The organism is Pseudomonas sp. K2I15, assembly GCF_002204795.1.
In the GTDB taxonomy this organism is placed as follows: Bacteria; Pseudomonadota; Gammaproteobacteria; order Pseudomonadales; family Pseudomonadaceae; genus Aquipseudomonas.
The window spans coordinates 1-55,848 of sequence record NZ_NIXO01000006.1; the positions used below are offsets into that span (position 1 = coordinate 1).

Sequence of the window (55,848 nt, forward strand, 5' to 3'; positions counted from 1 at the left end):
AAGCGGGCCGCCGCGACGGCCCGTCCCTGGCCCGTCGCGGCTAAACCGGCGTCCTGCCGGTTTACCCGCTCCTCAATACCTGCGTTCGGCCTCGGGCTGAATGGGGCAGTCAGATCAAGATCAAAAGTAAGAGCACAGCGGCCTACCGGCCGGCTTGAGTGTTAGAAGCAAGGGCCAGATCCAGAGCGAAAGCAGAGCTGCTTTTATGTGGGAGCGGGCTTGCTCGCGAAAAACCTGAGGGCGCCGCGTTCATTCAGGACGCCAGCGTCATCGTTAACGATCTTCGCGAGCAAGCCCGCTCCCACATTTTTGGACCGTGCCCGCTTTTGCTTTTGATTTTGCTTCTACCACTCAAGCCGGCCGGTAGGCCGCTGTGCTCTTGCTTTTGATCTTGATCTTAGGCGCCCCGTTAAACCACGCTGGCCGAACGCAGGTAGTACGGAGCGGGTAAACCGGCAGGACGCCGGTTTAGCCGCGACGGGGCAGGGACGCCCCGTCGCGGCGGCCCGCGCAGTAATACCGGAGAGAGGGCACACCGAGCCCAAGCGAGGTGCCGAGTGGTGGGGCAAGAGCGTTTTGCTTACTTTTGCGCTGTTCAAAAGTGAGCCGCTGTAAGAGCGGAACCATAGGCGGCCGTTACCTAAATAATGGATAAACACACCCACTCGGCTCCAAATTTTTGATGGGTGTATGTCAAGCGTGCATGCGAACCCACACGCTGACCAACACCGTAGCCGCCATCAACCAGGCCACCGCCGCCACCGCCAGCGATGCCTCCAGCCGCATCCGGTCGACCATCACGTACAGCGTCGCCAGGTACACAAAGTACGGAATGATCGACCACATCCCGAACACGATCGTGGTCTTCAAATCCTCCACCGAGCGGCCTTTGCCGACGATGTAATGCGCGATCAACGCGAACGTCGGAAACAGCGGCACCAAGCCTGCGATGTAATAGTTCTTGGTCTTGGCCAGCGCCGCAAGGATCAGCACCACTCCTGCGCCCAATGCGGCCTTCAGCAATAAATCCACAATGCGCTCCTAGTGGCTCAGCCCGTATTTCTTGACCTTGTCGAACAGCGTGGTCTTGGCCATACCCAGTTCCTGGCTGGCCTGGGTCAGGTTCCCGCCGCTGCGTTGCAAGGCGTCGTTGAGCAGGTTGCGTTCAAACGCTTCCACCGCTTCGGTAAACGCCAAACCATGGTTGCCGCTGCTGGCGCCGCTCTTTTTGAACGCCGGCAAACCCAGGGCAAACCGCTCGGCCACGTTGCGCAGCTCACGCACGTTGCCCGGCCAGTCATGGCTCATCAGGTTGGACAGGGTCTGGTTGTCGAGGTCCGGCGCGGTGCGGTCGAAACGCAGAGACGACTGCTGCAGGAAGTGTTCGAACAACTGCAGGATGTCTTCGCGTCGCTCACGCAGCGGCGGCAGTTCCAGGGTCACCACGTTGAGGCGGTAGTAAAGATCGCTGCGAAACTGGTTGGCGCGGCTCAGGTCGTCGAGGTCGGACTTGGTGGCGGCAATCACCCGGCAATCCACCGCTACGCTCTGGTTCGAGCCCAGGCGTTCCAGGGTGCGCTCCTGCAACACCCGCAGCAGTTTGATCTGCAGGTTCATCGGCATGCTTTCCACTTCATCGAGGAATAGCGTGCCTTCGTGGGCGTGCTCGATCTTGCCGATGCGGCGTTTGCCGGCGCCGGTAAACGCGTTGGCCTCGTGGCCGAAGATTTCGCTTTCGAACAGGTTTTCCGGCAGGCCGCCGCAGTTCAATGCGACGAACTGATGGGAATGGCGTCGGCTGAAATCATGCAGGCAGCGCGCAACCAGTTCCTTGCCGGTGCCGGTCTCGCCTTCGATCAACACGTTGGCCGAGGTGTCGGCGACGTTGGCGATCAGCTCCCGCAGGTTCTGCATGGCGGGGGAGCGGCCAATGATCCGGCCTTCCAGCGAGTCGCGCTCAGCCAGTTGCCGGCGCAGTGACCAGACTTCCCGGGCCAGGCCGCGTTGCTCCAGGGCGCGGCGGGCAACGTCCACCAGGCGCTCGGGAGAGAAGGGTTTTTCCATGAAGTCATAAGCACCGTTGCGCATCGCGCCCACGGCCATGGAGATGTCGCCGTGACCGGTGATCAGCACCACCGGCAGGCTTTTATCCAACGCCTTGAGCCGGGTCAGCAGCTCCAGGCCGTCGATGCCCGGCAGGCGGATATCGCTGATGACGATGCCGGCGAAGTTTTCACCGACGCGCGTCAGGGCTTCTTCGGCGCTGGCCACGCCCACGCTGGGAATGTCTTCCAGGGCCAGGGCTTGCTGGCAGCCGAGTAATACATGGGGGTCGTCTTCGACGATCAGGACGGTCAGGTCGGTGGTTTTTTCTGCGTTCATGTCGACTCGACTTGTTGAGGGCTCGCCAGCGGCAAACTCAGGACAAAGGCAGTACCACCGCTGGCAGGGTGCTCGACGGCGAGGTTGCCGCCGGTGGCCGCCGCGAGGCTGGCCGACAGCGTCAGGCCCAGGCCCAGGCCTTGCTCGCCGGGTTTGGTGGTAAAGAACGGTTCGAACAAATGTTTGCGGGCCTCAGGGTCAATACCGTGGCCGTTGTCGCGCACCTGCAAGCGGTATTTGCCCTCGACGATGTCGCCTTCCAGCCACAGCTCGGGGGCCGGTTGCGCTTGCATCGCGTCCAGGGCGTTGCCGATCAGGTTGACGAGGATCTGTTCCAGGCGTGTCTGGTCGATCTGCAACTGCGCGCTGCTGAAGTGGCGGTGTACCGTCAGCGGCAGGGTCTCCAGGCGACTGCCGAGGATCTGGAATGTGGCGTCTACCGCCTTGCCCAGATTGGCCTCGCCCTGGTCATCACCGCGCCGGGCAAAGGAGCGCAGGCTGGCGGTGATGCGGCCCATGCGGTCGATCAGTTCGTTGATGGTCTTGAGGTTGGCGCTGGCGGTGTCCAGCGCCCCACGCTCAAGGAAGCGCACGGTGTTGCCCGACAAGGTGCGCAAGGCGGCCAGCGGTTGGTTCAATTCGTGGGCGATGCTGGTGGACATCTGGCCGATGGCCGCGAGTTTTCCGGCCTGCACCAGTTCGTCCTGGGCCCGGCGCAGGGTCTCCTCGGCCTGGCGCCGCTCGCGAATCTGGCTCTTGAGCCGCTCGTTGCTGGCCCGCAGGTCGGTGGTGCGTTCGGCAATCCGTCGTTCGAGCTGGTTGTTGGCTTCCTGCAAGGCCTCGCGGGCGGCGAGGCGGGTGGCGATCACCTTGCGGCGCTCGTTCCAGGCAATCAGCAGGAACGCCACCAAGGCGAATGCCACGGCCACCAGGATGCCCTGGTTGATGGCGGCCCGGCGCAGGTCATTCAGCGGGGTCAGCAGGGTGAAGTTCCACGGCGTGTCATTCAGCGGGCGGGTCTGGGCCAGGAAGCTGACCTCCTTCTCGTCGGCCACCACTTCGGTGTTGGCCGGGAAGGTCAGTTTTTCTGTGCCTTCGCTCAGGCGCTCGCGGGCCAGAGGTTCCAGCTCGTTGAGGGTCGCCCAGTAATATTGCAGGCTGCGGGCCAGGCGTTCCTTGGTGTCATCGCTCAATGGGCGCACGGCCTTGAGGCGCCGGGCCGGGTCGCTGGAGAGGATGATGATGCCATTCTCGTCACTGACGAACGCTTCCAGGCGTGCCCGCTGCCAACGTTCTTCCAGGGCTTCGAGGCGCACCTTGACCACGGCGACGCCGATGATCTTGCCGTGTTCTTCAAGGCCATGGGCCAGGTAATAGCCGGGTTCGCCGTTGGTGCTGCCGATGCCGTAGAACCGGCCGGGCTGGCCGCGCACGGCGTTCTGGAAATAGGCGCGGAAGGACAGGTCTTCACCGAGGTAACTGTCGGCATCGCGCCAGTTACTGGTGGCCAGCACGCGCCCGGTGGTGTCCATCACATAGATCGCCCGGCTGCGGCTGCGCCGGTTCAGGCCTTCGAGGTAGTCGTTGACCGTGGACCGGGTTTCAAAGTTGGGGTCGGCCAGCAGCTTGGAGACGCTGGTTTCCAGCTCAAGCAGGCTAGGCAGGTAGGTGTATTTGCTGATCTCGCTTTCGACGGTACGAGCGTGCAGCTCCAGTTGGCGCTCGCCGGTCTCGCTGAGGGTGCGGATTCCATAGAATTCACTGATCCAGAAGCCGACGTAACCCAGTCCGATCATCAGCGCGATGATCAGCGGCGGCAGGAACAATTGGCGAATCAGACGAGGCTTCACGGCAAGTGATGGCGGCGCGGCGCGAAAGAGGTTGGGGTCGCATTTCATCACAGATGCCTTGGGTCAGCTATCGCTCACTTGCCAACTGTAGGAGCGAGCTTGCTCGCGAAAAACTCAAGGGCACCGCGCTCATCCAGGATGCTCGCGTTATCGTTGACGCCTTTCGCGAGCGAGCTCGCTCCTACAGAAGAGCAGCGAGCTGCGGCTTTTTAGTGCTGCAGGATTTTCTCAAGGAAGTGCTGCGCACGCTCGGAGCGGGCGCTGATGTCGCCGAAGAATTCCTCTTTCGGGCAGTCTTCGATGATCTTGCCGGCGTCCATGAAGATCACGCGGTCGGCTACCTTGCGCGCGAAACCCATTTCGTGAGTCACGCACATCATGGTCATGCCTTCGTGGGCCAGTTGCACCATCACGTCGAGCACTTCGTTGACCATTTCCGGGTCGAGGGCCGAGGTCGGTTCGTCGAACAGCATGACGATCGGGTCCATCGCCAGCGCACGGGCAATCGCCACACGCTGTTGCTGGCCGCCGGAAAGCTGGCCCGGGTGCTTGTGGGCGTGGGCCGACAGACCGACGCGCTCCAGCAGTTGCAGGCCCTTCTTGGTGGCTTCTTCCTTGCTGCGGCCCAACACCTTGATCTGCGCGATGGTCAGGTTTTCGGTGATGGTCAGGTGCGGAAACAGCTCGAAGTGCTGGAACACCATGCCGACGCGTGAGCGCAGTTTTGGCAGGTTGGTCTTCGGGTCGGCAATCGAAGTGCCATCCACGACGACGTCGCCTTTCTGGAACGGTTCCAGGGCGTTGACGCACTTGATCAGGGTGGATTTGCCCGAGCCGGACGGCCCGCACACCACGATCACTTCGCCTTTTTTAACCTCGGTGCTGCAATCGGTCAGCACCTGGAAGTCGCCATACCACTTGTTGATATTCTTGATAGAGATCATACGGCAAACCTTTTTTGCAGACGCTTGACCAGCAGCGAGGCGGAAAAGCTGATGATGAAGTAGACGACACCGGCGAAGATCAGGAACTCATTGGAGCGGCCAATGATGTCGCCATTGGAGCGGGCGGAGTTGAGGAAATCCACCAGGCCCACGGTGTAGACCAGCGAGGTGTCCTGGAACAGGATGATCGACTGTTGCAGCAGCAACGGGGTCATCTTGCGGAATGCCTGGGGCAGGATGATCAGGCGCATGGTCTGGCTGTAGGTCATGCCCATGGCTTGCGCTGCGGCCATCTGGCCCTTGGGGATCGACTGCACGCCGGCCCGCACGATTTCGCAGAAGTACGCCGCCTCGAACATCATGAAGGCCACGACGCAGGAGGTAAATGCACCGATCGGTGTGTCTTCGCCGGTGATCCAGCGCAGCACGAACGGCACCGCCAGGTAGAACCAGGTGATCACCAACAGCAACGGGATCGACCGGAAGTAGTTCACGTAGGCACCGGCCAGGCGCGACAGCAGCTTGTTGGACGACAAGCGCATCAGCGCCAGGATGGTGCCGATGATGATCCCGCCGACCACACCCATGACCATCAACTGCAAGGTCATGACCATGCCGTTCCACAGGCCCGGGATGGCGGGGATGATGCCACTGAAATCGAATTCCATTATTTACCCCCCACGGAGATCAGGCCGGGCACGGCAACTTTCTTCTCGACCACGCGCATCAGCAGCATCAGGCTCATGTTCAGGGTGAAGTAGATCAGCGTGGCCAGGGTGAAGGCCTCAAACAGGTTGGCCGAGAACTCGGCGGTCTGTTTGGTTTGCGCAAGCAGTTCCATCAAGCCGATCAGGGACGCCACGGAGGAGTTCTTGAAGACGTTGAGGAATTCTGAGGTAAGCGGTGGAATGATGATGCGGTAGGCCTGGGGCAGCAGCACGTTCCAGTAGATCTGCGGCAGCTTGAAGCCCATGGCACGCGCGGCGGCTTCCTGGCCGCGTGGCAGCGCCTGGATGCCGGTACGCACTTGTTCGCACACACGGGCGGCGGTGAACAGGCCCAGGCACACGACAACGCTCAGGTAGGCCGAGGTGGTCGGGTTGAGGTCTTGTTTGTACCAGTCCTGCAGGTTCTGCGGCAGCATGTCGGGTATCAGGAAATACCAGATGAACAGCTGAACGAGCAGCGGTACATTGCGAAACAGTTCCACGTAGCAGGTCGCGATGCCCGATACGATGCGGTTTGGCACGGTGCGCATGACGCCGAGTACGGAGCCCAGCAGCAAGGCGATGATCCATGCCACGATGGCGATGGCGATGGTCCAGCCCAGTCCGGAAATGTACCAGTCGAGATAAGTCTCGCTGCCAACGCCGGTGGACTTGAAGAATACGCCCCAGTCCCAGTTGTAATTCATTAGGGTCTCCCCTCGAGATCGATCGATGTACAAGCACCCGCTTGGGGAAGATCCTTTCCCGCCTGACGGTGAACGCCAGGCACACGCGATCGGCTCGAAAACCGCCAGGTCGAGTGTTCCAAAATTAAAGCCAGCAGGTAGTAACAGACGCCTGAGGGAGGGTTGGCTCCCTCAGGACATAAGCTTAGTCAGGTATCAGATTTTTACGTCAGGCGCCGGCTTGTCGCTTGGAGTGGCGATCAGGCCCTTCACCTTGTCGCTCATCGGGAAGTTCAGGTTCAGGCCTTTAGGTGGAATCGGGCTTTCGAACCACTTGCTGTAGATCTTGTTGATCTCGCCGGATTTGTACAGGCCGACGATCGCGTCATCCACGGCTTTCTTGAAGGCTGGGTCGTCTTTACGAACCATGCACGCGTAGGCTTCGAAGGACTGTGGAGTACCGGTGATTACCCAGTCATCCGGCTTCTTGGCCTTGGCTTCTTCACCGGCCAGCAGGGCGTCGTCCATCATGAAGGCGACGGCGCGGCCGCTTTCCAGCATCTGGAAGGATTCACCGTGGTCCTTGGCGGAGATGACGTTCATGCCCATCTGCTTGTCGGCGTTCATCGCTTTGATGATGCGCTCGGACGTGGTACCGGCGGTGGTCACGACGTTCTTGCCTTTCAGGTCAGCGAAATCACTGTAGGACGGCTTGCCATCCTTGTCTTTCTTGACCAGCAGACGGGTGCCGATTTCGAAGATGTTGATGGTGAAGTCGACTTGCTGGGCGCGTTCGGCGTTGTTGGTGGTGGAGCCGCACTCGATGTCCGCGGTGCCGTTCTGGATCAACGGGATACGGGTTTGCGAGGTGACCAGGTTGTACTTGGTCTTCAGGTCGGGTTTGTTCAGGTCTTTTTTCAGGGCTTCAACGATAGCCAGCTGAATGTCGTGGGAGTAGCCCACTGGTTTGCCCGAACCATCCGCGATGTAGGAAAACGGAATGGAGCTGTCGCGGTGAGCGAGAGTGATGGTGCCGGAGTCGTTGATTTTCTTCAGTGTGCCGGTGAGTTCGGCGGCGAAAACTGGAGTGCTGATCAGAGCAGCAGCGATAGCTGCGCCCAAAATATGGGGAACGATACGCATCAATACTTCCTCGACATTTGTTTTTTTTATGAGACCGGTTGGGACGGCCACGTTTTTATATAAACAGTACTGCGAATGCCCATGACGGCTCCTGAGGCGCCTCAGGCAATCGCCTACGAGTGTAGAGCATGAGTCGTGCCAGACCTGGGATAAAAGGTTAATAGCATGATTTATATAGAGATTAACTTTATATGACTGAGGTTTTGAGCTGGTCTGATCCGAAAAACCGAATAGGCTGGGGTGTGATGTTCGGAAAACCGAATGATGGGATGAGCGTTGATCGCCCATGAAAAAAACCCGGGAGTGTAGCTCCCGGGGCTTTTAGTGTGGCTTTGTCGTCAGAACGTGTAGTCGGCTGACACCACCGCTGCGCGACCATCGCCGGGCACCGCCCAACCGTTGTTACGGATGCGGGTCAGGTATTCCTTGTCGAACAGGTTGTTGATGTTCAACTGAAGGTTCAGCTGTTTGTTGACCTTGTAGCCGAGCATTGCGCGCTGCACCGCGTAGCCGGGCGACGTCGGTGAATTCGCGGCACTGACCAGGTACTGCTTGGTTTGCGCCGTTATGCCGTAACCCACCTGGAAGTCGTAGGGCAGGTCATACACCGTCCAGATGCTGGCTGCATGTTTGGGCGTGAAGGTCAGCGGCTCGCCTTTCTGCACGTCGATGCCGGTGGTTGCCAGGGTGTAGTCGCTGGCGCTGCGCAGCACACGGGTGTTCAGGTAGGTGTAGTTGGCGAAGACCTTCCAGCGGTCAGTGATCGCACCGCTCAGGCCCAGCGCCACACCGTCTGCACGTGCCTTGCCGTCGAGGGTTTGCGTGCCGCTCAGGTTGCTTGGGTCGTTATCGGCGACTTTGTAGTTGGTGCGGTCATTGCGAAAGATCGCGCCCGTCAGCGACAGGGCATTGTCGAGCAAGTCCCATTTGGTACCGATCTCGTAGCTGACGGCAGTTTCCGGGGCAACGTCGCAGTTGTTGGTGGCCACGCTTGAGGTTTTGGCCGGGGTGTAGCAACCCCCATTGACGCTGGCTTGCGACGGCGTCTTGCTGTTGCCATAGGCGATATAGAAGCTGGCGTTTTCCACCGGTTTATAGACCAGCGCCATGCGGTAGGACGTCAGGTCATCCGCCTGGCCGTAGCGTGTGCCGGGCGTCTCCACGCCGGTGCTGGAGTAGGCATTGGTCACCGAGCTGCCGGCGTTGTGCTCGTAACGCAGGCCGCCATTGATTTCCCATTGCGGGTTGAGCTTGAGCGTGTCGAAGGCGTAGACGGCGCGGTTGTTCAGCGCGCCATCGATGTGGGCGGCACGGGTGAAGTTGACCGGGCCCGTCCAGTCCGAGTTCGGATCGCTGTAGCTGACCGGTGGCGGGACTATCGTGCTGCCGTTGGCGTTGGTCAGCCATTTGCCGGTATCCGCCTCGTATTCCTCGCGGCTGATGGAGATGCCGGTCACCAGCGTGTGGTCGATAAAACCGGTGCTGAAGTGGCTGGTGACGTCGGTCTGGTTGGTGAACATTTTGTTCTGGGTATTGCGCTCGTTACCCAGTGAGCCACCGCTTGGCTGGAAAAAGCCCGGTTGCAGGCCCGCGGTGCAAGGCGCGCCCGTGATCTGGGTGCCGCTGGCCAGGCAGCCGGCCTGTGCGCCTTCGGGGCCCGAGGCGCGCAGGTATTGGCGAACGCGCTCGACGCGGGTGAAGTTACGCACTGACACGGCATCGTTGAAGTCGTGCTCGAGCTTCAGGCTGAACGAATCCGAGGTGATTTTCTGGTCATTGATGTTGTGGTAGCCGTAGTAATCGCTCCAACCCACGCCCGGCATGGGCTTGCCGTTGTAGATGGGGATACCGTATTGCGGCGTGTTGTCGTCTTTTTGATGCTCGTAACTGACGGTGACGCGCGTCGGCGTGCCCAGGCCAAACGCGATCGAGGGCGCGATGCCCCAGCGTTCGTAATCTTCATAATCGCGGCCGGGCACATCGTTGCCATGGGCCATCAGGTTCAGGCGGAACGCCGTGGTGTCGTTGAGCGTCTGGTTGGTGTCCAGGGTGGTGCGCTTGTAGTTATCGGTGCCGATGCCGGCACTGATGGTGGTTTTGTCGCGTAATTCTGGCTGCTTGCTCACCAGGTTGATGGTGCCGCCGACCGCACCGGAACCGGAGTACACCGAACTTGCGCCGCTGACGACTTCGACCTGTTCCAGGTTGAACGGGTCGGTGCGGCTGTATTGCGCGCTGTCGCGCACGCCGTCCACGTAGATGTCGCCGCTGGCGGAAAACCCGCGCAGGTTGATGCTGTCACCATACCCGCTGCCACCTTCGCCGGCGCCGAACGTGATGCCCGGCACGGTGCTGAGCACGTCGCGCAGGGTCAGCAGGTTTTGGTCATGAATGACTTCCTTGGGCACCACTGTGATCGTCTGCGGCGTGTCGCGCAGCGCCTCGGTGTACTTGGGGGAAGAGGGGGCCACAGGGTTGTAGACGCTCTGGCTCGGAGCCTGGCCTTCGATGCTGGTCGCGCCGAGCTGAATGACGCCTGTGTTGTCCTCTGGTGCGGTGTCCGCCGCATAACTGAATCCTCCCTGCGCAGCCACTGCCAAGCCCACTGCCGACGCGAGCAAATGCCGCGATGAAAGGGGGGCAGAACTGATCCCGGTAGCCATTGAGTAATCTCTTGTGGGTGTAAGTGAGATGCGATCGTAATTGATAAGCAGTCTCAAATGTACTACTTTGTAACTAAATAATTCATGAAATTTTTTTGGTGCTTGTTCACCACACGGGGCAGGAATGCAGAGTGCACAGCCAGGCAGCGATCCGTCGGAAATCGGTGATAACCCGCGTGCCTATGTGCGCTGGGTGATGCATGCCGCTCAATTGGGTGATGCCGACGCACAGGCCACTCTGGCTCAGCTGCTGCTCGACGGTCGTGGTGTGCAGAAGGATGAGGCGTTGGCGTTGAGCTGGTTTCGCATCGCCGCACGGCAGCGCCACCCCATGGCGTTCAACATGATCGGGCGCTGCCTGGAGAATGGGTGGGGCTGCGAAATCGACCTCGAAGACAGCGCGCTGCATTACCGCAAGGCTGCCGATCTGGGTCTGGATTGGGGCTTGTACAACTACGGCCAGTTGCTGACGCGTGGCCGTGGTGTGGAGCACGATCTTGTCGCGGCGTATGAGTTATTCCGTCAGGCTGCGGCCAAAGGGCACGCCAAGTCGATGAACCTGCTGGGACGGTTCCACCATGAAGGCGTTGTGGTGCCCAAGGATGTTCAGCTGGCGAGGCAGTGGTATCAGCGCTCAGCCGAGGCCGGGGATTTTCGTGGGCAATACAACCATGCCTCGGAGCTGGCTGAAGACGGCGACGAAGCGCAGGCCTGTCTATGGCTGGAGCGGGCGCTCGCGACAGCTACGGCGGGTTTCCTGCAGGCGGCGTATCCGGTGTTGGTGGGATCCGCGTTCTCCGGTATTCGTGAAATGGGCCTGCGTTATCAGCGCCAGGCGCTTGGCACGTAAAAAAGCCCCTGGACCTTTCGGTGCAGGGGCTTTTTAGCGGCGGGTGTCAGGCTGCTTCGATCTTGCCGCGATTGTGCTCGACCTTGGACAGGTAACGCTGCACGTTTTCCTGTTCTTGCGGTGTGGTGAACAGGCCCAGTTTGCTGCGGCGCCACAGGATGTCCTGGGGCTGCGTGGCCCATTCTTCAGCACACAGGTAATCGACTTCGCGGGTGTACAGGCCACCACCGAGGTGGTCGCCCATGTCGGCCAGCGATTGCACGCCTTCCAGCAGGCGCCAGGTACGGCTACCGTAGGTAGTGGACCAGCGACGGGCAATCTCGCTTGGCACCCAGTCGAACTTGCTGCGAATCGCATCGGCCAGGGCTTCTGGCGTGCTCATGTTTTCGCCGCCGGGCAGGGTGGCCGTGGCGGTCCAGCTTGGGCGCATCTGCGTGAAGTACGGCGCCAGTTGCGCCATCGCCGATTCGGCCAGCTTGCGGTAAGTGGTCAGCTTGCCGCCGAACACCGAAAGCAACGGCGCCTCGCCCGAGGTGCCGGACAGCGCCAGGGTGTAATCGCGGGTCACGGCCGACGGGTTGTCGGATTCGTCATTGCACAGCGGGCGCACGCCGGAATAGGTGTGCACGATGTCGTCGCGGCTCAGCTGTTTCTTGAAGTGCGCGTTGACCACGTTGAGCATGTAGTCGGTTTCACCTTCGGTAATCGCCACTTTCGCCGGGTCACCGGTGTACTCGCGGTCGGTAGTGCCGATGATGGTCAGGTGATTCAGGTACGGAATGGTGAAGACGATGCGCTGGTCTTCGTTCTGCAGGATGTGCGCGTGGGCGCCTTCATACAGCTTCGGCACGATCAGGTGGCTGCCCTGGATCAAGCGGATGCCGTAGGGCGAGTCCAGCTTCAAATCATCCTTGATGAACTTGGCTACCCATGGGCCAGCCGCGTTCACCAGTGCGCGGGCGCGGATCGAGAACAGGCTGCCGTCGGCACGTTCCATGTTCATTTCCCACAGGCCTTTGCTGCGGTGCGCGCTGACGCAACGGGTCTGGGTGTGGATATGCGCACCCTTTTCCCGCGCGGCCATGGCGTTGAGTACTACAAGGCGGGCGTCGTCGACCCAGCAGTCGGAGTATTCGAAGCCTTTGGTGATTTCGCTTTTCAGCGGGCTGTCGGGGCCGAACTTGATGCTCTTGGAGCCTTCGAGTTTTTCGCGCTTGCCCAGGTGGTCATACAGGAACAGGCCGGCACGAATCATCCACGCCGGGCGCAGGTGCGGGCGGTGCGGCAGTACAAAGCGCATCTGCTTGACGATGTGCGGGGCCTTGGCCAACAGCACTTCACGTTCAGCCAGGGCTTCACGCACCAGGCGGAATTCGTAATGTTCCAGATAACGCAGGCCGCCGTGGATCAGCTTGCTGCTGGCGGAGGAGGTGTGGCTGGCCAGGTCGTCCTTTTCGCAAAGGAATACCGACAAACCGCGCCCGGCTGCGTCTGCTGCGATGCCGACGCCGTTGATCCCGCCACCGATAACGGCGACGTCATAGACTTCGGCAAGCGGTGGGGCAGGCAAGGTAGAAGGGTTCATCGGCTGGCCTCGCGATCTTTTTCGTATTGGAATTCGAACATAAATGTTCATTTGCGAAAATGGTAGCTCATAAACGCGGGCACAGCCAGCCTGCTTCGATTGAAAATACTGATCGAAGGGCGAGGAAAGGAAAATTTGTGAACTGATAGTTCCCACGCTCTGCGTGGGAATTCAGCCTGTGACGCTCTGCGTCGAACAGCGGACGCGGAGCGTAGGAACGATCAGATAGGCTTACACCACTTCCAGTCGAATCTTGTTCTGATTCAGCAGTTGCACCAGCGCCGGGACCGGCTGCTGATCGGTGACTAAACAATCAATCAAACTGATCGGTCCCAGGCGAATCATGGCGTTACGCCCGAATTTGCTGGAGTCCGCCGCCAGGATCACCTTGCGCGCATTGGCAATGATCGCCTGGGAAACCCGCACTTCCTGGTAATCGAAGTCCAGCAGGCTGCCGTCTTCATCAATGCCGCTGATGCCCACCAGGGCGAAATCGACCTTGAACTGGTTGATAAAATCGACGCTGGCCTGGCCCACCACGCCGCCGTCACGACGCACGTTGCCGCCGGTCAGGAGTACGTCGAAGTCGTCTTTGGCGCTGAGCATCATGGCGACGTTGAGGTTGTTGGTGATGATTTTCAGGTGGCTGTGGTTAAGCAGCGCGCGGGCGATCGATTCGGTGGTGGTACCGATGTTGATAAACAGCGAGGCGTGATCAGGGATTTGCGCGGCAATGGCTTCGCCGATGCGCTGTTTCTCGTCGCGCATCTGGTCGGCACGCATGGCGTACGCGGTGTTTTCAACGCTGGAGTCATAGGCTGCGCCGCCGTGGTAGCGGCGCAACAGATTGGCTTCCGCCAGTTGATTGATATCACGGCGGATGGTTTGCGGGGTGACAACGAAGAGCTGCGCCATTTCCTCGATACTCACATAGCCGCGTTCGCGAACCAGTTCGAGGATTTGTTGCTGGCGGGGAGGCAGATTCATGGTGCGTCCTTTGGGCTGCCGTAAAAAGTGGCCCATGATGACGCAGGAATCTGCTCCCTGCCAGTTACAACCCTATGTGTGTCCGGCGCTTGGCTTATTCAGCGCCTTCGTGGGGTTCCCAGTCGCGGGTGCGGCTGACCGCTTTTTGCCAGCCGGCGTAGAGTTTTTCCTTCGCCGTTTCTTCCAGTTGCGGTTCGAATTGGCGCTCGATCACCGCCTTGCCGCGCAGTTCGTCCAGGCTGCTCCAGAAGCCGCACGCCAGGCCAGCCAGGTAGGCGGCGCCCAACGCGGTGGTTTCGCGCATTTGCGGGCGCTCAACCTGGGTGCCGAGGATGTCGGCCTGGAATTGCATCAGGAAGTTGTTGGCGACCGCACCACCGTCTACCCGCAAGGATTTGAGGCGTTCGCCGGAATCCTGCTGCATGGCGTCGAGTACGTCGCGGGTCTGGTAGGCAATCGACTCCAGGGCGGCACGAATGATGTGATCCACGCGTACGCCACGGGTCAGGCCGAACAGCGCGCCACGGGCATACGGGTCCCAATACGGCGCGCCCAGGCCGGTGAAGGCCGGTACCAGGTACACGCCGTTGCTGTCCTTGACCTTGCCGGCGAAGTATTCGGTGTCGGTAGCGTCGGCGATGATCTTCAGCTCGTCACGCAGCCATTGCACAGTGGAGCCACCGTTGAACACGGCGCCTTCCAGGGCGTAGGCCACTTCGCCACGCGGGCCGCAGGCGATGGTGGTGAGCATGCCGTGCTTGGATTTCACCGCCTTGTCGCCGGTGTTCATCAACAGGAAGCAGCCGGTGCCGTAGGTGTTTTTCGCCTGGCCCGGTTCTACGCACATTTGGCCGAACAGCGCCGCCTGCTGGTCACCGGCGATACCGCCGATGGCAATACCGCTTTTGGTACGGCCGTAGATTTGCGAGGAAGACTTCACTTCCGGCAGCATTTCGCGCGGGACATCGAGGATTTCCAGCATCTTCGAATCCCACTCCAGCGTGTGGATGTTGAAGAGCATGGTGCGCGAGGCGTTGGTGTAGTCGGTGACGTGGGTCTTGCCGCCGGTAAATTTCCAGATCAGCCAGCTGTCGATGGTGCCGAACAGCAGTTCGCCGTTGCGCGCACGCTCGCGGCTGCCTTCGACGTTGTCGAGGATCCACTTGAGCTTGGTGCCAGAGAAGTACGGGTCGGTGACCAGGCCGGTGGTGTCGCTGATGTATTGCTCATGGCCGTCGCGCTTGAGCTGCTGGCAGATCTCGGTGCTGCGGCGGCACTGCCACACGATGGCGTTGTAGATCGGGCGGCCGGTGACCTTGTCCCAGACCACGGTGGTTTCACGCTGGTTGGTGATGCCGATGGCGGCGACCTGGTCATGGTGCAGGCCGGCTTGTGCCAGGGCCTCGACCATCACGGCGCTCTGGGTGGCGAAGATTTCCATCGGGTCATGTTCAACCCAACCGGCTTGCGGGTAATGCTGGGCGAATTCACGCTGGGCGGTGCAGACCACGTTGGCATCACGATCAAAGATGATCGCCCGGGAACTGGTGGTGCCCTGATCGAGGGCAATGATGTAGTTCTTATTCTGAATGTCGGTCATGTCGATTGCCTTGGACGGAGAATAGGGAAGTTAAGTAAACAGCCTGGGCCGCAAAAGGGCAGTACGGCCCAGGCTATCGCATCAGGAAGTACGGGTTTTGCCGGTGCCGGCAGCTTCGGTTGCATCAGTTGTAGCAGGTGCGGCGCTGGGCAGGTGACGGGCAATCAGTCCGCGATACGCGGCAGCACCGAGGCAGGCACCGACGATCGGTGCAAAGATCGGAATCAGGAAGTAAGGAATGTCGCGCCCGCCAGTGAAGGCTATTTCACCCCAGCCGGCGAAAAAGGTCATCAGTTTGGGGCCGAAGTCACGGGCCGGGTTCATCGCAAAGCCGGTCAACGGGCCCATGGCGCTGCCGATCACGGCGATCAGCAAACCAATCAGCAGCGGCGCCAACGGGCCACGGGGCAGGCCGTTGTTGTCGTCGGTCAGGGCCATGATCACGCCCATCAGGATTGCGGTGATGACCATTTCCACCAGGAACGCCTGGGCCGTGCCCAGCAGCGGATGCGGGTAGGTGGAGAACACCGACGCCAATTCCAGGCTGGCCTGGGTGCCGCGAATCATGTGGTGGGTTTGTTCGTAATCGAAAAACAGGTTGCTGTAGAGCGTGTAAACCAACGCGGCCGAGCAGAAGGCGCCAGCGACCTGGGCGATGATGTAGAACGGCAGTTTGCGCTTGTCGAAATCGGCAAAAATGCACAGGGCGATACTGACTGCCGGGTTGAGGTGAGCCCCGGAAATACCGGCGCTCAGGTAGATCGCCATGCTGACGCCGATCCCCCAGATGATACTGATTTCCCACAAGCCGAAGCTGGCGCCCGCGACCTTGAGCGCAGCAACACATCCGGTACCGAAGAAGATCAGCAACGCAGTGCCCAGGAATTCGGCCATGCATTGGCTTGAGAGTGAAGGTTGTTGAAGTGCAGTTGTCATGGAAAACCTCTGTTTTTGTTGTTGTCTGGCGTTTTGCCGCAACGGGCAAGCTGCGATTTTCACCGTGGCGAGGATCCCCATCCTGTTCGCGGCTTACTGCTGTGAAACCGTAGGTGTATTCCTACAGTATTCGTAAACGAAAAAATATAGACAAGAATGACTGCTGTCAAAGGTCGAAAGTGAACGATCGGTCATTTTGTAATTATTGGTGTGGTGAATGATCGTGCCGTGGGCGATGGGAGGTGCTGGCGGGGACCGCGCGGGCTCATGGCAGGAGGCTTCGGACTAGAGCCTTTTGCCTCTCGTTGGCCTAGAATCAGCCCTCTGTTTTTTGACCTTTTTGCCAAGCCTGGAGCCCGCATGACGCCCGCATTGGACCTGTTGAAAAAAGTTCGTGCCGAACATCGAATCCACAGTTACGAACATGATCCCAAGGCAGCGTCCTATGGTCTGGAGGCCGCGGAGAAATTGGGGCTTGATCCGGCGCAGGTGTTCAAGACCCTGCTGGCCAGCAGTGAAAAAGCTGAGTTGCTGGTGGCCGTTGTGCCGGTCGTCGGAAGTTTGGATTTAAAAGCGTTGGCGCAGGCCGCCGGGGTGAAAAAGGTCGAGATGGCGGACCCTGCTGCGGCGCAACGGGCGACTGGTTACCTGCTGGGTGGCATCAGCCCGTTGGGGCAGAAGAAGCGCCTGCGCACTTTTGTCGATGTGACGGCGCAGTCGTTTCCGACCATTTTTATCAGCGCGGGCAGAAGGGGGCTTGAGGTGGAATTGGCTGCGGCAGTGCTGGCCGAGCACACCCAGGCCAAGTTCGCGGAAATTGGCCGGGCGTGATGCTTTCTGTAGGAGCGAGTTTGCTCGCGAAAAACTTGAGGGCGCCGCGTTGATTCAGGGTGCCAACGTCATCGTTAACGACCTTCGCGAGCAAGCTCGCTCCTACACGGCCTGGAACAACACCAAGTGCTCGGCCGCCACGCGAATGCCCACGTCGGCACCGACAAGATGATCGGCGTGGCTGGGGAAAATCGATTCCAACTGTGCCCCTGTAGGTAACTGCAAGCGATACAAGGTCGATGCACCGAGGAACGTCTTGCCGACGATCCGAGCTTTTAAGGCGCTCTCCGGCGCATAAACGATGTCGTCGGGGCGCAGCAACACATCCACCGCACCGCCTGTAGGCCAGGTGTAGGCACGATTGCCGCATAACTCGCCCAGTTCGGTGGTGACCGATTCCGGGGTGTTCAGTTGCCCGCGAATGAAGTAACCCTGGCCAATAAAGCTCGCGACAAAGGGTGTCAGCGGTTCGTGGTAGAGGTTGTAGGGCGTATCCCACTGCTCCAGGCGGCCTTCCTTGAACACGCCGACATGGTCACTTACCGCGAAGGCTTCTTCCTGGTCATGGGTCACCAGAATCGCACTGGTGCCCCGCGCCTTGAGGATGTCGCGCACTTCATGGCTGAGCTTGCGCCGCAGTTCGCCGTCGAGGTTGGAGAAAGGTTCGTCCAGCAGCAACAGTTGCGGTTCCGGCGCCAGGGCTCGGGCCAGGGCGACGCGCTGTTGCTGGCCGCCGGAGAGTTCGTGGGGGAAACGCTTGCCCAGGTTCTTCAGGTTCACCAGTTCCAGCAGTTCGGCGACAATTCGCTCTTTTTGCGGGTGTTTGCGAATGCCGAAGGCGATGTTGTCGGCCACGCTGAGGTGTGGAAACAGCGCGTAGTCCTGGAATACCATGCCAATCCGACGTTTCTCCGGGGCCAGTGTGAAACCGGCGCTGGAGATGACTTCGCCCGCCAGGCTGATCTCGCCTTCGTGCACCGGCTCAAACCCGGCAATCGCCCGCAAGGTGGTGGTCTTGCCGCAGCCCGAGGAGCCCAGCAGGCAACCGATGTCGCCGGCGTTGAGGTGCAGGTTGAGGTTCTGCACCACCCGTTGGTCCTGATAACCGCATGCCAGATTGCGCAGGTTCAGCAGTAATGGCTGGCTCATGCAGGGCGGTACGCCGGCGCAACCAAAAACTCGAGCAGGGCTTTTTGTGCGTGCAGGCGGTTTTCTGCCTGGGCCCAGGCTACCGAACGTTGGTCGTCCAGCAGGTCGAGGCTAATTTCTTCACCACGGTGGGCGGGCAGGCAGTGCATGAACAGCACGTCTGGCGCGGCCAGGTCGAGCAGGGCGCGGGTGACCTGGAACGGTGCGAACAGCTTGAGGCGCTTGGCGGTTTCTTCTTCCTGGCCCATGGAGGTCCAGACGTCGGTGCTCACCAGGTGCGCGCCGATCACCGCGTCGCGCGGGTCGCGCACGATGGTCACGCGGTCGCCGGCCTGGGCCAGGAATTTTGCGTCCGGCTCATAGCCTTCAGGGCAGGCAACGCGCAATTGGAAGTCGAACTGGATCGCCGCTTCTATATAGCTGTTGCACATGTTGTTGCCGTCGCCGATCCAGGCCACGGTCTTGCCCTGGATCGAGCCTCGCTGTTCGAGGAAGGTTTGCATGTCGGCCAGCAACTGGCACGGGTGCAGGTCATCGGACAGGCCGTTGATCACGGGCACGCGGGAGTTGGCGGCAAATTCGGTAAGGGTGCTGTGGGCGAAGGTACGGATCATCACCGCATCCAGCATGCTCGACATCACAATCGCGCAATCGCTGATCGGCTCGCCGCGGCCCAGTTGGGTATCGCGAGGCGACAGGAAGATAGCCTGGCCGCCGAGCTGGATCATGCCGGCTTCGAAGGACACACGGGTGCGGGTCGACGACTTCTCGAAAATCATCCCGAGCACGCGGTTTTTCAAAGGCTCGAACAGTACGCCGCGGTTACGCAGGTCTTTAAGCTCAATGCCTCGACGTATCACGCTGACCAGCTCTTCGGGCGTGCAATCCATCAGGGAGAGAAAGTGCCTTGCGCTCATCATTAACTACCTTTTTGCAACAGACCGCAGATACTCAAAGCCTTGTTTATTTTGAAAACGGGCGAGACCTGCGGCGAAAGCCGCACGGGGCGACGAAATAGGGGAAGGCGCGATCTTATAATTAAATGTCGCGTCTTACCAATAGGGCTACAGTTTTTAGGGGAGTTCAAGGACGCGGGGAGGGCGCTTTTGAAGCCTGTTTCCTGACAGCAGCGGGTCATTTGTACACTGGCGCTGCGCCACATTGCAATGTGTGAGGGCGGGCGCAGGCCGGGGCGCGTCGGTTTCAGCGGGCTGTCGGAGGGCGCTGAAACATTTCCTGATGTTTCCTCATGGCCTGGCCTGATGCCGTTGGATTCACGCGACGAACGTTGCTGGCGCTGCCGCCTGGGGCGGGCCATAGTTTTTGTCCGAAGCGCTCAGCCCACAATAAAGAGACTGGCCATGACCAAGACTCTCCACCACCGTGCCTGCCATCTGTGCGAAGCCATCTGCGGCCTGACACTGGAAACCACCCAAGGCGAAGACGGGAGCCTTGCGATCACCTCGATCAAGGGCGACCCGCTGGACACGTTCAGCCGTGGCCATATCTGCCCCAAGGCCGTGGCCCTGCAAGACATTCAGAACGACCCGGACCGCCTGCACCAGCCCATGTTGCGGGTGGGCAGCGAATGGCAGCCAATCCCGTGGGACGACGCCTTTGCGCTCGTAGCCGAGCGCCTCGCGGGCATCCAGGCGCGCCACGGGCAGAATGCGGTGGCGGTGTACCAGGGCAATCCGAGCGTGCACAACTATGGCCTGATGACCCACAGCAACTACTTCCTGGGCCAGCTCAAGACCCGCAACCGCTTTTCCGCCACTTCGGTGGATCAGTTGCCCCATCATCTCACCAGCCACCTGATGTATGGCCATGGCTTGTTGCTGCCGATCCCGGATATTGACCATACCGACTTCATGCTGATCCTTGGCGGCAACCCGCTGGCGTCCAACGGCAGCATCATGACCGTGCCGGATGTGGAAAAACGCCTGAAGGCCATCCAGGCCCGGGGTGGCAAAGTCGTAGTGGTTGACCCGCGGCGCAGCGAGACGGCGGCAATTGCCGACCAGCATCTGTTTGTGCGCCCCGGCGGCGATGCGGCGTTGTTGTTCGGCTTGCTCAATACGCTGTTCGCCGAGAACCTGACCCGCGACAGTCACCTGCCGGTGGATGGCCTGGATGAAGTGCGCCACGCCGTGGCCGGCTTCACCGCCGAAGCCATGAGCCGTCAATGCGCGGTGCCTGCCGAGCAGATCCGCCAGTTGGCGCGGGACTTCGCAGCGGCTGACACGGCGGTGTGTTATGGCCGCATGGGCGTGTCGACCCAGGCGTTTGGCACGCTGTGCCATTGGCTGGTGCAGTTGATCAACCTGGTCACCGGCAACCTGGATCAAGTGGGCGGCGCCTTGTGCACCACGCCGGCAGTCGACTTGGTGGCTTCGACTTCCGGCGGCCATTTCAATCGCTGGCAGAGCCGGGTTTCCGGGCGGCCGGAGTACGGTGGAGAGTTGCCGGTGTCGGCACTGGCTGAAGAAATGCTCACCGAGGGCGAAGGACAAATCCGCGCGTTGGTGACGGTGGCGGGTAACCCGGTGCTTTCCACTCCCAATGGGCGGCAGCTGGAGCAGGCGCTGGATGGCCTGGAGTTCATGGTCAGCATCGACCTGTATATCAACGAAACCACGCGTTATGCCGACCTGATTTTGCCGTCCACCTCGGCGCTGGAAAACGATCACTACGACACTACCTTCAACATGTTCGCAGTGCGCAACGTCACCCGCTTCAATCGCGCCATCCTGCCAAAACCCGAAGGCGCGTTGCACGACTGGGAAATCTTCGTCGGCCTGGCTCGGGCGTTTGCGGCGAAAACCGGCAATACGCTCAAGCCAACCATGCCGCCCGCGCAGATGATCGACTTCGGGCTGCAGGCCGGGCCTTATGGCGATAGGTTGTCCATTGCAGCGCTGGCAGATCACCCCCACGGCCTGGACCTTGGGCCGCTGAAGCCCAACCTGGCGGGCCGCATGAAAACAGCCAATGGCCATCTTCAGGCTGCACCGCCGGTGATCCTCGCAGACCTGGTGCGCTTTGCCGCGCAGCCGGTGCCCGAGGTTAATGAATTGCTGCTGATCGGCCGCCGGCATGTGCGCAGCAACAACTCCTGGATGCATAACTACCACCGGTTGGTGAAGGGCAAACCCCGTCACCAGTTGCTGATGCACCCCGACGACCTTGCTCATCGTCAGCTGAGCGACGGGCAGCGGGTGCGGGTCAGCTCGCGCATTGGCATGATCGAAGTGGAAGTGTTGGCCAGTCTCGACATGATGCCCGGCGTGGTCAGCCTGCCTCACGGTTGGGGCCACGGCCGCCCGGGTGTGCAGATGACCATCGCCAGCGGGCAGCCGGGGGCGAGCGCGAATGACCTGACGGACGAGCGGCAACTGGATGAGCTGTCGGGCAACGCGGCGTTGAACGGCGTGCCGGTGCAGGTGGCGGCGGCGTAAGGATTGTCTGTCGGGGAGTCCGAGCGTCACGCTAGGGTTTGCGTTACAATGCGCCACCGTGCCGACCCATGAGTCGGAAAGTTCCAGCCGAGGTGTTCCATGGATATCATCGAAACGATCAAAGAGCAGATTGCCAGCAACACTATTCTGCTTTACATGAAGGGCGCACCTAACGCTCCCCAGTGTGGCTTCTCCGCAAAAGCTTCCCAGGCAATCATGCAATGTGGCGAGAAGTTCGCCTACGTGGATATCCTGCAGAACCCGGAAATCCGCGCCAACCTGCCGAAGTACGCCAACTGGCCAACTTTCCCACAGCTGTGGGTTGCCGGTGAGCTGGTCGGCGGTAGCGACATCATCACCGAAATGGCGGCTGATGGTTCGTTGCAGGCACTGATCAAAGACGCAGCAGAAAAAGCAGCTGCGAAGACCGAAGCCTGATTTGTTTTAGGCTACGGCAATAAAAAGCCCCGCTTCTCGAAAGAGAGCGGGGCTTTTTTGTGGCCGGGAATTAAGGGTTATTCACCCATCTGCGATTGCAGATAATTCTCGATAGTCACTTTGTCGATCAGGCCGACTTGGGTTTCCAGCCAGTCGATGTGTTCTTCCTGGTCTTCAAGGATATCTTCCAGCAACTCGCGGCTGCCGAAGTCGCCCTTGGTTTCGCAATGAGCAATGGCGGCCTTGAGGTCGGTATGGCTCTTGCGCTCGAAGTTCAGGTCGCAGTTGATCATTTCCTGGGTGTGCTCGCCGATGTTCAGCTTGCCCAGGTCCTGCACGTTCGGCAGGCCTTCCAGGAACAGGATGCGCTTGATCAGCGCGTCTGCGTCCTTCATGGCCTTGATGGATTCTTTGTATTCACGCTTGCCCAGCTTTTCCAGGCCCCAATCGTCATACATGCGCGCATGCAGGAAGTACTGATTGATCGCGACCAGTTCATTGGCAAGGATTTTGTTGAGTTGCTGGATGACTGTAATGTCGCCTTTCATGATTGGGGTCCTGCCCTGTATTAGCTGTATATAAGGCGGAGTTTGAGCTGCGCATTTACTACTGTCAAACCTAAGTTATTGAATAATAAATGAAAATTAATCGGAATAAGAATGTTTGTGTTCCGCGTCTTGACGCTAACTGTTTGAATTGCGGGCATAAAAAAACCGGACACTAAGTCCGGTTCTTTAAAACAACGCCAATCAGGCGTGTGTAAATTCTGCTGAGTAGGGGATCGCAGCCTGGGCAGTTTGCAGTTGCGTCAGGGTTTCCCGTACTACTTGCTTGGCGAGGCAGGCGCATTTGCCGCATTGGCTGGCAACGCCGGTGGTTTCACGTACTTCCTTGTAGCTGCAGCAACCTTCGTAGATTGCTTCGCGGATTTGTCCGTCGGTGACGCCAGTGCAGAGGCAGACATACATAAGGGAGAACCATCGCGGTAAGGCTTAAGTGCGACGGATCTTAATGTTAACGAGAATGATTGTCAAAGTAGTTTCTCCAGCTTTTACGTTTGCTTGCTCCCTCGCAGACGAACGGCTTTTTTCCGGTATGATGGTCGGTCTTCACGAAGCGTGATCGCGTCACAGGCCTGTCGTTTAGCTGCGGCACACTGGGACGGATCCTTTTACTTCAGTCACCACCATCAGGAGATACCCAATGAGCGTACTCGTCGGCAAACAAGCCCCGGATTTCGACGTACCTGCCGTCCTCGGCAATGGCGAAATCGTAGACAGCTTCAAACTGTCTGAAGCCATCAAAGGCAAATACGGCCTGGTGTTCTTCTACCCGCTGGACTTCACCTTCGTCTGCCCTTCGGAGCTGATCGCCCTGGATCACCGCATGGACGATTTCAAGGCCCGTAACGTTGAAGTGGTAGCCGTTTCCATCGACTCCCATTTCACCCACAACGCCTGGCGCAACACCGCCATCAATGATGGCGGCATCGGCAAAGTCAAATACACCATGGCTGCCGACATGAAGCACGACATCGCCAAGGCCTACGACGTTGAGTCCGAAGGCGGCGTGGCGTTCCGTGGCGCGTTCCTGATCGACGACAAGGGCGTTGTGCGCTCGCAGATCATCAACGACCTGCCGCTGGGCCGTAACATGGAAGAGCTGATCCGTCTGGTCGACGCTCTGCAATTCCACGAAGAGCACGGCGAAGTTTGCCCTGCCAACTGGAAAAAAGGCGACAAAGGCATGAACGCTTCGCCGGAAGGCGTTGCGGCTTACCTGACCGAGAACGCTGGCAAGCTGTAAGCCAGATTCGAGGGACAAAAAAACCGGCCTGAGAAGGCCGGTTTTTTTATGCGCGGGATTCGACCTCAGTCGCCGAAGTCTTCCCAGCCGCCCATCTGTTTCCAGCGGTTGACGATGCCGCAGAATAGCTCGGCAGTCTTCTCGGTGTCGTAGCGGGCCGAGTGGGCCTCACGACCGTCGAAGTCGATACCGGCCGCCTGGCACGCTTTTGCCAGTACGGTCTGGCCATAGGCCAGGCCTGCAAGGGTCGCGGTGTCGAAGCTGGAGAACGGGTGAAACGGGTTACGCTTCATATCCAGGCGCGTGACGGCAGCGTTGAGGAAGCCCAGGTCGAAACTGCTGTTGTGGCCCACCAGGATTGCGCGTTTGCAGCCATTGGCCTTCAAGGCCTTGCGCACGCCACGGAAGATGTCGGTCAACGCCGCTTCTTCACTGACCGCCATACGCAGCGGATGGTCGAGCTTGATCCCGGTAAATTCCAGGGCGGCCGCTTCGATGTTGGCGCCTTCGAACGGCTCGACACGGAAGAAGTGGGTGTGTTCCGGGAACACAAAACCCTGTTCATCCATGCCGATCGTCGTGGCAGCAATTTCCAGCAACGCGTCAGTGGCGCAATTGAAGCCGCCGGTTTCTACGTCGATGACAACCGGCAGGTAGCCGCGAAAACGTTCGGCCATCGGGTGACGGGAACCGCCACCTCCGCCGCTGTGTTCCTGGTCGTCGTCGTAATGGTCTTCGCTCACGGGTGTTCCTCCAGCAGGCGCCAGCGCAGTGTTTCACCGGCGCGCAGCGGGATAACGGTCAGCTCGCCAAACGGCAGGCTGGTGGGGGCGGTCCAGTCTTCACGGACCAGGGTAATGCGGTCGGTATTCGCCGGCAGGCCATAGAAGCGCGGGCCGTTGAGGCTGGCGAACCCTTCAAGTTTGTCCAGGGCGTTGCGTTGTTCGAATGCTTCGGCATACAACTCGATCGCCGCATAGGCGGTGTAGCAACCGGCACAACCACACGCCGCTTCCTTGGCGTGTTGGGCGTGAGGCGCAGAGTCGGTACCGAGGAAAAACTTCTCGCTGCCACTGGTGGCGGCATCGAGCAGCGCCACCTGGTGAGTGTTGCGCTTGAGAATCGGCAGGCAATAGAAGTGCGGCCGAATCCCGCCCACCAGCATGTGGTTGCGGTTGTACAAGAGGTGATGCGCGGTGATGGTCGCGCCGACGTTCGCCGAAGCCTCGGTGACGAACTGCACGGCATCCGCGGTGGTGATGTGTTCGAACACGACCTTGAGGGTCGGGAACAGCTCGACCACGCGGCGCATGTGCTCGTCGATGAAGATCTTTTCACGATCGAACACATCGACATCGCCACGGGTGACTTCACCGTGGATCAGCAACGGCATGCCGACTTCCGCCATGGCTTCGATGGCCGGCAGGATCTTGTCGATACTGGTGACGCCGGAATCGGAGTTGGTGGTCGCACCGGCCGGGTACAGCTTGGCGGCGTGCACGAAACCGCTGGCTTTGGCCTGGCGAATATCTTCGGGCTGGGTGAGGTCGGTCAGGTACAGCACCATCAGGGGTTCGAAGCGGCTTCCGGCCGGTCGTGCAGCGAGGATGCGCTGGCGATAGGCGTCGGCTTGCGCAGCGTTACGCACCGGAGGTACCAGGTTAGGCATGATGATGGCGCGGCCAAACGTGCGCGCTACATCGGCCACGGTTTGGGGCAACGCAGCACCATCGCGAAGATGAATATGCCAGTCGTCGGGACGCAGCAGGGTCAGGCGGTCGGACATTGGGGATTCCAGGCGGGTCAATCTGGTGGGAATGCTACCGGAAAAGACTCTTGCAGGCACTCGCTATCAAGTTTTGCAGGATGCGACCGATATCCCTGGGTATGCCTTAACGATGTATGACGCCTTGATGTGTTGTAGAAACCAGTGGAGCCTCCCGTGCGCCAGCATTATCTAGCCCTGCTCAGTGTGTTCGCCAGCCTGCCCGCGATGGCCCTCACGTTCCAGACACGTCTGGAGAATATTGAGTGGAAAGTGGAGGGCGATAAGTTCGAGTGCCGCTTGAGCCAGCCGATCACCGATTTCGGCTCGGGCGAGTTCGTGCGCCGGGCCGGCGAGCAGGCGACGTTTCGTCTGAAAGCCTTTAACGGTTCGTTGGGCGCCGGCTCCGCGACCCTGCTGGCGGCCGCTGCGCCGTGGCAGCCGGGGCGCGGTGATATCAACCTCGGTGCGGTGCGTGTCGGCAGCGGCGATGTGCTGTTTAACAGCTCCCAGGCCCAGGCTGGGCGCTTGTTTACCGGCTTGCTTGAAGGTCGCAGCCCGACCGTGCGGCACTATGGGCGCGAAGGTGGTTACTCCGAGATTCGCCTGTTGCCGGTGAAATTCAACAAGGCGTACAACGATTATCAACTGTGCACCACCAAGCTGCTGCCGATGAACTACGAGCAGGTCAAGCAGACCGAAGTCGGCTTCCCGGGCGGCGGCATCGAATTGGATGCGGCGGCGAAGAAGAAGCTCTCGGTGATCCTCGAGTTCATGAAGGCTGATCCCACCGTCAACCACATTGAATTGAACGGCCACTCCGACAACAGCGGCAATCGCCTGACCAACCGTGATGTTTCCCGGCGTCGCGCCATGGCCGTGATGGACTATTTCAAGGCCAATGGCATCGAGGAATCGCAGATCACCCTGCGTTTCCATGGCGAAAGCTACCCGTTGGCGCCGAACACCAACCCGGCCAACCGGGCAAAAAACCGCCGGGTGAATATTCAACTCGAACGGCTGGCTGCCCCCGAGAAACCGGCGCCCCAAGCCAAAGCGCCCGGCAATGCCGCCACCACCTCATAAGGTGCGGCGTTTCGTCGCCCGCTCGACATAATCTGTCGCTTTATCTTCATTTGCTGTCGCGCCCCTGTAAATTCACGGTTTTGGTCGGTAGAATCGACGCCTTTCCGTACAACCCCGTGGAGTGATGGCATGGCCGACGTAAACAAGGTCGTTCTCGCGTATTCCGGCGGCCTGGACACTTCGGTGATCCTCAAGTGGCTGCAGGATACTTATAACTGTGAAGTGGTGACCTTCACCGCTGACCTGGGTCAGGGCGAAGAGGTCGAACCTGCACGTGCCAAGGCGCAAGCCATGGGCGTGAAAGAGATCTACATTGACGACCTGCGCGAAGAGTTCGTCCGCGATTTCGTTTTCCCGATGTTTCGCGCCAACACTGTCTACGAAGGCGAGTACCTGCTGGGTACTTCCATCGCACGTCCGCTGATCGCCAAGCGCCTGATCGAAATCGCCAACGAAACCGGCGCTGACGCCATTTCCCATGGCGCTACCGGCAAGGGCAACGATCAGGTGCGTTTCGAACTGGGTGCCTACGCCTTGAAGCCAGGCGTAAAAGTGATTGCTCCGTGGCGCGAGTGGGACCTGCTGTCCCGTGAAAAGCTGATGGACTACGCTGAAAAGCACAACATCCCGATCGAGCGTCACGGTAAGAAGAAGTCCCCGTACTCGATGGACGCCAACTTGCTGCACATCTCCTATGAAGGCGGCGTGCTGGAAGACACCTGGACCGAGCACGAAGAAGACATGTGGAAATGGACCGTCTCCCCGGAGAACGCTCCTGACAAGGCCCAGTACCTGGAACTGACCTACCGCAACGGCGACATCGTCGCGCTGGACGGCGTCGAAATGACCCCGGCTACCGTCTTGGCGACCCTGAACCGTATCGGTGGCGAACACGGTATCGGCCGCCTCGACATCGTAGAGAACCGTTACGTGGGCATGAAGTCCCGTGGCTGCTACGAAACCCCGGGCGGCACCATCATGCTGCGCGCTCACCGCGCCATCGAGTCCATCACCCTGGACCGTGAAGTCGCTCACCTCAAAGACGAGCTGATGCCCAAGTACGCCAGCCTGATCTACACCGGCTACTGGTGGAGCCCTGAGCGCTTGATGCTGCAACAAATGATCGACGCGTCCCAGGCCCACGTGAACGGCGTTGTGCGCCTGAAGCTGTACAAGGGCAATGTGATCGTGACCGGTCGCAAGTCCGACGAGTCGCTGTTCGACGCTAATATCGCCACCTTCGAAGAAGATGGCGGCGCCTACAACCAGGCAGACGCTGCAGGCTTCATCAAGCTGAACGCATTGCGCATGCGCATTGCGGCCAACAAAGGTCGCAAGTTGTTCTGAGTGTTTTAAGTTGTAATGAAAAATGGCCCCTTTAAGGGGCCATTTTTTTTGGCCGAAAAATAAACCTGGAGCCATTGGGGATGATGCGGTGTTTATTGTTCGGATCAAAAAGTCCATGCGCTCAAGGATGTGGCGTGGAATGTTTATGTTTTTACGGGGGCAATGTTTATTAATTTAGCTCGATAAGTGATGCATTGTTGAAAGTGAGTTTTTTTGTTGTATGCAGGAACTATGTACTACAGAAATTTCACTCAGAAATGTACGGCGAATATGTCAGATGAGGACATGCCTGTAGGATTTCTGGAGCGTAACTAACTATGTCGGATGGAACTTTTAAAAAGCGGGTTTCAGCCCGGGTTCACAGGTTTTTGGCTGAGGTACAAGGGGTATTTCCTGAAACTTATGTGCGGCACGTTTACCCTGGCCCCCGTAATCCTGGGAATTTTCACTCAAAATATGTTTGTACTCGGAAAGTTCTGAAAGCCCGAACAAAACTGGACACCTCCGGCTTGGCGTTTTTTTGTAGGTTAAATCCTATGTCTTTGTGGGTTGGGTCTCTGCTTGCTGTTGCTTGGGGGGGAGCGCTATGCCAAGCGGGAAACGACTAGGCTATTGTGCTTGCTCTTAATAATTCGAACAGCGAAATTGGACTTGCCCATGAATAAAGTGCTGATCGTGGATGATCATCCCGTCATTCGTCTTGCTGTGCGTATGCTAATGGAACGTCATAGTTATGAGGTCGTTGCCGAGACCGATAACGGTGTCGATGCCTTGCAACTTGCACGGGAGCATATGCCGGACATTGTCATACTGGATATTGGAATTCCCAAACTCGATGGCCTGGAAGTTATATGCCGGCTGTCATCTAACAAACAGGCCCATCCCTTCAAGGTGCTGGTGCTGACGTCCCAGGCGCCCGGGCATTTTTCCATGCGGTGCATGCAGGCGGGGGCTGCCGGCTACGTGTGCAAGCAGCAGGACCTCACCGAGCTATTGAGCGCGGTCAAGGCGGTGCTGTGCGGCTACAGCTACTTCCCTAACCAGGCGCTGAATTCGGTGCGCTCCACAATGGGTAACGCCAGCGAAGCGGACATGGTCGAGCGCCTGTCTGGCCGGGAGATGATGGTGTTGCAGCAACTGGCGCGCGGCAAAACCAACAAGGAGATCGCCGATGGCATGTTCCTGAGCAACAAAACGGTGAGTACCTACAAGACTCGCTTGCTGCTTAAGCTCAACGCACGCTCGCTGGTGGACTTGATCGAGTTGGCCCAGCGTAACGGGTTGGTATAAGCCACCGCCCACTTACATGCAGTCAGAAAAAAGCCTCCGTAAGGGAGGCTTCTGTTGGTTGTTGGGTCGATTAGAGATCGAAGTCGTAATCGGCCAACTGTTTTTGCAAACGCCGCTCTTCCAGAAGGTTGTCGATGGTGCGGCGTTTGCTCAAATTGGTCTTGGCCACCTCTACCGGTGCTTCCGCTGCATCATCGTCGGGTTCAGCGCCAACGACGTCGTCTTCTACATCCAGTTGTTCTTTGCCAGTGCTCATAAGGTTAACTCCAGGCTAAGACTGCCGTTGGCGCTCCTTATAGCGATAATCTCGGGCCTGGTAAAAAAGATTTTTTCAATCGACTCATCGATAAAAGCAATGATGGCTCAATCGTCGGAAGTCTTTTCCTTGTATTCGCACAGGTCTTCGATGCGGCAACTGCCGCAGCGCGGCTTGCGAGCCTGGCACACATAGCGTCCGTGAAGGATCAGCCAGTGATGTGAATCCAGCAGATAAGGCTTGGGTACAAACTTCATCAGCTGTTTTTCAACCTCCACCACATTCTTTCCACGGGCAATCCCGGTGCGATTGCTGACCCGAAAGATGTGCGTGTCTACCGCCATGGTCAATTGGCGAAATGCTGTATTGAGCACCACGTTGGCGGTTTTGCGGCCTACGCCCGGGAGGGCTTCGAGGGCTTCGCGTGTCTGCGGCACTTCGCTGCCATGCAGTTCCACCAGCAGCCGACAGGTCTCGATGACGTTCTTCGCCTTGCTGTTGTACAGGCCGATGGTCTTGATGTACTCCGACAACCCTTCAACCCCAAGGGCGTAGATCGCCTCCGGGGTATTGGCAACCGGATACAACTTGGCAGTGGCCTTGTTGACGCCGACGTCTGTGGACTGGGCCGAGAGAATCACGGCGATCAGCAACTCGAACGGCGAGGAATAGGCCAGTTCGGTCTTCGGTTCCGGGTTGTCTTCGTGAAGCCGGCGGAAAATTTCCAGGCGTTTTGCGGCGTTCATGGGGCGAGCGGTTCCTTGCAGACAGTCAGTGTGGTTTTGAAAAGTGCGCCCAGGCTTGTCGCCCGGCCAGTAATAACCCGAGCAGGATAAACCCGGTGGGCGCCAGTGCGGTGATAGAACCACTGCCTATCAGCCCTCGCAATACGCCCAGGGTGACCAGCAGTACGCCAAACAGGCCGAACAGTTGCACGCGTGCCTTGCTTTGGCCTGCCTCGAAAAAGCCTGAATGCTCCAGCAGCACGCATTGAACACTGATCAGTGCCAGGTAAACACCCAGTTGTTGATAGAGGGGCAAGGCGAACGCTTGCAAGAGCAATTGCACGCAACTGACCAGCGTCGCGGTAATCAGCAGGCTGGCCATCAGTTGCATACGCTCGCCGAGGCGGTTGCGCAGGCCGTGCATGCCAAGGCCGTACAGCGTCACGATCAGCACCGAGAGTACCCAGAAGCTCAGCGCCTTGGGCAGGGTGTCGCTCACGCCAATCAATGGCGCCAGCATCAGCGAACGGGCCAGGGTTTTAGTCATGAACAGGCGGCTCCTGCATCAGTTGCCGGTGGTCATCAAAGTAGCGCAGGGCATCGTGAACCGCATTGATCACCGCGCGGGACGTGATGGTCGCGCCAGCCATTTGGTCAAATTGGCCATGGTCTTTCTTCAGGGCCCACGCCGAATCCTTTGCGTCTTCACGGGACAGTCCCTTGAATGCCGCCAGCCATGGATTGCCCGGTTCGGCGATATGCCCACCCAGGCTTGGGGTTTCCGACTGGCTCAGGGTTTTCACCGCCAACAGCTTGCCGTTGTGGGAGATGGCGATCAGCAATTCGATGGGGCCGCCATAGCCCTTGGTTTGCGAGCGCAGCAGCACTGCGCCGGGCTGGCCGTTCAAGGTGGCGAGGTAGCCGCCCAACAGTTGGCTGTTTGCCAATACCTGCGGGTTTATCGTAAGCGGGTGTTCCAAGGGCTGATTGTCGTAAGTGCCGGTGGGCAGGATATCCAGCAAGGCTTGGCGCTGAAGGTTTTGTTGGGCCTCGGTGACACGGCTGGCGGTCAACTGCTGCACGCACAGCGTCAGCACGATCCCGGCAGCGGCGATCAACAACACCGTCACCAGGCCCCGGGTGGTGTTCATGAACTCACCGCTGGCTGTCTGGGTGCCGCCAGGTGTTCAAGCGCCGGCACGGCGAGGTTCATCAGCAACACGGCGAACGCCACGCCGTCGGGGTAACCGCCCCACGTACGAATCAGGTAAACCAGCAAGCCGACTCCGACGCCGAACATCAGGCGCGCCCGCAGGCTTTTGGCCCCAGACACCGGTTCGGTCACAATAAAAAACGCCCCGAGCATGGTGGCGCCGGTCAGCAGATGGAACAGCGGCGAACCGTGGGAATCCGAACCCGAGCCGTTCCAGCACAGCAGGCTGATCACGAACAAGCTGCCGAGCATCCCCACAGGCGCGTGCCAACTGAACACCCGTTGCTGCAACAGCCACAGCCCACCCGCCAGAAATGCCAGGTTCACCCATTCACTGCCTTTGCCGGCGACGTTCCCGAAAGCAGGATGGCTGGCAAACAACTCATCCATGGTCAGGCTCTTGTTGATCCGCAAGGCATCCAGGGCGGTCGCCTGGGCCCAAGCGTCCGGCGCATTACCTTGCACGCCGAACACTTGTTGCAGGCCGGCCAGCAGGTCCATGCCGTGGGAGGCGGGCCAATGGGTCATGGGTTGGGGAAAGGCAATCAGCATCAACGCGTAACCCACCATGGCCGGGTTGAACGGGTTCTGATTGCCGCCATACAGGTGCTTGCCCAGCAATAACGCACTGGCGACGGCCGCCACGCATAACCACCACGGACAATAAGGTGGCAGCGCCAACGCCAGCAGCGTGGCCGTGACCAGGCCGCTGAGATCGCTGACCGAACGCCCGCGCAGTCGCTGAACGCCAGCCTCCACGACAAGCGCACAACTGCCGGCCAGCAACAGATTGATCGGTACGCCCCAGCCATACAGCCAGAACATCGCCAGCAAGCCCGGCATCGTCGCCAGCAGCACACGTTTCATCGCGTGCTGCTGACGATCAACGGCGTCAAGCGCTGGCATCAGCGCCCACCAGCGTCGCAAGCGCCTGCTCTGCCGTTTCGAAGTGCTGTTGCAGAATGATCAACTGCGACTGCTGTTCAAAAGTCGGCGGGTGACCGAACGCTTTCAGGGATTTGTGCAACTGGGCACGGCTCATGGCCAGGTTGATCTTGGCCTTCTTCAGCGCGGCGTCCATGGCGGCGGCTTTTTGTGCACGAACCCGCTCAATGGCGGCCTGGACCGGATTGACAGTGACCTCGGCCACGGGGGCCGCGCGCTTGGTCCGGGCCAGGCGTTCGGCGAGCTTCTGTTCTTCCTCACGTTGCAGCCGCGCGTTGCGCTGTTCAAAACGCCGCCGGGCCCGGTCGCGCTTGAGGCTGCGTGCCTGGCGCTCGTGATCGTTGGAGGCCAGCCCGCCGACAATCGGTAATACCGTGGTCAAGGGGCGCATTTCGATGCAATCAACCGGGCAGGGCGCCACACACAGGTCGCAGCCCGTGCACTCGTCGATAATCACGGTATGCATCAATTTTGCGGCACCGACGATCGCGTCGACCGGGCAGGCCTGGATGCACTTGGTGCAGCCGATGCACTCCGCCTCACGGATAAACGCGATCTGCGCCGGCGCCTCGCCCCGGGAAGTGTCCAGTTCCAGCACCGGGAGCTTCAACAGTTGCGCCAGGCCAGCGATGGTTTCCTGCCCGCCGGGCGGGCACTTGTTGATCGCCTCGCCTTGGGCAATGCCTTCGGCGTAAGGCTTGCAGCCAGGGTGCCCACATTTGCCACATTGGGTCTGCGGCAGCAGGGCGTCGATACGTTGAATCAGGCTCATGGTTTGATCATTGCGTTGAAACCCAGAAAAGCCATGGCCATCAGCCCCGCGCTGATCAACTCCACCGGCAGGCCTCGAAAGGGCAGCGGTATGTCGTTGTCGGCAATACGTTGGAGCAGGTCGCTGAACAGGCTCAGCACCAGCCAGAAACCCAGCCCGGCGCCCAGGCTCAGTGCGGCCATGTGTGTCAGACCTTTATCGGCTTGCGTACCCAGCAGCACCACGCCCAATACCCCTGCATTCCCCAGCAATAACAGCCACAGGCCATCGAACGGCAGCTTGGGTAACTGGCGGGACAAGATGCTTAACAGCGGGTGGACCAGCAGCACCGTCACCGGCAAAAACACAAACAGCCGCAAAGACGTCAGCGCCAGGGGCTGCAAAAAATAGTGATCGAGCAGATAGCCGAGGACGCCACTCAATAGCATCAGCACGTTGGTGGCGATGCCCAGCGCATGTACACGCCGGCGAGAGTCGGCCGTGGATGCCAACACCGGGTCGACAGCCAGCGGCATCTGCAACACGAAGTTGCTGATCAGGGCTGTGCTGACAAGGGTGAGAAGCATATCGGTCATGGTCGTGCCGGGTTAAGCAAACAGAATCCGATTATCCGGCAAGCGAGGAGGGGGTACTAGCTCAAACCACCCCATGGCCAAGACCATGGGGCAGTTCGCAGTTTTACTTGATGCGCTGACCCGGCTTGGCGCCGCTGTCGGGGCTCAACAAGTAGATCTCTTCACCGCCAGGGCCGGCCGCCATTACCATGCCTTCGGAAATGCCGAACTTCATTTTCCGTGGTTTGAGGTTGGCGATCATCATGGTCAGGCGACCATCGAGCTTGGACGGATCCGGATAAGCGCTCTTGATCCCGGAGAACACGTTGCGTTGCTCGTCACCGATGTCCAGTGTCAGGCGCAGCAGCTTGTCGGCGCCTTCCACGGCTTCGGCCTTAATGATCAGGGCAACCCGCAGGTCGACTGCGGCAAAGGCGTCGAAGTCGATTTCTGGCGACAGCGGATCTTTCGTCAGTTCGCCATTGCCCGCCGGTGCCGTTTCGCCGGTGTCGGTCTTGCTGGCCTCGAGGTCTTCTTTCGAGGCGTCGCTCATGGCCTGGACTTTTACCGGGTCGATACGGGTCATCAGCGGCTTGAACTCATTCAACTGATGGTTGCTGAGCAAGGTCGCGTGGTCGTTCCAGGTCAGCGGCGGCACGTTGAGGAATGCCTCGGCGTCGGCAGCCAGCAATGGCAATACCGGCTTGAGGAAGATCACCAACTGGCGGAACAGGTTGACGCCCGTGGCGCAGATCGCCTGGACTTCAGCCTGCTTGCCTTCCTGTTTGTTCAGCGACCACGGCGCCTTGTCGGCGATCCAGGCGTTGGCGCGGTCGGCCAGGCCCATGATCTCGCGCATGGCACGGGCAAAGTCGCGGGCTTCATAAGCGTCGGCGATGCTTGGCGCGGCGGCCAGGAACGCGTCGGTCAGCTCCGGCGCGGCATTTTCAGCCACCAGCACACCGGCGTTGCCCTTGTGGATAAACCCGGCGCAACGGCTGGCGATGTTGACGACTTTGCCTACCAGGTCCGAATTGACCTTCTGTACGAAGTCTTCCAGGTTCAGGTCGAGGTCGTCGACGCCACGGCCCAGTTTGGACGCGTAGTAGTAGCGCAGGTATTCCGGCGACAGGTGGTCCAGGTAGGTGCGCGCCTTGATAAAGGTGCCACGGGACTTGGACATCTTCTGGCCGTTGACGGTCAGGTAGCCATGCACGGCGATGCCGGTTGGCTTGCGGTAGCCCGAACCTTCGAGCATCGCCGGCCAGAACAGCGCGTGGAAGTTCACGATGTCCTTGCCGATGAAGTGATACAGCTCGGCGGTGGAGTCCTTGGCCCAGAACGCGTCGAAATCCAGCTCCGGCGTACGGTCGCAAAGGTTTTTAAAGCTGGCCATGTAGCCGATCGGCGCGTCCAGCCACACATAGAAGTACTTGCCTGGCTCGCCCGGGATCTCAAAACCGAAGTACGGCGCATCGCGGGAGATGTCCCACTGTTGCAGGCCGGCGTCCAGCCATTCGGCGATCTTGTTGGCCACGGCGTCCTGCAGGGTGCCGCTGCGGGTCCAGGTTTGCAGCATTTGCTGGAAATCCGGGAGCTTGAAGAAGAAGTGCTGGGAATCCTTGAGCACCGGGGTGGCGCCGGAGATGGCCGACTTCGGATCCTTCAGGTCGGTAGGCGCGTAAGTGGCGCCGCATTTTTCGCAGTTGTCGCCGTACTGGTCTTCCGTGCCGCATTTCGGGCAGGTGCCCTTGATGAAGCGGTCGGCCAGGAACATTTTCTTTTCCGGGTCGAAATACTGGGTGATCGAACGCGTGTCGATATGCCCGGCGTCTTTCAGCCGCAGGTAGATCTGGCTCGACAGCTCGCGGTTTTCTTCGGAGTGGGTCGAGTGGAAGTTGTCGAAATCCACCAGGAACTCGGCAAAGTCGGCGCTGTGTTCAGCCTGGACGTTGGCGATCAGTTGTTCCGGGGTGATGCCTTCCTTCTCGGCGCGCAACATGATGGCCGAACCGTGGGCGTCGTCCGCGCAGACATAAATGCATTGGTTGCCGCGATGCTTCTGGAAGCGCACCCACATATCAGTCTGGATGTACTCAAGCATATGGCCAAGGTGGATAGAACCATTGGCATAGGGCAGGGCGCTGGTGACGAGGATCTTGCGTGGCTCGGACATGGGGCTCGGCTACTTGATGAAACGGAGGTCGGCCACTATAAAGCGCCGGGAAATTTATTTCACCCCGTGCAGCGGTTTCAGGATTTTCCCGATGCCCGAAAGCGTGCCGCTGGGCCGCCGGAACGGTTAGGATAGCCGCCTGTTTTAGTCAGTCTTTTTTCGGGAGTAGCCCATGAGCGCCGTCAATCGCGCAGCGGTGGAAGCCGTTCTTCGCCAATACACCGACCCCTACCTGAACCAGGACCCGGTCAGCGCCGGGTGCGTACGCGCCATCGACGTGCAGGGTGACAAGGTTTCGGTCCAGCTTGAGCTGGGCTATGCCGCTGGCCTGTTCAAGAGCGGCTGGGCGCAGATGCTGCAAATGGCCATTGAAGGCCTGGACGGCGTCAGCTCGGCCAAGGTCGACATCCAGTGCGTGATCGCTGCGCACAAGGCCCAGGCACAGATCCCGGGCCTGGCCAACGTCAAGAACGTGGTGGCCGTGGCCTCCGGAAAGGGCGGCGTGGGCAAATCCACCACCGCCGCCAACCTGGCCCTGGCCCTGGCCCGCGAAGGCGCGCGCGTCGGCATTCTCGACGCCGACATCTATGGCCCGAGCCAGGGTGTGATGTTCGGCATCGCCGAAGGCACCCGGCCGAAGATCAAGGACCAGAAATGGTTCGTGCCGATCGAGTCCCATGGCGTGGAAGTCATGTCCATGGCCTTCCTGACCGACGACAACACGCCGATGGTCTGGCGCGGCCCGATGGTTTCCGGCGCCTTGCTGCAACTGGTCACCCAGACCGACTGGGGCAACCTGGACTATCTGGTGATCGATATGCCGCCGGGCACCGGCGATATCCAACTGACCCTGGCGCAGAAAGTCCCGGTGGCCGGCGCGGTGATCGTCACCACGCCCCAGGACCTGGCGCTGCTGGATGCCCGCAAGGGCGTGGAGATGTTCCGCAAGGTCAACATCCCGGTGCTGGGCGTTGTGGAAAACATGGCGGTGCACATCTGCTCCAACTGCGGCCACGCCGAGCACCTGTTCGGTGAAGGCGGCGGCGAGAAGCTGGCGACCCAGTACGGGGTTGAACTGCTGGCATCGCTGCCGCTGTCCATGGGAATTCGTGAGCAGGCTGACGGCGGCAAGCCGACGGTCGCTGCCGAGCCCGATGGCCAGATCGCCATGGTCTACCAGGAGCTGGCCCGTCACGTAGGTGCGCGGATCGTCCTGCAGGAAGCCGAGGCTCAGGCGATGCCGACGATCACTGTCAGCGACGACTGATCCACCTGATGGGAAAAAAGCCTCGACGGTGTCGGGGCTTTTTCTTGTCTGGCGAATACTCAAGGGTCACTTGTTACCCTTTTACGTAATTGCTGGTGTAAGCATTCACTTACTTTTTCGTAAGTGTTTGGGTTTTTTCGCCGGTGCAGACGTCTTGAATTGATAGCCTATATTTCTATCTAATTGAAATATAACAACTATTTATTCTCATGTGAGCGCCTGAATCTGTAGTCCCGCGATTGTGATCCCGTTGAACTTCCCCGGGAACTCTCTAAGATCAGCCCTGTGTCCACGGATTGACACAGTCATCAAGGAACGATGATTCAGGGAGCCTCGCAGGATGCGATTCATCAGGACGATGAAAAGGAACACAGGGACTAGGGAAAAAATGTGGGCGGGTCATACCGCCCCTTTTTTTTGCCTGTAGAAAAGTGAAACCCGCCCCGCAGACATGCAAAAAGGCCCGCAAGGGGCCTTTTGGAGGGCGTCGACGCTATCAGCGCTCGAGGTCTGCAATCTTGCCTTTTTTGCCATCCCACTCCGCCGCTTCCGGCATCGGGTCTTTGCGCTCAGTGATGTTCGGCCATATTTCCGCCAGCTCAACGTTCAACTGAATAAATTCCTGCATCTCTGCCGGGACTTCGTCCTCGGAGAAAATCGCGACGGCCGGGCATTCTGGCTCACACAGGGCGCAGTCAATGCACTCGTCCGGGTGGATGACCAGGAAGTTCGGGCCTTCGTAAAAGCAGTCCACCGGACACACTTCTACGCAGTCGGTGTACTTGCACTTGATGCAGTTGTCGGTGACGACGAAGGTCATTTCTAATTCTCTCCTCAGGCGGCGGCAGCGAAACCCCTTGTGGCAGGGCTCGCGAGGTTCGGGAGCGATAGTCTGCAGGCCAGGCTAAAAGCCCACAGCATCCCAAACCGCGCGAGAGTCTACCAGCTTGCAAGCGTCTGCGTTATATCCGAGTCTTCAGTGCATATAACATTTCGAGCGCTTTTCGCGGCGTCAAGTCGTCCAGGTCAAGCTTGGCCAACTCATCCAGCACCGGATGAGGCAGGCTGGCGAACATGTCGCTCTGGTGTGGCGCGCTGGGTTTGTTGCTGGTTTTAGCCGGGCTGGCCACGGGAATCTCGTGGGGCAGGGCGGTTTCTTCCAGGCGGCTCAGGTGCTCGCGGGCACGGGTGATTACCTCGGTTGGCACACCGGCCAGTTGCGCCACGGCCAGGCCGTAACTCTGGCTAGCCGGGCCGGGCAGTACGTGGTGCAGGAACACGATACGCTCGTTGTGCTCGGTGGCATTGAGGTGAACGTTGGCGACCAGCGGCTCGTTTTCCGGCAGCACGGTCAGCTCGAAGTAGTGTGTGGCGAACAGCGTATACGCCCGCAGGTGCGCCAATCGCTCGGCTGCAGCCCACGCCAGGGACAGCCCGTCGAAGGTGCTGGTGCCGCGGCCCACCTCGTCCATCAGCACCAGGCTGCGTTCGGTGGCGTTGTGCAGGATGTTGGCGGTTTCGCTCATTTCCACCATAAAGGTCGAACGGCCACCGGCCAGGTCATCGCTGGAGCCGATCCGCGTGAAGATGCGGTCCACCAGGGACAATTCGCAACTGGCCGCCGGCACAAAGCTGCCGATATGTGCCAGTAGCACGATCAATGCGGTCTGACGCATGTAGGTGGATTTACCGCCCATGTTCGGACCGGTGATCACCAACATGCGGGTATCGTCGTCCAGCGACAGGTCGTTGGCGACGAACGGTGTGGTCAACACCTGCTCCACCACCGGGTGGCGACCTTGCACGATACGCATGCACGGCTCGCTGACAAAACGCGGGCAGTTCAGGTCAAGGTTCAGGGCACGCTCGGCCAGGTTGCTCAGCACATCCAGTTCGGCCAGGGCGGCGGCTGTGTCCTGCAACGGCGCCAGCTTGTCGATCAAGCTTTCCAGCAAGGCCTCGTAGAGCATCTTTTCCCGAGCCAGGGCGCGGCTTTTGGCCGACAGCGCCTTGTCTTCGAAGGCTTTCAACTCTGGCGTGATAAAGCGCTCGGCGCCCTTGAGGGTCTGGCGGCGCTGGTAATCAATCGGCGCCTGCTCGGCCTGCTTGCTCGGCAACTCAATAAAGTAGCCGTGCACACGGTTGTAGCCGACTTTCAGGTTAGCAAGGCCGGTGCGGGCTTTTTCGCGGGCTTCCAGGTCGATCAGGAACTGCCCGGCGTTTTCGCTCAGGGATTGCAGTTCATCCAGTTCGGTGTCGTAGCCGGTTTTCAACACGCCACCGTCACGAATGATCGCGGGCGGGTTGTCGATGATGGCTTTTTCCAGCAGCGCCGCCAGTTCCGGGTAGGTGCTGGTGGTGACTGCCAACTGCTGCAGGTGCGGCGCATCCAGTTCGGTCATCGCCGCTTGCAGTTGTGGCAGGGCGCCGAGGGCATCGCGCAGGCGTGCCAGGTCGCGGGGCCGTGCGTTACGCAGGCCGATCCGCGCGAGGATCCGCTCGATGTCGCCGATTTCCTTGAGCTGCGGTTGCAGCTTTTCAAAGCGGTAGCGGTCCAGCAGGCAGGTAATAGAAGTCTGACGGGCTTGCAGCACCGTCAAATCCCTCAGCGGGCGGTTCAACCAGCGGGTCAGCAAGCGGCTGCCCATGGCGGTCTGGCAACGGTCGACCACCGACTGCAAAGTGTTGTCGCGACCGCCGGCCAGGTTGGTGTCCAGCTCCAGGTTGCGCCGGCTGGCGCCGTCCAGCACCACGGTGTCGTCCAGGCGTTCATGACGCAGGCTGCGCAAATGCGGCAGGGCGGTGCGCTGGGTTTCCTTGGCATAGCTGAGCAGGCAACCGGCAGCGCCGATGGCCAGGGTCAGGGTCTCGCAACCGAAGCCCTTGAGGTCTTGCACGGAGAATTGCTGGCAAAGACTTTTCAGCGCCGAATCACGCTCGAAATCCCACGGCGCACGGCGCTTGGTCCCACGGCGACGTTCCGCCGGCAAGTCCTTTGGCCAGTCATCCGGGATCATCAACTCCACCGGGTTGACGCGCTCCAGCTCCGCCAGCAGGTTCTCCCAGCCCTTGATCTCCAGCACCGTGAAGTTGCCACTGGTGATGTCCAGCACCGCCAGGCCGAACAGTCGCTCGTCCCCCAACACCGCGGCGATCAGGTTGTCGCGACGCTCATCCAGCAGCGCCTCATCACTCACCGTGCCTGGGGTAATGATGCGCACCACCTGACGTTCAACCGGGCCCTTGCTGGTGGCCGGGTCGCCGATCTGCTCACAGATAACAACCGACTCGCCCAGCTTCACCAGCTTGACCAGGTAGCCTTCCAACGAATGATAAGGAATCCCGCACATCGGAATCGCCTGCCCGGCTGACTGCCCGCGCGCGGTCAGGGTGATGTCCAGCAACTTGGCGGCCTTCTTCGCGTCCTCATAGAAGATCTCGTAGAAGTCGCCCATGCGATAGAACATCAACTGATCAGGGTGCTGGTTTTTCAGGCGCCAGTACTGCTGCATCATTGGGGTGTGGGAGGACAGATCGGACGTGTTTTTACTCATTGGATAGTTAGCAAATTCGTTGAAAGTGGTGGGGCAAAGGGGGCGCTTGGCCCAGCATTTTTTGCAATGGGCGCAAGGTTAACACGCGAGGTCGGGGCTTCGCAGTGCACAAACAGTCAGGTAAAACCCGGCAATCAATGCATTAAATATGCAAATTAGCATTTGCCAAGCATCAAAACTGCCTGCACTATCCGCGTTATGCAAAAACGCAACGTTTCTATCGTCTTAAGAGAGCTGCTGGACCGCGACCGGATCTCCCCCACGGAGCTTCACCGGCGTACCGGCGTGCCTCAATCCACACTGTCCCGGATCCTCAGCGGCAAGATCGTTGACCCGTCAGACAAGCATATCTCACGCATCGCCGATTACTTCCAGGTCAGCACCGACCAGCTGCGCGGGCGCGCGGCGCTGGTGCCGGCGCGGTCGGAAGAGCGCGACCCGATGCATTCGGAACTCAAGGACATAAGCCTGTGGGACGACGACACGCCCGTTAATGATGACGAGGTGTCGATCCCCTTTCTGCGCGAGGTTGAATTGGCTGCTGGATCAGGAAGATTCGTCATCGAGGAAAGCGAGAAGGCCAGCCTGCGTTTCGGCAAGCGCAGCCTGCGGCATAACGGTGTGCAGTTCGACCAGGCCAAGTGCGTCACGGTGCGCGGCAACAGTATGTTGCCGGTGCTGCGTGATGGCGCAACGGTAGGCGTTAACGCCGGCAAGTGCGGGATTGGTGACATCGTTGATGGTGACCTGTATGCCATTAATCACAACGGCCAACTGCGGGTGAAACAGCTCTATCGTCTGCCTTCGGGGATTCGCCTGCGCAGCTTCAACCGCGATGAACACCCGGACGAGGACTACAGCTTCCAGGACATCCAGGATGAGCAGATCAGCATCCTCGGCCACGTTTTCTGGTGGGGCATGTACGCCCGCTAACCCTCGTGCGTAAGACAAAGCCCGCCAATGAGCGGGCTTTTTTTCGCCTGTGCAAAACCTCCAAGTCCTTTGCCCATAAGGCTATCAATGCATCCATGCATATATTCCGTAAAAATAAATGCATTTGTGCATTGACTGTATATGCATACATGCATATTCTTCATCTCAAGCCAGCCAAGAAGGCCTGGTGGAGGCGGCAAGGATGCTGCCAAGGAAGACAAGGACGTTACGCAACACCGGCAAGGACGCCATCGAAGCGATGGCACGGATGCCAGGCAACACCGGCAAGGATGCCGACGCTCTTTAGTTTCAAACCGCTTCAAGAACAGGCAGCGATGAACCGGCCTTAACGGTTCAGAGGGTTGGCAACTGGCCCGGGTGTGCAGCGTAAAGCACCAGAAGCAGTTATCCGGCAGACAGGGATCGTGGTCGGAAAAACATTGAGGAAAGGTCCGTACCGCGCCAGTAGCGCCGAAAGACCGAGGACCGCATTACTGAAAAGCCCGGGCAACCGGGCTTTTTGGAATGCCTACCTATAAATGGAATTACCCAAAACCCGGCAACGCGCCGGTAATGCTCAGCCAGGAGGCGTGACATGACAAACGAGCAGCAAGCGTTAGCGGAAATGCCTATCTGGCTGGTGATCGTACTGGCCCTGATCGGCGGTGTTTCCGGAGAAATGTGGCGCGCCGACAAGGAAGGCGCCCGCGGTTGGTCGCTGGTGCGGCGCCTGGCCCTGCGTTCCGGGGCGTGCATGGTCTGCGGAGTTTCAGCCCTGATGCTGTGCTACGCCGCCGGCATGTCGATCTGGACAGCCGGCGCCATTGGTTGCCTGACCGCCATGGCCGGCGCCGACGTGGCCATCGGCCTTTATGAACGCTGGGCCGCCAAGCGCATCGGCGTCAACGAAGGCACCGGCCGGGACCCGCAGTAACCGTTGCAAGGACGCTACTTAAATGACACTCATCGAAAACCCCTCCCAACTGCCCCAAGCCATCGGCGAGGCGCTGCACGCGGCCTTTCCGGACCTAAAGGTGGGCAATCATCAGGATTTTCAGGGAGCCGGGGATAACACCGGCGTGTTGATCACGGTCGAAGGCAATGGCCCGGGCGTTCGCTCCCGCGAAGGGCGCAAGGCCCACGCCCTGGGAATTTCACTCAAGGCCATGGTCGCTCCAGGTGCATTGCCGTTTGATGCCTGCGACCTGGCCAGCCAACTGATGGACCTGGTGCTGGATAACCGCTGGAACCTGCCGCAGGCCCAGTGCGACCTGCCGACCAATATCGTCGCCGCGCCCTCAATACGCACCACCGCAGAAACGGACTACGACACCTGGGTCGTTACCTTCACCCAAATCCTCTATATCGGACCGCCGTTGCTCAACGATCCCACAGGCAAACCCCTGTTCGCCTGCACCTGGGAAGTCTCGAACATCGACGACCCCGACCAATACAAACCACTGGCGGAGTAGCTCATGTTCGACGCGCTGTTACGCATGCAACTGGGGCCGATCATCGAGCGGTTGGCCGAAATGGAAGCCCAACTTGAAGACCTGTATCGACGCGCTGAAAGTTTCTGCCGCATCGGCGTGTGTCAGGAGGTCGACGCCGCCAGCAATACCTGCAAGGTCAGCCATGGCGACTTGCTTACCCCGGCGATTCGCTTTTTCAACCCCAGCGCCGGGGCGCAGACCGAAACCCGCATCCCCTCCGTGGGCGAGCAGTGCCTGTTGCTCAACTACGGCGGCGGGGAGGGTGGGGCGCAATCGGTGGCCTTGTTCGGCTTGAACAGCGACCATTTTCCGCCGGTCTCCAGCGTCCCGACGCTGACCCGGCGCCGCCATCAGGATGGTACGCAAACCGACTACGACGACGCCGGCCACGTCCTCAACTGGACCAACGGCCCCACCGCCGTCACCGCTTCCCGAGAACGCGTAGACGTCAATATCGGCCAAGCCCGTCTCGCCATGACCGCTGACAGTATCCAGTTGCAACTCGGCGCCGTCGGCCTGCTGCTGGATGCCTCCGGCGTTCACCTCAGCGGCCCGGTGGTGGATCACCAGGGCCGCGTGATCAGTACCGCATAAGGATTTGCCATGATCGGAATCGATAGAAACACCGGGGCGGCGGTCGATGACTGGCTGCAATTTGTGCAGCGCGCCACCCGCGCGCTGACCACCCCTTTGGGCACCCGTCAGAAGCGACCGCTGTACGGCTCGATGATCCCGCAATTGCTCGGGCAGAACCTCGGCGATGACCTGCTGATTCTCGCCCAAAGCCATGCCGCCCAAGCGTTCTACAACCCGCAGAACGGCATCGCCGACTTCGAAGCGCAAGTCATCGTCGCCAACCGCCAGGGCGCAGGCCTGTTGTTGCGCTTCGCCGGTACCTGGAAAAACCGCAAACAATCCTTCGAGGTGGTGACATGAGCATGCTGATACCCGGCCAGAACCAGTTGGCTGAGCCGGCGATCATTGCCGTCGACGAGTTCGAACCGTTGTTGGCGGAGTTCAAGGCGTTTGTCGTCGATTACGTCGCCACTCGTGCGCCGGAAAATGCGGCCAAGCTGAAGGTCAGCCTTGAGAATGAAAGCGAGCTGCTGACGCTGGCACTGGAAGCCTTCTGCGTTCGCCTGCAAACCCACGAGCGCAAATACAACGCCCGCATCAAACAGATGCTGGCGTGGTGGGCCACCGGCAGCAACCTGGACGCACGCCTTGCCGACATGGGCCTGGAGCGCCAGGTGCTCGACCCCGGTGACCCGGCGGCTTTCCCACCTGTGCCGCCGACGTTGGAGAGTGATGACGACGCCCGATTGCGTTATTACCTGGCGCCACACGCTCCAGCGGCGGGCTCGCGGATGCAGTATCGCCGGGAGGTTTTCACCCTCGGTGAGCGGCCGGCGGTGAACGTGCAAAGTGCGGCGCCCGGCATGGTCACGGTCACTTACACCTTCGATCCGGATGGCTACGCGGCGCAGGTCAAGGATGGCAATGGCCGTCGCACAGCACCGGGTGAAGTCATGGTTACTGTTCTGTCTCGTGAGGGTGACGGCACGCCTTCAGCGGATTTGCTCGACGGCGTGCGTCGACATTTCACACGACCGGATGTGCGTCCTGAAACCGACCGCGTGACGGTGCAAGGCGCACAGATCCAGCGCTACAAAATCCGCGTGGTCGCCAAGATCAACGCCGGCCCGGACTCGGGGCTGACCCAGGTCGCAGCGCAGCAACTGCTGCAAACCTACGCCGAGTCCTGTCATCGCCTGGAAGGGCGGGTCGACCCGAGCTGGATCGACTACGCCATTCACTCCGCTGGTGCTGCGCAACTGCAAATCCTCGAGCCGCTGGAGCCGATCATCAGCACGGCGTTCCAGGCCCCTTATTGCACGGGTGTCGAGGTGGAGGTGCGCACGCTATGAGTGAGCCAAAAACCAGCCTCTTGCCCGCCAACAGTTCACCGCTGGAAAAGGCGCTGGACTTGGGTTTTGGCCACTTGCTCGACCGAGTCACGCCACCGTTCCCTGAACTGATGGACCCGGCCAGCACCCCCGTGGCTTTTCTGCCCTATCTGGCGGCGGACCGAGCCGTCAACGAATGGAGCACTACCGCCCCCGAAGCCGAAAAGCGCCTGACGGTAAAACTCGCCTGGCCCACTGCCCGGCAAGCTGGCACCCGCCAGGCCCTGGAAAACGCGGCCAAGGGTTTGCAACTGGCCCCGGAAGTTCGCGCCTGGTACGAGCAGACACCGCCCGGCGAGCCCTACAGCTTTTCTGTCCGGGCCTACACCGAACTGCCCTACAGCGAAGAAATTGACACGCGTCTCGACCACCGCCTGTCCGACGCCAAAAGCGAGCGCGACATCCTTTCGATCTCCGTGGGTTTGAGCGCGTTTGGCCGCCACAGCATCGGCGCCGCCACCGTGTGCGGCGAACTGACCACGATTTATCCGCTGGTGCTTACCGGGGTCGAGGCATCTGGCAGGTGCTTCATCGCCGCCGGCCTCTACATCGTTGAAACCACCACCCTTTATCCACAGGAGTCCTAAATGGCTGACTACTACACCCTGCTCACCAATGCGGGGATCGCTTATGAAACAGCCTGCAAGGCTGCTGGCGTGCCGATCAAACTGGCGCAGATCTCGGTCGGCGATGGCAACGGCGCGGTTTATAACCCTGACGCGAACGCCCAGGCGCTGAAGCGCGAAGTGTGGCGCGGCCCCTTGAACGCATTGTTCCAGGATGACAAAAACCCTAGCTGGTTGCTGGCTGAGGTAACGATTCCTCCCGAGGTGGGCGGCTGGTACGTGCGCGAGGCAGGGATCTGGACCGACACCGGCATTTTGTACGCGATCGTCAAATATCCAGAGTCGTTTAAGCCGGTGCTTGCGACGTCGGGCTCTGGAAAAGAGTTCTATATCCGGTCGATTTTCGAGACGAGCAACGCATCAGAAGTGACGCTGCTTATCGACGACAATGTCGTCAAGGCCACGCGGGCCTGGGTGGTCGGCTATGTCGCTGATGAGCTGGCCAAGCTCGATAGCAAGCGGTCGGTTCGTGTGGTTACCACGGCAAATATCGTGTTGAGTGGCCCGCAGCAAGTTGATGGTGTTGCGGTTGTTGTTGGCGACCGTGTTTTGGTCGCTAAGCAAACGGTTGGCAAGGATAACGGCCTGTATGTTGTAGCCACCGGCGCCTGGGTGCGTGCGACAGATGCGGATAATAGCCTAGAGGTGACGCCCGGCCTGTTCGTCAGTGTCGAAGAGGGCACAGCCTACGGTGACAGCGTTTGGCAGCTCGTTACGGATGCGCCGATCGTGTTGGGTACCACTGCACTGACCTTTGAAATGGTAGCAGGGCGCACGGGCGTCGTCGCTGGCACCTACCGTAGCGTGACCGTGGATAAGCTCGGTCGCGTTATTGCGGGTACAAACCCGACAACGCTTGCGGGGAGCGGTATTACTGATGGTGCAACAAAGACCGCGCTCGCCGAAGCGATTAGCGGTGTAGTGGCAAAGACTGGCGGCACGATGTCGGGTTCGATTACGTTATCTAACAATACCGAGGACACCCCGGAGCTTGGTTTTAAATCCCCAACTGGTGAAGTATATTTTGATTTATATAATCAAAACGCAAGAATCTTCGCAAGATACAATGGGGTTGATTCAACGCCGCTTCTGTTAAATCTTCCAACGCAGACGGCCTATGTGTTTGACAGTATTATCTGGAACGCTGCAAATTTTGACCCCGCAGCAAAGCTTGCGGTAGGGGCTGGCGGGTGGCTCGGCGTACCGGCAATAGTCAGCGGGCCTATTGCGGGGATTTCCTCAAGCCAACTATTTTCTGCTGTTGGTCCAGGCACTACAGATACGTCGCCTAGCTACCCGAATACGGTTGGCCTGCATATGATCTTTGCCAACCCACAGTTTGGCGCCGACATCGCAGTAAGCCTCAACGACAATATAGGTGCTCTTTTATTCCGTAACTTAGGTCCGAACTCAAGTGGTTGGCGTAAGGTCTGGCATGACGGAAACTTTAACCCGTCATCGAAATTAAACGCGCAAAATTGCGCAAATGCTGGCTTTACCGATAATACGGCTGTCATGCCGTTCATGACTCACTCAAATGGCACAACAGTGGCGCTCCAAGTGAGAAAGCCAAATGATACGGCGTTGTTAACCACAAACGGCTGGAGCAAGAACGCAGATACCGGCGAGGTCATCCAGTGGATCGAGTTTGCTTTTGACGACATGCCATCTATCAAAACAGTAAACGTAACTTGGCCTTTTCAATTTCCAACACAGTTTATTAACGCGAAGATCAGCTTTCGTAAAAACTCAGCGGCAGCAGCATGCCTGCAAGGTTATTGCTCAGTGCCCACCACGGCGGGTTGTACGGTTTACATCGAGGAATGGGCACCCATTGTTCAATCAGGGATAGTCGTAACTGTCGAGGCTAGGGGTAATTAAGAAGTGAAAGTATTCTATAGCGCGAAATCAAACACGTTTTTCAATGAAGTGTTACACGGAGCTCGGACCATCCAGGTACCAGACCCTGACTGGAAACGGCCGAGTATGAAGGTGCCCGATCCTAACTGGACTCCCCCCGATATGCAGGTGCCGAATCCTGCGTGGGTTGAGGGTGACGAATCAGTGCCTGAAACAATATCGGCTCCCGATTTTGATGCAGTTGCACCAATGATCGATTCGCCGGACTTGGACGCAGTGCAGCCGTTGATTACTACGCCTAACCCAGCATGCTTGCTCCCGCCAGCGGCGGAGCTTGTCGAGGTCAGCCAGGACGAACACGACGCGATCTTTCGGGCCGTCTCAACAGGCAAATCGAGCTTTACGGGCGGCAAAGATGGTCGACCGGTCATCGTTGCGGCACCTGGGCCGACGTTGGAAGAATTGAAATACAGCGAGCGAGCCTTCCGCGACAAAATGCTGTTGCTCACTGATCCGCTGGTCGCACGTCATCGTGACGAGCTGGAGGCTGATCGCCCTACAACCCTCACAGCCGAGCAGTACAAGCAATTGCAGGGCTACCGGCAGGATCTGCGCGACTGGCCTGAGTCGCAGTATTTCCCTCTAGTCGAGCACAGGCCTGAGTCGCCGCCCTGGCTAGCTGAGCAACTCTAATAACGCCCCTTACTGACAAGGCGTTTTGCCCTGTCACTTCCTGAAAATCCAAGACAACCGCGCAGCGGTTTTTTTATGCCCGGAGATCCACCTATGCCCAACCGCCAAACCTACACCGTCCTAATCCCATTCCCCACCGGCGCCGGCCATTGGTCCACCGCAGGCGAAGAAATCGACCTGCTGGACGTCGAAGCATCCGCCCTGCGCACTGCCGGCCGCCTGGAACTCACCAGCGTCCTCAACGCTACCAAGGCCTTGAAGGCCACCACCAAGAAGGCTGAATAATCATGGCTGAGGTTTTGAACTTCGAGCACAACGGCATCACCGTCAATGCCACCGAATCCCCCGAGGCCATGGGTGGCCTTGGCGATAACGTCATCGGCCTGGTGGGCACTGCCCCCAACGCCCACGCCTCGATCCCGAAAAACGCTCCGTTCCGCATCAACAGCTTCACCACCCAGGCGCTGCTGGACCCTACCGGCGCCGAGACCGGCACGCTGTTCCACGCCGTGTACCAGATCCTCAAAGTGGTCAAGGTGCCGGTCTACGTGGTGATCGTCGACGAGGGCACCACCCCCGCCGACACCCTCAATAACGTGATCGGCGGCGACGAGCCTGTCACCGGCCGCAAACTCGGCCTCGCCGCCCTGGCCAGCGTCCCTGAAGACCTGACCATCATTGGCGCCCCAGGCTTCACCGGCACCAAGGCCGTGGCCGGCGAATTCGCTTCCTTCGGTAAACGCATCAAGGCCCGTGTGGTGCTGGATGGCAAGGACGCAACCGTCGCCGACCAAGTGACCTACAGCGGCGAACTGGGCGGTGCCGAGCTGGGCTTCGACCGTTGCCTGTTGGTGCACAACATGCCGTCGGTGTACTCCAAGGCCGCGAAGAAAAACGTGTTCCTGGCACCGTCGTCCCTGGCCATCGCGGCACTGGCCAAGGTCAAGCAGTGGGAAAGCCCGGGCAATCAGGTGACCTTCGCCGAAGATGTTTCCCGCGTGGTTGAGTACAACATCCTCGACACCTCCACCGAAGGCGACCTGCTCAACCGCTACGGCGTGAGCTACTACGCCCGCACCATCCTCGGCGGTTTCTCGCTGCTGGGGAACCGTTCCATCACCGGCAAGTTCATCAGCTACGTCGGCCTGGAAGATGCGATCAGCCGCAAGCTGGTCAAGGCCGGCCAGAAAGCCATGGCCAAGAACCTCACCAAGTCGTTCATGGACCAGGAGGTGAAACGCATCAACGACTGGCTGCAAACCCTGGTGGCTGACGAAACCATCCCCGGCGGCAGCGTGTACCTGCACCCGGAATTGAACAGTGTCGAGAAGTACAAGAACGGCACCTGGTTCATCGTCATCGACTACGGCCGCTACGCGCCGAACGAACACATGATTTATCAACTCAACGCCCGCGATGAAATCATCGAGCAGTTCCTGGAGGACGTTCTCTAATGTTTACCAACCGAGTCAGACAGGCCATTGCGGCCACCCTTCAAGGCCTGCCGTTGTCGGCCACCGTGGAAGAATTCACCCCGCCGAAGATTGAATTCGACATGGAACTCATGTCCGGTGGGCGGTTCATCGCCGAGGAAATGGCGAAGAGCGGCAAGGTGTTGAATGCCAAGTTGATCCTGCAAGGTGCAGGCCCGGAAATCATGCTGGCGTTGGGCGTGCGCCTGGGGGACGACATCCTGCTGAACGTGCGTGAAGCCGGCCAGGACCAGGACGGCCGGACCTATTTCACCTACCACACCGTCGGCGGCAAGCTCAAATCCCTGGAGGAAGCGAAGCTGAAGATGGGCGAGAAGGCGACTACCACGCTGGAGCTGTCCTGCCGCACCTACAACCGTCTGGAAAACGGTATCACGGTGATCGACATCGACGTGCGCACCCAGAAGTTCGTGCTCAACGGCGTCGACATCCTCGGCGATGCGCGCCGCGCGGTACTGATGCCGTAAGCCCCCGGGAGCGGGTTTGCCCGCTCCCATACTTCATCAAGGAATTGACTCATGGCCTGGATGCCTCCGCTGCACATCCTGCTGTCGCCGATCACCGCCGACACCGGTGCGACGATCGAGCAGGTGCAACTCAAGCCGCTGTACTACGCCGCGCAAAAAGACGCGCTGGCCCGGGCCGGTGATGACGAGGACGACCAGTTTTTCGAACTGGCAAAACTCGCCACCGGCTTGTCGGAAAAAGAGCTCGACCAGCTCAAACGCCCGGACTACGTAACCATCGCCCAATACGTGCATGACATGTCGACCCGCCCGGCCTCGTTCTTCCAGGACGAAACCCGCGAGCCAGGCGACTCCAGCATCACCGAACAGGTGAACCTGCTGCTGCCGCTCAACACCGCCGGCCGCACCCTCACCGCCGTGACTCTGGAAATGCCTGCCCTGCGCGCCACCAAAGTGATGAAAAAACTCACCACGGCCAAAGAGCGCGCCGAGTTCATCACAGCCCATTGCTCCGGCCTGATGATCCCTGATTTGGCAGATCTCACCGTGCCCGACTGGACCGAACTGCAGGAGCGAATCGACGATTTTTTAAATCAACCGGCGGCCTTCTTTCGGAGCGCGACATCGAAGTAATCCTCGATGTCGTGCCGCTGGTTTACTCGGTGAACGAAGCGGAAATCCTGGACTGGGAAGTCGGAAAAGCATTGCGCCGCTATGACATCGCGATCACTCGCCTTGGCGTCAAACAGGAGTAGAGCGGGATGCAAATTAACTATGCGCTGGCGTTTGCCGGGCAGACGGACGACCGGGGGCTTTCTGGGGACCTGTCACCGTCGGCCCAGGATTTGACTGGGCCTTCCTCCCTTGACGCGGTGCCCGCCGCGCTGACGGACCTTAGCTTGGCGCTGGCCAGTGCCAGCCTGGAAATCAATGGTTTGACCCTGGAGCAAGTGCGGCTGCGAGAGACCCTGGAAACGCTCAACAGCACGTTGTTCATTAAAGGGAGTTCGTTGGAGACCAAGACGGTTGATGTCGCCGCTAACGCACCGAAAAGCGAACAGAAAGAACTGGCGCCGGCGTCCGATTCTTGGGCGGACAAGGGCCTCAAGGCCGGTGTGGATGTCGCGAAGGATTTACGCTCGAGTTTTTTGGATACGGTCAAGACCCGAGTGATGGGCAATGTGGTCGATTTGACGCTCGGCAAGATTCCCAGAATCGGAAAACTGTTCAAGGACGGGGGACTTGATAAGGACAAAGACAAGGACAAGGGCGACGACAAGCAATGTTGCCCCGGCACAACGTCCCCCGGTACTGGCGGCATACTTGAAGCGGCGGCTGCACATCTGTCTGAGCGCATTGAAGATACGGTGAGGGAGAGGGATAACGGTCGCACAGCCGGAAATAGTAAGAAGCGGCGCGTCAAGCCTACCCAGCCCCGCCAAACGGCTCCGCGTGGACCGAAGGCAACAGTCGCCTCGACCAACCTTCCTGGTAATTCGTTTGCCTCCTACGCAGCGCCGTCGGCAAAACGGTCTATGGCGCGTGGTGCAGGCAAAGGCTTGGCAGCGAGTTTATCGGGAGCGTTTGCCAAGCTGGAATCGGCAGGCACTCGCCGCCTCGGTCCGTTGAAGTACGTCGACACCGCCATGGATGTGGTTCAGGGCGTACGCAATGGCGATGCCAAAGCTGTTGCCTCCGGACTCAGTACCGCGGGCGGTGCCTGGGCGGGAGCCTCCGCCGGCGCCGCTATCGGCACCCTGATTTTTCCCGGTGTCGGCACTGCTGTCGGCGGCGCCATCGGTGGTTTGCTGGGCAGCGAGGCGGGGACCTGGCTTGGCGACAAATTGTTCGGCCCAAGTGATCGTCTGCCTGCGCCCAATGCGCTGAGCAATGAGCTCAACGCCGCGCGCACGGATAACGTGCAGGTCACGATTGCCCCGAGTATCCAGATCACCGGCGTCAACCCCGCCGATGCCCAGCAAGTCGTCAACCAGGTGATCCAGGCCCTGCAATTCCAATGCATGCCGATGGTCACTGATTCCCTTGGCATCCGGCGCAACGCGGCACTGGCCGATCCAGGAGGTGATTGATGCGACAACAAATGGTACTCGGCGACTTTATCTTTGGCTTGTCCCGAGGGTTTACCTATTCCTCGCTGGTACGTAACAGCGACGGCGGCTGGAGTGACCTGACGATTATTGCCAGCAAGCCGCAGTCGCGGCAAAACGGCCAGAAGCTGGAAAAACTCACGTTCAGCGGCACGGCAATGTACGCCGTCGGCATGCAGCGCCTCGATGAACTGCGCGCGCTGCAAAATGCGCGGGCGCCGTTGCCCCTGGTCGATGGCATCGGGCGCAACTGGGGCCTGTGGCGGATCAATACTGTAGTGGAAACCCAGGCCAATGTGATCGATGACGGAACAGCAATGGTCATGACCTGGACCCTTGAGCTGGAGGAGTTCGTCAATGCGTAGAGTCCGAAGTATTGCCGGTGATTCGGTCAACCTGCTGCTCTATCGTGAGCTCGGACGATGCGATGACGTGGCTGAAGAGACCCTCTGGCGCCAGAACCCTGGCCTCGCAGAATACGGCCCTGTGTTGCCTGCCGGTGTATGGGTTAGCGTGCCTGAGCTGGAGTCGCGGCCAGCGGCCGTGCGGCCTGTTTCGGCTTGGGATTAAGGAGGCAGCATGGCACAGGGATTTACGCCCATCGTGGAGTTTTACGGCGCCAATGCGGCGCTGCTCAATCAACGCCTGATGCACTGGAGCCACACTGACGCCGCAGGCATTGAGTCTGACCGGCTTGAACTGACCCTCAATATCGAGGGCCTGGAAGGCCTGCCGAGCCTGACTGGCAAGATCGGCTTGCGAGTCGGGTACCAAGAGTCGGGGCTGGTGGAAAAAGGCGAGTTTGTCGTCACCCAGCGAACCCCGGTGCTGTTCCCCATGCGGCTGATGATTGTCGCCACGGCGGCGCCCTTCAGCGTGGTCGACAAAACAGGTTACCGCCAGCGTCGGTCTGCCAGTTATGGGCCGATGACCCTGGGTGCGTTGTTTCGCCAGCTGGTCAGCCGCCACGGGTATTCACCGCGTGTGGCGCCGTCTTTGGAAGGGATTGTGATTCCCCATATCGACCAGTCCAACGAAAGCGACATGGCCTTTATCACCCGTCTCGCCAGGCGCTACTGCGCCGTCAGCAAACCGATCAACGAATTGTATGTGCTGGCTGAAAGTGGCCAGGTCAAATCGCTGTCCCTCCAGCAACTGCCGGAAGTGAAATTGTCCATCACCGCTGACAACCGTCCTGGTGACCAGGCCTTTATCACCGCCAAGCTCGACGAAAAATCCCGGGCGAAATACGAGGGTAGCCGTGTCACCTGGTGGGATGCGAGGGCGGGCAAGCAGCGCGTGGTCCAGGTCGGGAATGCCCCGTTCAAAATCCTGCGCCAACGCTGTCAGAACGAAGCGGAAGCGCGTGCGGTGGCCGAAGGTGAGTTGCGCCGCGTCGGCCGTGAAGATTTGAAGTTGCTGATCGATTGCCCTGGCAACCCGTTGCTGTCCGCCGAAGGCTTGCTGCTGCTGGATGAAACCTGGCCCTCATATATGCAGGGGCGATGGTCGATTACCAAGGTGACTCATGTTGGCGACCCGGCGACGGGGTATCGCAGTTCGATCATCGCGGGTGGGTTGTCTTCCGGCGGTTGATCGCTTTATGCAAGCGGGACGGTGATTATTAGTGCCACGCGGCCGCCTAGCGCCGACAACTATGTGAAATATCCGATTGTTCCTTCCCGCCGCACGCAGTACGACGATCTTTTGATTCCGGCGGGCAGTGGAGTATTCGTTTATTTTACCATTCAGTATGCCAGCGCGTTTCAGATGTCCTGGGACGTTCTCAATGCTGACGGCACTGTTGCGTACACAGCACAGGCGGATCGAAATCCCGCATAAGTGCGGGGCTTTCAAGCAATGCCGCGCGACTTGGGTTGCGCACCCATTCAGGCCTCGCCATCGTGCGAGGCTTTTTCGTTTTTGGCGTCTGGAGAAACCTATGCCTGTCGCACAGCAGGAGTTGCTGCAGATCTTCGGGAACGCTGGCCTGCGAACTGGAGTGTTCATTGGCGCTTTAAACACCGCCATGGTTCACCACCAAATCACCACGCCCAAACGCATCGCCGCCTTCCTCGCCCAAATCGGCCACGAGTCCGGCGAGTTGCGTTACGTACGTGAACTGGGCAGCGATCGATATCTCAGCAAATACGACACCGGCGTCTTGGCTGCCCGCCTGGGCAATTCGCCCGAGGCAGACGCAGACGGCCAGAAATATCGCGGCCGCGGCCTGATCCAGATCACCGGTCGGCGCAACTACTTGGCGTGCAGCCAGGTGTTGTTCGGCGATGAGCGTCTATTGCAGCAACCGGAGTTGCTGGAACAGCCGCAATGGGCTGCCGAGTCCGCCGCGTGGTTCTGGCAGAGCAATGGGTTGAACGAACTGGCTGACAAGGACCAGTTCACCACCATTACCCGGCGGATCAACGGCGGCCTGAACGGTTTGGAAAATCGCATGCAGTTGTGGGCACGGGCGAAGGCAGTGTTCGGGGTTCCTGATGCCGGACCTGCTGATGGTCTCTTGTAACTTGCATGGCCCATCGGCTCCTGTAGGGTAGGCAAACGCCCGCTCACTCAAGGAGACGACCGTGAAGGAAATTACTCAACTCGCCGCTGAACTTGGCCGACGCCTGCAGGTTCTCAATGCCCACGTCACCACTGCCGAGTCCTGCACCGGCGGCGGTATCGCCGAGGCCATCACGCGGATTCCCGGGAGTTCGGCCTGGTTCGAGGCGGGTTACGTCACGTATTCCAATCGGCAGAAGACCCGGCAGTTGAATGTGCCGGAAGCCCTGTTTCCCAAAGTCGGCGCTGTCAGCCGCGAAGTGGTGGAGGCGATGGTCCGGGGCTCCCAAGAGAAAAGCCTGGCACGCTTTGCCGTGGCGGTCAGCGGCGTGGCCGGGCCCGATGGCGGTTCGCCGGACAAGCCGGTGGGCACCGTATGGCTGGCCTGGGGCGTTGGCGAGGAAATTACCACCGAGCTCGAACACTTCCCCGGCAACCGCGACGAGGTCCGCCGACAAACGGTAAAGGCCGCGCTAGAGGGCTTGTTGCGACGAGCTGCAGCAGAAATAGAAAATCAGGGGTAGGCGATCACGGATCTTTGTGGAACAATACTGTCTACTTATACAGGTGTTGGCCGCCAGGCCTTATTGATTACGTGAGGACTTTAATGGACGACAACAAGAAGAAAGCCTTGGCTGCGGCCCTGGGTCAGATCGAACGTCAATTCGGCAAGGGTGC

56 protein-coding genes and 1 pseudogene (1 of these 57 only partly in view) are annotated in these 55,848 nt (G+C 59.6%); 29 read left to right on the forward strand and 28 right to left on the reverse strand.

Going from position 1 to position 55,848, the window contains the following annotated elements:
• Positions 1–693 precede the first annotated feature (693 nt).
• The 8 genes from CEC48_RS05985 to CEC48_RS06020 form a co-directional block, all read right to left on the reverse strand.
• Positions 694–1,023, reverse strand: coding sequence for a GlpM family protein (locus tag CEC48_RS05985; RefSeq protein ID WP_176438680.1), 330 nt, complete (start codon positions 1,021–1,023; stop codon positions 694–696).
• An 18-nt stretch (positions 1,024–1,041) separates the two neighbouring features.
• The gene (locus CEC48_RS05990; RefSeq protein ID WP_088422911.1) at positions 1,042–2,382 is read right to left on the reverse strand and encodes a sigma-54 dependent transcriptional regulator; all 1,341 of its coding nucleotides are present in this window, start codon (positions 2,380–2,382) and stop codon (positions 1,042–1,044) included.
• On the reverse strand, positions 2,379–4,280 hold the full coding sequence (locus tag CEC48_RS05995; protein ID WP_088422912.1) for a sensor histidine kinase: 1,902 nt from the start codon (positions 4,278–4,280) through the stop codon (positions 2,379–2,381). Before CEC48_RS05995 ends, CEC48_RS05990 begins: the two co-directional genes overlap by 4 nt.
• Positions 4,281–4,441: 161 nt before the next feature.
• Positions 4,442–5,176, reverse strand: a complete 735-nt coding sequence (locus CEC48_RS06000; protein ID WP_010170183.1) for an amino acid ABC transporter ATP-binding protein — start codon at positions 5,174–5,176, stop codon at positions 4,442–4,444.
• Entirely contained in the window at positions 5,173–5,844 is a 672-nt protein-coding gene (locus CEC48_RS06005) for an amino acid ABC transporter permease (RefSeq protein WP_088422913.1), read from the reverse strand. Before CEC48_RS06005 ends, CEC48_RS06000 begins: the two co-directional genes overlap by 4 nt.
• Positions 5,844–6,590: an amino acid ABC transporter permease gene (locus CEC48_RS06010; RefSeq protein WP_088422914.1), complete on the reverse strand. Its 747-nt coding sequence runs from the start codon at positions 6,588–6,590 to the stop codon at positions 5,844–5,846. Before CEC48_RS06010 ends, CEC48_RS06005 begins: the two co-directional genes overlap by 1 nt.
• Positions 6,591–6,785: 195 nt before the next feature.
• Entirely contained in the window at positions 6,786–7,712 is a 927-nt protein-coding gene (locus CEC48_RS06015; RefSeq protein WP_088422915.1) for a glutamate/aspartate ABC transporter substrate-binding protein, read from the reverse strand.
• Between the two features lie 338 nt (positions 7,713–8,050).
• Positions 8,051–10,375 (reverse strand): TonB-dependent siderophore receptor, encoded by a 2,325-nt coding sequence (locus tag CEC48_RS06020; protein ID WP_088422916.1) that lies wholly within the window; start codon positions 10,373–10,375, stop codon positions 8,051–8,053.
• Positions 10,376–10,499: 124 nt separating this feature from the next.
• On the opposite strand from CEC48_RS06020, the gene CEC48_RS06025 reads away from it, so the two are divergent.
• Entirely contained in the window at positions 10,500–11,225 is a 726-nt protein-coding gene (locus CEC48_RS06025) for a tetratricopeptide repeat protein (RefSeq protein WP_088422917.1), read from the forward strand.
• A 46-nt stretch (positions 11,226–11,271) separates the two neighbouring features.
• Here CEC48_RS06025 and glpD read toward each other — a convergent pair whose 3' ends face one another.
• From glpD to CEC48_RS06045, 4 genes are all read right to left on the reverse strand, one after another.
• On the reverse strand, positions 11,272–12,810 hold the full coding sequence (gene glpD, locus CEC48_RS06030) for a glycerol-3-phosphate dehydrogenase (protein WP_088422918.1): 1,539 nt from the start codon (positions 12,808–12,810) through the stop codon (positions 11,272–11,274).
• Between the two features lie 231 nt (positions 12,811–13,041).
• A complete protein-coding gene (locus CEC48_RS06035; protein WP_088422919.1) occupies positions 13,042–13,797 on the reverse strand; it encodes a DeoR/GlpR family transcriptional regulator in 756 nt (251 codons plus the stop codon).
• 94 nt (positions 13,798–13,891) lie between these two features.
• Positions 13,892–15,397, reverse strand: coding sequence for a glycerol kinase GlpK (gene glpK / locus CEC48_RS06040; protein ID WP_088422920.1), 1,506 nt, complete (start codon positions 15,395–15,397; stop codon positions 13,892–13,894).
• An 81-nt stretch (positions 15,398–15,478) separates the two neighbouring features.
• Entirely contained in the window at positions 15,479–16,333 is an 855-nt protein-coding gene (locus CEC48_RS06045) for an MIP/aquaporin family protein (RefSeq protein WP_088422921.1), read from the reverse strand.
• A gap of 360 nt (positions 16,334–16,693) precedes the next feature.
• Between CEC48_RS06045 and ybaK the strand changes: the two genes are divergently transcribed.
• The gene (gene ybaK / locus CEC48_RS06050; RefSeq protein WP_010170166.1) at positions 16,694–17,164 is read left to right on the forward strand and encodes a Cys-tRNA(Pro) deacylase; all 471 of its coding nucleotides are present in this window, start codon (positions 16,694–16,696) and stop codon (positions 17,162–17,164) included.
• A gap of 102 nt (positions 17,165–17,266) precedes the next feature.
• Here the strand turns inward: ybaK and CEC48_RS06055 are convergent, their stop codons facing one another.
• Positions 17,267–18,313 (reverse strand): ABC transporter ATP-binding protein, encoded by a 1,047-nt coding sequence (locus CEC48_RS06055; protein WP_088422922.1) that lies wholly within the window; start codon positions 18,311–18,313, stop codon positions 17,267–17,269.
• On the reverse strand, positions 18,310–19,230 hold the full coding sequence (argF, locus tag CEC48_RS06060) for an ornithine carbamoyltransferase (RefSeq protein WP_088422923.1): 921 nt from the start codon (positions 19,228–19,230) through the stop codon (positions 18,310–18,312). The genes CEC48_RS06055 and argF overlap by 4 nt, the downstream gene beginning before the upstream one ends.
• Positions 19,231–19,674: 444 nt before the next feature.
• On the opposite strand from argF, the gene CEC48_RS06065 reads away from it, so the two are divergent.
• Both CEC48_RS06065 and grxD read left to right on the forward strand, forming a co-directional pair.
• The gene (locus tag CEC48_RS06065; RefSeq protein ID WP_088422924.1) at positions 19,675–21,771 is read left to right on the forward strand and encodes a molybdopterin oxidoreductase family protein; all 2,097 of its coding nucleotides are present in this window, start codon (positions 19,675–19,677) and stop codon (positions 21,769–21,771) included.
• Positions 21,772–21,870: 99 nt separating this feature from the next.
• The gene (gene grxD, locus CEC48_RS06070) at positions 21,871–22,209 is read left to right on the forward strand and encodes a Grx4 family monothiol glutaredoxin (RefSeq protein ID WP_088422925.1); all 339 of its coding nucleotides are present in this window, start codon (positions 21,871–21,873) and stop codon (positions 22,207–22,209) included.
• A gap of 77 nt (positions 22,210–22,286) precedes the next feature.
• Here grxD and bfr read toward each other — a convergent pair whose 3' ends face one another.
• A complete protein-coding gene (gene bfr, locus CEC48_RS06075; RefSeq protein ID WP_088422926.1) occupies positions 22,287–22,757 on the reverse strand; it encodes a bacterioferritin in 471 nt (156 codons plus the stop codon).
• A 201-nt stretch (positions 22,758–22,958) separates the two neighbouring features.
• Complete coding sequence (locus tag CEC48_RS06080) at positions 22,959–23,177, reverse strand: bacterioferritin-associated ferredoxin (protein ID WP_003208706.1); 219 nt, start codon at positions 23,175–23,177, stop codon at positions 22,959–22,961.
• Between the two features lie 235 nt (positions 23,178–23,412).
• Between CEC48_RS06080 and CEC48_RS06085 the strand changes: the two genes are divergently transcribed.
• Positions 23,413–24,015 (forward strand): peroxiredoxin, encoded by a 603-nt coding sequence (locus CEC48_RS06085; RefSeq protein WP_003172097.1) that lies wholly within the window; start codon positions 23,413–23,415, stop codon positions 24,013–24,015.
• Between the two features lie 65 nt (positions 24,016–24,080).
• Here the strand turns inward: CEC48_RS06085 and rnt are convergent, their stop codons facing one another.
• Together rnt and pyrC are read right to left on the reverse strand one after the other, a co-directional pair.
• Positions 24,081–24,758, reverse strand: a complete 678-nt coding sequence (gene rnt / locus CEC48_RS06090; protein ID WP_088422927.1) for a ribonuclease T — start codon at positions 24,756–24,758, stop codon at positions 24,081–24,083.
• Positions 24,755–25,801, reverse strand: coding sequence for a dihydroorotase (gene pyrC, locus CEC48_RS06095; protein WP_088422928.1), 1,047 nt, complete (start codon positions 25,799–25,801; stop codon positions 24,755–24,757). The genes rnt and pyrC overlap by 4 nt, the downstream gene beginning before the upstream one ends.
• A 156-nt stretch (positions 25,802–25,957) precedes the next feature.
• On the opposite strand from pyrC, the gene CEC48_RS06100 reads away from it, so the two are divergent.
• The 3 genes from CEC48_RS06100 to CEC48_RS06110 all read left to right on the forward strand — a co-directional run bounded on the left by CEC48_RS06100 (position 25,958) and on the right by CEC48_RS06110 (position 29,503).
• Positions 25,958–26,866 carry an OmpA family protein gene (locus tag CEC48_RS06100; protein ID WP_088422929.1) on the forward strand — a complete coding sequence of 303 codons (909 nt, stop codon included), beginning with the start codon at positions 25,958–25,960 and terminating at the stop codon, positions 26,864–26,866.
• 129 nt (positions 26,867–26,995) lie between these two features.
• Positions 26,996–28,213, forward strand: a complete 1,218-nt coding sequence (locus CEC48_RS06105; protein WP_088422930.1) for an argininosuccinate synthase — start codon at positions 26,996–26,998, stop codon at positions 28,211–28,213.
• Positions 28,214–28,870: 657 nt separating this feature from the next.
• The gene (locus tag CEC48_RS06110; RefSeq protein ID WP_088422931.1) at positions 28,871–29,503 is read left to right on the forward strand and encodes a response regulator transcription factor; all 633 of its coding nucleotides are present in this window, start codon (positions 28,871–28,873) and stop codon (positions 29,501–29,503) included.
• Positions 29,504–29,573: 70 nt separating this feature from the next.
• On the opposite strand, the gene CEC48_RS06115 is transcribed toward CEC48_RS06110, so the two are convergent.
• The 8 genes and pseudogenes from CEC48_RS06115 to metG all read right to left on the reverse strand — a co-directional run bounded on the left by CEC48_RS06115 (position 29,574) and on the right by metG (position 36,144).
• A complete protein-coding gene (locus CEC48_RS06115; protein ID WP_088422932.1) occupies positions 29,574–29,759 on the reverse strand; it encodes a PA3496 family putative envelope integrity protein in 186 nt (61 codons plus the stop codon).
• Between the two features lie 107 nt (positions 29,760–29,866).
• On the reverse strand, positions 29,867–30,505 hold the full coding sequence (gene nth, locus CEC48_RS06120) for an endonuclease III (RefSeq protein ID WP_010170146.1): 639 nt from the start codon (positions 30,503–30,505) through the stop codon (positions 29,867–29,869).
• Between the two features lie 25 nt (positions 30,506–30,530).
• Complete coding sequence (locus CEC48_RS06125; RefSeq protein ID WP_088422933.1) at positions 30,531–31,031, reverse strand: Rnf-Nqr domain containing protein; 501 nt, start codon at positions 31,029–31,031, stop codon at positions 30,531–30,533.
• Positions 31,024–31,635 (reverse strand): RnfABCDGE type electron transport complex subunit G, encoded by a 612-nt coding sequence (locus tag CEC48_RS06130; protein WP_088422934.1) that lies wholly within the window; start codon positions 31,633–31,635, stop codon positions 31,024–31,026. Before CEC48_RS06130 ends, CEC48_RS06125 begins: the two co-directional genes overlap by 8 nt.
• A complete protein-coding gene (locus CEC48_RS06135) occupies positions 31,632–32,603 on the reverse strand; it encodes an RnfABCDGE type electron transport complex subunit D (RefSeq protein ID WP_088422935.1) in 972 nt (323 codons plus the stop codon). Before CEC48_RS06135 ends, CEC48_RS06130 begins: the two co-directional genes overlap by 4 nt.
• Before the next feature lies 1 nt (position 32,604).
• Positions 32,605–33,414, reverse strand: a pseudogene (gene rsxB / locus CEC48_RS06140) (electron transport complex subunit RsxB); the annotation flags it as partial.
• Positions 33,411–33,989: an Rnf-Nqr domain containing protein gene (locus CEC48_RS06145; RefSeq protein WP_088422937.1), complete on the reverse strand. Its 579-nt coding sequence runs from the start codon at positions 33,987–33,989 to the stop codon at positions 33,411–33,413. The pseudogene rsxB and the gene CEC48_RS06145, both read right to left, overlap by 4 nt.
• A 103-nt stretch (positions 33,990–34,092) precedes the next feature.
• Positions 34,093–36,144: a methionine--tRNA ligase gene (gene metG, locus CEC48_RS06150; RefSeq protein WP_088422938.1), complete on the reverse strand. Its 2,052-nt coding sequence runs from the start codon at positions 36,142–36,144 to the stop codon at positions 34,093–34,095.
• Positions 36,145–36,316: 172 nt separating this feature from the next.
• On the opposite strand from metG, the gene apbC reads away from it, so the two are divergent.
• Positions 36,317–37,411: an iron-sulfur cluster carrier protein ApbC gene (gene apbC / locus CEC48_RS06155; protein WP_088422939.1), complete on the forward strand. Its 1,095-nt coding sequence runs from the start codon at positions 36,317–36,319 to the stop codon at positions 37,409–37,411.
• A gap of 496 nt (positions 37,412–37,907) precedes the next feature.
• Here the strand turns inward: apbC and fdxA are convergent, their stop codons facing one another.
• On the reverse strand, positions 37,908–38,231 hold the full coding sequence (gene fdxA / locus CEC48_RS06160; protein WP_078740980.1) for a ferredoxin FdxA: 324 nt from the start codon (positions 38,229–38,231) through the stop codon (positions 37,908–37,910).
• A 142-nt stretch (positions 38,232–38,373) separates the two neighbouring features.
• A complete protein-coding gene (gene mutS / locus CEC48_RS06165) occupies positions 38,374–40,965 on the reverse strand; it encodes a DNA mismatch repair protein MutS (protein ID WP_088422940.1) in 2,592 nt (863 codons plus the stop codon).
• Positions 40,966–41,163: 198 nt separating this feature from the next.
• Between mutS and CEC48_RS06170 the strand changes: the two genes are divergently transcribed.
• The 20 genes from CEC48_RS06170 to recA form a co-directional block, all read left to right on the forward strand.
• Positions 41,164–41,898 (forward strand): XRE family transcriptional regulator, encoded by a 735-nt coding sequence (locus CEC48_RS06170; RefSeq protein WP_029615867.1) that lies wholly within the window; start codon positions 41,164–41,166, stop codon positions 41,896–41,898.
• A 595-nt stretch (positions 41,899–42,493) separates the two neighbouring features.
• A complete protein-coding gene (locus CEC48_RS06175; RefSeq protein ID WP_088422941.1) occupies positions 42,494–42,832 on the forward strand; it encodes a phage holin family protein in 339 nt (112 codons plus the stop codon).
• A 22-nt stretch (positions 42,833–42,854) separates the two neighbouring features.
• A complete protein-coding gene (locus CEC48_RS06180; protein WP_088422942.1) occupies positions 42,855–43,370 on the forward strand; it encodes a hypothetical protein in 516 nt (171 codons plus the stop codon).
• A gap of 3 nt (positions 43,371–43,373) precedes the next feature.
• The gene (locus CEC48_RS06185) at positions 43,374–43,985 is read left to right on the forward strand and encodes a phage baseplate assembly protein V (protein ID WP_088422943.1); all 612 of its coding nucleotides are present in this window, start codon (positions 43,374–43,376) and stop codon (positions 43,983–43,985) included.
• A gap of 9 nt (positions 43,986–43,994) precedes the next feature.
• Positions 43,995–44,327, forward strand: coding sequence for a phage baseplate protein (locus CEC48_RS06190; protein ID WP_088422944.1), 333 nt, complete (start codon positions 43,995–43,997; stop codon positions 44,325–44,327).
• Positions 44,324–45,319, forward strand: a complete 996-nt coding sequence (locus CEC48_RS06195) for a baseplate J/gp47 family protein (protein WP_088422945.1) — start codon at positions 44,324–44,326, stop codon at positions 45,317–45,319. Before CEC48_RS06190 ends, CEC48_RS06195 begins: the two co-directional genes overlap by 4 nt.
• Positions 45,316–45,945, forward strand: coding sequence for a phage tail protein I (locus CEC48_RS06200; protein WP_088422946.1), 630 nt, complete (start codon positions 45,316–45,318; stop codon positions 45,943–45,945). Before CEC48_RS06195 ends, CEC48_RS06200 begins: the two co-directional genes overlap by 4 nt.
• A complete protein-coding gene (locus CEC48_RS31785; protein WP_256579676.1) occupies positions 45,946–47,865 on the forward strand; it encodes a phage tail protein in 1,920 nt (639 codons plus the stop codon).
• Between the two features lie 105 nt (positions 47,866–47,970).
• Entirely contained in the window at positions 47,971–48,537 is a 567-nt protein-coding gene (locus CEC48_RS31790) for a phage tail protein (RefSeq protein ID WP_256579677.1), read from the forward strand.
• Positions 48,538–48,630: 93 nt separating this feature from the next.
• The gene (locus tag CEC48_RS06215) at positions 48,631–48,822 is read left to right on the forward strand and encodes a hypothetical protein (protein ID WP_088422947.1); all 192 of its coding nucleotides are present in this window, start codon (positions 48,631–48,633) and stop codon (positions 48,820–48,822) included.
• Positions 48,823–48,824: 2 nt separating this feature from the next.
• Positions 48,825–49,991: a phage tail protein gene (locus tag CEC48_RS06220; RefSeq protein WP_088422948.1), complete on the forward strand. Its 1,167-nt coding sequence runs from the start codon at positions 48,825–48,827 to the stop codon at positions 49,989–49,991.
• Positions 49,991–50,497 carry a phage major tail tube protein gene (locus CEC48_RS06225; RefSeq protein ID WP_088422949.1) on the forward strand — a complete coding sequence of 169 codons (507 nt, stop codon included), beginning with the start codon at positions 49,991–49,993 and terminating at the stop codon, positions 50,495–50,497. Before CEC48_RS06220 ends, CEC48_RS06225 begins: the two co-directional genes overlap by 1 nt.
• 51 nt (positions 50,498–50,548) lie before the next feature.
• A complete protein-coding gene (locus tag CEC48_RS06230; protein WP_088422950.1) occupies positions 50,549–51,130 on the forward strand; it encodes a phage tail assembly protein in 582 nt (193 codons plus the stop codon).
• Positions 51,131–51,258: 128 nt separating this feature from the next.
• Entirely contained in the window at positions 51,259–52,587 is a 1,329-nt protein-coding gene (locus CEC48_RS06235) for a tail tape measure protein (RefSeq protein WP_088422951.1), read from the forward strand.
• Positions 52,587–52,970, forward strand: coding sequence for a phage tail protein (locus CEC48_RS06240; RefSeq protein ID WP_088422952.1), 384 nt, complete (start codon positions 52,587–52,589; stop codon positions 52,968–52,970). Before CEC48_RS06235 ends, CEC48_RS06240 begins: the two co-directional genes overlap by 1 nt.
• A complete protein-coding gene (locus CEC48_RS06245) occupies positions 52,963–53,175 on the forward strand; it encodes a tail protein X (RefSeq protein ID WP_088422953.1) in 213 nt (70 codons plus the stop codon). Before CEC48_RS06240 ends, CEC48_RS06245 begins: the two co-directional genes overlap by 8 nt.
• Positions 53,176–53,184: 9 nt before the next feature.
• Positions 53,185–54,201, forward strand: a complete 1,017-nt coding sequence (locus CEC48_RS06250; RefSeq protein ID WP_088422954.1) for a contractile injection system protein, VgrG/Pvc8 family — start codon at positions 53,185–53,187, stop codon at positions 54,199–54,201.
• A gap of 346 nt (positions 54,202–54,547) precedes the next feature.
• Positions 54,548–55,132, forward strand: coding sequence for a glycoside hydrolase family 19 protein (locus tag CEC48_RS06255; protein WP_088422955.1), 585 nt, complete (start codon positions 54,548–54,550; stop codon positions 55,130–55,132).
• Between the two features lie 61 nt (positions 55,133–55,193).
• Positions 55,194–55,694, forward strand: coding sequence for a CinA family protein (locus CEC48_RS06260; RefSeq protein ID WP_088422956.1), 501 nt, complete (start codon positions 55,194–55,196; stop codon positions 55,692–55,694).
• A gap of 83 nt (positions 55,695–55,777) precedes the next feature.
• Positions 55,778–55,848, forward strand: partial view of a recombinase RecA gene (gene recA, locus CEC48_RS06265; RefSeq protein WP_076015387.1) — the start only. Its footprint extends 982 nt past the window's final position; 71 of the gene's 1,053 nt are visible here — the first part of the coding sequence; it begins with the start codon at positions 55,778–55,780; its stop codon lies off the right edge, out of view.

What these genes read in the sequence shown, in the direction of transcription:
- CEC48_RS06010 (WP_088422914.1), bottom strand. Translation starts at nt 6,590, where the DNA reads ATGAATTACAACTGGGACTGGGGCGTATTCTTCAAGTCCACCGGCGTT.
- CEC48_RS06200 (WP_088422946.1), top strand. Translation starts at nt 45,316, where the DNA reads ATGAGTGAGCCAAAAACCAGCCTCTTGCCCGCCAACAGTTCACCGCTG.
- CEC48_RS06025 (WP_088422917.1), top strand. Translation starts at nt 10,500, where the DNA reads ATGCAGAGTGCACAGCCAGGCAGCGATCCGTCGGAAATCGGTGATAAC.
- CEC48_RS06145 (WP_088422937.1), bottom strand. Translation starts at nt 33,989, where the DNA reads ATGACCGATATGCTTCTCACCCTTGTCAGCACAGCCCTGATCAGCAAC.
- CEC48_RS06130 (WP_088422934.1), bottom strand. Translation starts at nt 31,635, where the DNA reads ATGAACACCACCCGGGGCCTGGTGACGGTGTTGTTGATCGCCGCTGCC.
- pyrC (WP_088422928.1), bottom strand. Translation starts at nt 25,801, where the DNA reads ATGTCCGACCGCCTGACCCTGCTGCGTCCCGACGACTGGCATATTCAT.
- CEC48_RS05990 (WP_088422911.1), bottom strand. Translation starts at nt 2,382, where the DNA reads ATGAACGCAGAAAAAACCACCGACCTGACCGTCCTGATCGTCGAAGAC.
- CEC48_RS06135 (WP_088422935.1), bottom strand. Translation starts at nt 32,603, where the DNA reads ATGCCAGCGCTTGACGCCGTTGATCGTCAGCAGCACGCGATGAAACGT.
- mutS (WP_088422940.1), bottom strand. Translation starts at nt 40,965, where the DNA reads ATGAGTAAAAACACGTCCGATCTGTCCTCCCACACCCCAATGATGCAG.
- CEC48_RS06000 (WP_010170183.1), bottom strand. Translation starts at nt 5,176, where the DNA reads ATGATCTCTATCAAGAATATCAACAAGTGGTATGGCGACTTCCAGGTG.
- CEC48_RS06175 (WP_088422941.1), top strand. Translation starts at nt 42,494, where the DNA reads ATGACAAACGAGCAGCAAGCGTTAGCGGAAATGCCTATCTGGCTGGTG.
- CEC48_RS06080 (WP_003208706.1), bottom strand. Translation starts at nt 23,177, where the DNA reads ATGTATGTCTGCCTCTGCACTGGCGTCACCGACGGACAAATCCGCGAA.
- CEC48_RS31785 (WP_256579676.1), top strand. Translation starts at nt 45,946, where the DNA reads ATGGCTGACTACTACACCCTGCTCACCAATGCGGGGATCGCTTATGAA.
- CEC48_RS06230 (WP_088422950.1), top strand. Translation starts at nt 50,549, where the DNA reads ATGGCCTGGATGCCTCCGCTGCACATCCTGCTGTCGCCGATCACCGCC.
- CEC48_RS06065 (WP_088422924.1), top strand. Translation starts at nt 19,675, where the DNA reads ATGACCAAGACTCTCCACCACCGTGCCTGCCATCTGTGCGAAGCCATC.
- fdxA (WP_078740980.1), bottom strand. Translation starts at nt 38,231, where the DNA reads ATGACCTTCGTCGTCACCGACAACTGCATCAAGTGCAAGTACACCGAC.
- CEC48_RS06115 (WP_088422932.1), bottom strand. Translation starts at nt 29,759, where the DNA reads ATGAGCACTGGCAAAGAACAACTGGATGTAGAAGACGACGTCGTTGGC.
- nth (WP_010170146.1), bottom strand. Translation starts at nt 30,505, where the DNA reads ATGAACGCCGCAAAACGCCTGGAAATTTTCCGCCGGCTTCACGAAGAC.
- CEC48_RS06255 (WP_088422955.1), top strand. Translation starts at nt 54,548, where the DNA reads ATGCCTGTCGCACAGCAGGAGTTGCTGCAGATCTTCGGGAACGCTGGC.
- bfr (WP_088422926.1), bottom strand. Translation starts at nt 22,757, where the DNA reads ATGAAAGGCGACATTACAGTCATCCAGCAACTCAACAAAATCCTTGCC.
- glpD (WP_088422918.1), bottom strand. Translation starts at nt 12,810, where the DNA reads ATGAACCCTTCTACCTTGCCTGCCCCACCGCTTGCCGAAGTCTATGAC.
- CEC48_RS31790 (WP_256579677.1), top strand. Translation starts at nt 47,971, where the DNA reads ATGAAGGTGCCCGATCCTAACTGGACTCCCCCCGATATGCAGGTGCCG.
- CEC48_RS06180 (WP_088422942.1), top strand. Translation starts at nt 42,855, where the DNA reads ATGACACTCATCGAAAACCCCTCCCAACTGCCCCAAGCCATCGGCGAG.
- CEC48_RS06085 (WP_003172097.1), top strand. Translation starts at nt 23,413, where the DNA reads ATGAGCGTACTCGTCGGCAAACAAGCCCCGGATTTCGACGTACCTGCC.
- ybaK (WP_010170166.1), top strand. Translation starts at nt 16,694, where the DNA reads ATGACGCCCGCATTGGACCTGTTGAAAAAAGTTCGTGCCGAACATCGA.
- CEC48_RS06045 (WP_088422921.1), bottom strand. Translation starts at nt 16,333, where the DNA reads ATGACAACTGCACTTCAACAACCTTCACTCTCAAGCCAATGCATGGCC.
- CEC48_RS06125 (WP_088422933.1), bottom strand. Translation starts at nt 31,031, where the DNA reads ATGACTAAAACCCTGGCCCGTTCGCTGATGCTGGCGCCATTGATTGGC.
- CEC48_RS06005 (WP_088422913.1), bottom strand. Translation starts at nt 5,844, where the DNA reads ATGGAATTCGATTTCAGTGGCATCATCCCCGCCATCCCGGGCCTGTGG.
- CEC48_RS06110 (WP_088422931.1), top strand. Translation starts at nt 28,871, where the DNA reads ATGAATAAAGTGCTGATCGTGGATGATCATCCCGTCATTCGTCTTGCT.
- CEC48_RS06015 (WP_088422915.1), bottom strand. Translation starts at nt 7,712, where the DNA reads ATGCGTATCGTTCCCCATATTTTGGGCGCAGCTATCGCTGCTGCTCTG.
- glpK (WP_088422920.1), bottom strand. Translation starts at nt 15,397, where the DNA reads ATGACCGACATTCAGAATAAGAACTACATCATTGCCCTCGATCAGGGC.
- CEC48_RS06105 (WP_088422930.1), top strand. Translation starts at nt 26,996, where the DNA reads ATGGCCGACGTAAACAAGGTCGTTCTCGCGTATTCCGGCGGCCTGGAC.
- CEC48_RS06170 (WP_029615867.1), top strand. Translation starts at nt 41,164, where the DNA reads ATGCAAAAACGCAACGTTTCTATCGTCTTAAGAGAGCTGCTGGACCGC.
- CEC48_RS05995 (WP_088422912.1), bottom strand. Translation starts at nt 4,280, where the DNA reads ATGAAATGCGACCCCAACCTCTTTCGCGCCGCGCCGCCATCACTTGCC.
- CEC48_RS06220 (WP_088422948.1), top strand. Translation starts at nt 48,825, where the DNA reads ATGGCTGAGGTTTTGAACTTCGAGCACAACGGCATCACCGTCAATGCC.
- CEC48_RS06195 (WP_088422945.1), top strand. Translation starts at nt 44,324, where the DNA reads ATGAGCATGCTGATACCCGGCCAGAACCAGTTGGCTGAGCCGGCGATC.
- CEC48_RS06055 (WP_088422922.1), bottom strand. Translation starts at nt 18,313, where the DNA reads ATGAGCCAGCCATTACTGCTGAACCTGCGCAATCTGGCATGCGGTTAT.
- CEC48_RS06190 (WP_088422944.1), top strand. Translation starts at nt 43,995, where the DNA reads ATGATCGGAATCGATAGAAACACCGGGGCGGCGGTCGATGACTGGCTG.
- apbC (WP_088422939.1), top strand. Translation starts at nt 36,317, where the DNA reads ATGAGCGCCGTCAATCGCGCAGCGGTGGAAGCCGTTCTTCGCCAATAC.
- CEC48_RS06020 (WP_088422916.1), bottom strand. Translation starts at nt 10,375, where the DNA reads ATGGCTACCGGGATCAGTTCTGCCCCCCTTTCATCGCGGCATTTGCTC.
- CEC48_RS06250 (WP_088422954.1), top strand. Translation starts at nt 53,185, where the DNA reads ATGGCACAGGGATTTACGCCCATCGTGGAGTTTTACGGCGCCAATGCG.
- CEC48_RS06185 (WP_088422943.1), top strand. Translation starts at nt 43,374, where the DNA reads ATGTTCGACGCGCTGTTACGCATGCAACTGGGGCCGATCATCGAGCGG.
- CEC48_RS06245 (WP_088422953.1), top strand. Translation starts at nt 52,963, where the DNA reads ATGCGTAGAGTCCGAAGTATTGCCGGTGATTCGGTCAACCTGCTGCTC.
- CEC48_RS06225 (WP_088422949.1), top strand. Translation starts at nt 49,991, where the DNA reads ATGTTTACCAACCGAGTCAGACAGGCCATTGCGGCCACCCTTCAAGGC.
- CEC48_RS06215 (WP_088422947.1), top strand. Translation starts at nt 48,631, where the DNA reads ATGCCCAACCGCCAAACCTACACCGTCCTAATCCCATTCCCCACCGGC.
- CEC48_RS06235 (WP_088422951.1), top strand. Translation starts at nt 51,259, where the DNA reads ATGCAAATTAACTATGCGCTGGCGTTTGCCGGGCAGACGGACGACCGG.
- CEC48_RS06240 (WP_088422952.1), top strand. Translation starts at nt 52,587, where the DNA reads ATGCGACAACAAATGGTACTCGGCGACTTTATCTTTGGCTTGTCCCGA.
- grxD (WP_088422925.1), top strand. Translation starts at nt 21,871, where the DNA reads ATGGATATCATCGAAACGATCAAAGAGCAGATTGCCAGCAACACTATT.
- CEC48_RS06035 (WP_088422919.1), bottom strand. Translation starts at nt 13,797, where the DNA reads ATGAATCTGCCTCCCCGCCAGCAACAAATCCTCGAACTGGTTCGCGAA.
- argF (WP_088422923.1), bottom strand. Translation starts at nt 19,230, where the DNA reads ATGAGCGCAAGGCACTTTCTCTCCCTGATGGATTGCACGCCCGAAGAG.
- metG (WP_088422938.1), bottom strand. Translation starts at nt 36,144, where the DNA reads ATGTCCGAGCCACGCAAGATCCTCGTCACCAGCGCCCTGCCCTATGCC.